The 53,986-nt window shown below is 68.0% G+C and carries 56 protein-coding genes and 1 pseudogene (1 of these 57 only partly in view); 32 read left to right on the top strand and 25 right to left on the bottom strand.

Annotation, left to right across the window (positions count from 1 at the left end):
* Window positions 1-70 precede the first annotated feature (70 nt).
* From JTE92_RS04290 to JTE92_RS04275, 4 genes are read right to left on the bottom strand one after another with little or no spacing between them, the layout of a single operon-like run.
* A complete protein-coding gene (locus tag JTE92_RS04290) occupies window positions 71-1,033 on the bottom strand; it encodes a tripartite tricarboxylate transporter substrate binding protein (RefSeq protein ID WP_063240794.1) in 963 nt (320 codons plus the stop codon).
* Window positions 1,034-1,057: 24 nt separating this feature from the next.
* The gene (locus JTE92_RS04285) at window positions 1,058-1,837 is read right to left on the bottom strand and encodes an enoyl-CoA hydratase/isomerase family protein (RefSeq protein ID WP_063240793.1); all 780 of its coding nucleotides are present in this window, start codon (window positions 1,835-1,837) and stop codon (window positions 1,058-1,060) included.
* Window positions 1,830-2,975: an acyl-CoA dehydrogenase family protein gene (locus JTE92_RS04280; protein WP_232353462.1), complete on the bottom strand. Its 1,146-nt coding sequence runs from the start codon at window positions 2,973-2,975 to the stop codon at window positions 1,830-1,832. The genes JTE92_RS04285 and JTE92_RS04280 overlap by 8 nt, the downstream gene beginning before the upstream one ends.
* A gap of 8 nt (window positions 2,976-2,983) precedes the next feature.
* Complete coding sequence (locus JTE92_RS04275; RefSeq protein ID WP_063240791.1) at window positions 2,984-4,123, bottom strand: acyl-CoA dehydrogenase family protein; 1,140 nt, start codon at window positions 4,121-4,123, stop codon at window positions 2,984-2,986.
* A 91-nt stretch (window positions 4,124-4,214) separates the two neighbouring features.
* On the opposite strand from JTE92_RS04275, the gene JTE92_RS04270 reads away from it, so the two are divergent.
* From JTE92_RS04270 to JTE92_RS04255, 4 genes are all read left to right on the top strand, one after another.
* Window positions 4,215-5,411, top strand: a complete 1,197-nt coding sequence (locus JTE92_RS04270) for a CaiB/BaiF CoA transferase family protein (RefSeq protein ID WP_063240790.1) — start codon at window positions 4,215-4,217, stop codon at window positions 5,409-5,411.
* A 122-nt stretch (window positions 5,412-5,533) separates the two neighbouring features.
* A complete protein-coding gene (locus JTE92_RS04265) occupies window positions 5,534-5,836 on the top strand; it encodes a CppA family protein (protein WP_063240789.1) in 303 nt (100 codons plus the stop codon).
* A gap of 62 nt (window positions 5,837-5,898) precedes the next feature.
* On the top strand, window positions 5,899-6,807 hold the full coding sequence (locus tag JTE92_RS04260) for a 2-hydroxy-3-oxopropionate reductase (protein WP_063240788.1): 909 nt from the start codon (window positions 5,899-5,901) through the stop codon (window positions 6,805-6,807).
* 46 nt (window positions 6,808-6,853) lie between these two features.
* On the top strand, window positions 6,854-7,738 hold the full coding sequence (locus tag JTE92_RS04255; RefSeq protein ID WP_063240787.1) for a DMT family transporter: 885 nt from the start codon (window positions 6,854-6,856) through the stop codon (window positions 7,736-7,738).
* Here the strand turns inward: JTE92_RS04255 and JTE92_RS04250 are convergent.
* Window positions 7,735-8,328, bottom strand: coding sequence for a flavin reductase family protein (locus tag JTE92_RS04250; RefSeq protein WP_063240786.1), 594 nt, complete (start codon window positions 8,326-8,328; stop codon window positions 7,735-7,737). The two genes, JTE92_RS04255 and JTE92_RS04250, sit on opposite strands and share 4 nt — an antisense overlap.
* Complete coding sequence (locus tag JTE92_RS04245; protein WP_063240785.1) at window positions 8,325-9,503, bottom strand: acyl-CoA dehydrogenase family protein; 1,179 nt, start codon at window positions 9,501-9,503, stop codon at window positions 8,325-8,327. The genes JTE92_RS04250 and JTE92_RS04245 overlap by 4 nt, the downstream gene beginning before the upstream one ends.
* 147 nt (window positions 9,504-9,650) lie before the next feature.
* Here JTE92_RS04245 and JTE92_RS04240 point away from each other — a divergent pair, with 147 nt between their 5' ends.
* Window positions 9,651-10,655, top strand: coding sequence for an AraC family transcriptional regulator (locus JTE92_RS04240; protein WP_063240784.1), 1,005 nt, complete (start codon window positions 9,651-9,653; stop codon window positions 10,653-10,655).
* Window positions 10,656-10,748: 93 nt separating this feature from the next.
* Here JTE92_RS04240 and JTE92_RS04235 read toward each other — a convergent pair whose 3' ends face one another.
* Window positions 10,749-10,892, bottom strand: a complete 144-nt coding sequence (locus JTE92_RS04235) for an entericidin A/B family lipoprotein (RefSeq protein WP_029044501.1) — start codon at window positions 10,890-10,892, stop codon at window positions 10,749-10,751.
* 263 nt (window positions 10,893-11,155) lie between these two features.
* On the opposite strand from JTE92_RS04235, the gene JTE92_RS04230 reads away from it, so the two are divergent.
* The 4 genes from JTE92_RS04230 to JTE92_RS04215 all read left to right on the top strand — a co-directional run bounded on the left by JTE92_RS04230 (window position 11,156) and on the right by JTE92_RS04215 (window position 14,964).
* Entirely contained in the window at window positions 11,156-11,437 is a 282-nt protein-coding gene (locus tag JTE92_RS04230) for a DUF2188 domain-containing protein (protein ID WP_063240783.1), read from the top strand.
* 181 nt (window positions 11,438-11,618) lie between these two features.
* A complete protein-coding gene (locus JTE92_RS04225) occupies window positions 11,619-11,816 on the top strand; it encodes a hypothetical protein (protein WP_084254751.1) in 198 nt (65 codons plus the stop codon).
* 301 nt (window positions 11,817-12,117) lie between these two features.
* Window positions 12,118-12,444, top strand: a complete 327-nt coding sequence (locus tag JTE92_RS04220) for a hypothetical protein (RefSeq protein WP_232353463.1) — start codon at window positions 12,118-12,120, stop codon at window positions 12,442-12,444.
* A gap of 243 nt (window positions 12,445-12,687) precedes the next feature.
* Window positions 12,688-14,964 (top strand): VTT domain-containing protein, encoded by a 2,277-nt coding sequence (locus JTE92_RS04215; RefSeq protein ID WP_063240782.1) that lies wholly within the window; start codon window positions 12,688-12,690, stop codon window positions 14,962-14,964.
* A gap of 97 nt (window positions 14,965-15,061) precedes the next feature.
* Here JTE92_RS04215 and JTE92_RS04210 read toward each other — a convergent pair whose 3' ends face one another.
* Both JTE92_RS04210 and JTE92_RS04205 read right to left on the bottom strand, forming a co-directional pair.
* A complete protein-coding gene (locus tag JTE92_RS04210) occupies window positions 15,062-15,544 on the bottom strand; it encodes a DUF1579 domain-containing protein (RefSeq protein WP_063240781.1) in 483 nt (160 codons plus the stop codon).
* 160 nt (window positions 15,545-15,704) lie between these two features.
* On the bottom strand, window positions 15,705-16,070 hold the full coding sequence (locus tag JTE92_RS04205) for a DUF2880 domain-containing protein (protein WP_063240780.1): 366 nt from the start codon (window positions 16,068-16,070) through the stop codon (window positions 15,705-15,707).
* 221 nt (window positions 16,071-16,291) lie between these two features.
* Here JTE92_RS04205 and JTE92_RS04200 point away from each other — a divergent pair, with 221 nt between their 5' ends.
* The 3 genes from JTE92_RS04200 (at window position 16,292) to JTE92_RS04190 (ending at window position 18,103) form a co-directional block, all read left to right on the top strand.
* Complete coding sequence (locus tag JTE92_RS04200) at window positions 16,292-16,783, top strand: flavodoxin family protein (RefSeq protein WP_063240840.1); 492 nt, start codon at window positions 16,292-16,294, stop codon at window positions 16,781-16,783.
* A gap of 84 nt (window positions 16,784-16,867) precedes the next feature.
* Window positions 16,868-17,140 (top strand): hypothetical protein, encoded by a 273-nt coding sequence (locus JTE92_RS04195; RefSeq protein ID WP_063240779.1) that lies wholly within the window; start codon window positions 16,868-16,870, stop codon window positions 17,138-17,140.
* A gap of 96 nt (window positions 17,141-17,236) precedes the next feature.
* Window positions 17,237-18,103 carry an SDR family NAD(P)-dependent oxidoreductase gene (locus JTE92_RS04190; RefSeq protein WP_232353500.1) on the top strand — a complete coding sequence of 289 codons (867 nt, stop codon included), beginning with the start codon at window positions 17,237-17,239 and terminating at the stop codon, window positions 18,101-18,103.
* Between the two features lie 58 nt (window positions 18,104-18,161).
* Here JTE92_RS04190 and JTE92_RS04185 read toward each other — a convergent pair whose 3' ends face one another.
* Together JTE92_RS04185 and JTE92_RS04180 are read right to left on the bottom strand one after the other, a co-directional pair.
* Window positions 18,162-19,226: a BON domain-containing protein gene (locus tag JTE92_RS04185; protein ID WP_063240778.1), complete on the bottom strand. Its 1,065-nt coding sequence runs from the start codon at window positions 19,224-19,226 to the stop codon at window positions 18,162-18,164.
* A 274-nt stretch (window positions 19,227-19,500) separates the two neighbouring features.
* The gene (locus JTE92_RS04180; RefSeq protein WP_063240777.1) at window positions 19,501-19,713 is read right to left on the bottom strand and encodes a hypothetical protein; all 213 of its coding nucleotides are present in this window, start codon (window positions 19,711-19,713) and stop codon (window positions 19,501-19,503) included.
* Between the two features lie 197 nt (window positions 19,714-19,910).
* Between JTE92_RS04180 and flhC the strand changes: the two genes are divergently transcribed.
* The 3 genes from flhC to JTE92_RS04165 all read left to right on the top strand — a co-directional run bounded on the left by flhC (window position 19,911) and on the right by JTE92_RS04165 (window position 22,300).
* Window positions 19,911-20,510, top strand: coding sequence for a flagellar transcriptional regulator FlhC (gene flhC / locus JTE92_RS04175; RefSeq protein WP_063240776.1), 600 nt, complete (start codon window positions 19,911-19,913; stop codon window positions 20,508-20,510).
* A gap of 137 nt (window positions 20,511-20,647) precedes the next feature.
* A complete protein-coding gene (locus JTE92_RS04170) occupies window positions 20,648-21,043 on the top strand; it encodes a hypothetical protein (protein WP_063240775.1) in 396 nt (131 codons plus the stop codon).
* 378 nt (window positions 21,044-21,421) lie between these two features.
* Window positions 21,422-22,300 carry a lipid A biosynthesis lauroyl acyltransferase gene (locus JTE92_RS04165; protein WP_063240774.1) on the top strand — a complete coding sequence of 293 codons (879 nt, stop codon included), beginning with the start codon at window positions 21,422-21,424 and terminating at the stop codon, window positions 22,298-22,300.
* Between the two features lie 8 nt (window positions 22,301-22,308).
* On the opposite strand, the gene JTE92_RS04160 is transcribed toward JTE92_RS04165, so the two are convergent.
* Window positions 22,309-23,157 (bottom strand): IclR family transcriptional regulator, encoded by an 849-nt coding sequence (locus JTE92_RS04160; RefSeq protein WP_063240773.1) that lies wholly within the window; start codon window positions 23,155-23,157, stop codon window positions 22,309-22,311.
* A gap of 114 nt (window positions 23,158-23,271) precedes the next feature.
* Here JTE92_RS04160 and JTE92_RS04155 point away from each other — a divergent pair, with 114 nt between their 5' ends.
* The 4 genes from JTE92_RS04155 (at window position 23,272) to JTE92_RS04140 (ending at window position 27,498) form a co-directional block, all read left to right on the top strand.
* The gene (locus JTE92_RS04155; RefSeq protein WP_063240772.1) at window positions 23,272-24,042 is read left to right on the top strand and encodes an enoyl-CoA hydratase/isomerase family protein; all 771 of its coding nucleotides are present in this window, start codon (window positions 23,272-23,274) and stop codon (window positions 24,040-24,042) included.
* A 10-nt stretch (window positions 24,043-24,052) separates the two neighbouring features.
* Window positions 24,053-25,267 (top strand): CaiB/BaiF CoA transferase family protein, encoded by a 1,215-nt coding sequence (locus tag JTE92_RS04150; protein WP_063240771.1) that lies wholly within the window; start codon window positions 24,053-24,055, stop codon window positions 25,265-25,267.
* A gap of 13 nt (window positions 25,268-25,280) precedes the next feature.
* Window positions 25,281-26,447, top strand: coding sequence for an acyl-CoA dehydrogenase family protein (locus tag JTE92_RS04145; protein WP_063240770.1), 1,167 nt, complete (start codon window positions 25,281-25,283; stop codon window positions 26,445-26,447).
* A gap of 61 nt (window positions 26,448-26,508) precedes the next feature.
* A complete protein-coding gene (locus JTE92_RS04140) occupies window positions 26,509-27,498 on the top strand; it encodes a Bug family tripartite tricarboxylate transporter substrate binding protein (RefSeq protein WP_063240769.1) in 990 nt (329 codons plus the stop codon).
* 14 nt (window positions 27,499-27,512) lie between these two features.
* Here the strand turns inward: JTE92_RS04140 and JTE92_RS04135 are convergent, their stop codons facing one another.
* Window positions 27,513-28,397 carry a LysR family transcriptional regulator gene (locus JTE92_RS04135; protein ID WP_063240768.1) on the bottom strand — a complete coding sequence of 295 codons (885 nt, stop codon included), beginning with the start codon at window positions 28,395-28,397 and terminating at the stop codon, window positions 27,513-27,515.
* Between the two features lie 119 nt (window positions 28,398-28,516).
* Between JTE92_RS04135 and JTE92_RS04130 the strand changes: the two genes are divergently transcribed.
* The 7 genes from JTE92_RS04130 to JTE92_RS04100 all read left to right on the top strand — a co-directional run bounded on the left by JTE92_RS04130 (window position 28,517) and on the right by JTE92_RS04100 (window position 36,219).
* Window positions 28,517-30,070: an AMP-binding protein gene (locus JTE92_RS04130; RefSeq protein ID WP_063240767.1), complete on the top strand. Its 1,554-nt coding sequence runs from the start codon at window positions 28,517-28,519 to the stop codon at window positions 30,068-30,070.
* A 14-nt stretch (window positions 30,071-30,084) separates the two neighbouring features.
* Window positions 30,085-31,290, top strand: coding sequence for an acyl-CoA dehydrogenase family protein (locus tag JTE92_RS04125; protein WP_063240766.1), 1,206 nt, complete (start codon window positions 30,085-30,087; stop codon window positions 31,288-31,290).
* Window positions 31,291-31,354: 64 nt separating this feature from the next.
* Window positions 31,355-32,344 (top strand): tripartite tricarboxylate transporter substrate binding protein, encoded by a 990-nt coding sequence (locus tag JTE92_RS04120; RefSeq protein WP_063240765.1) that lies wholly within the window; start codon window positions 31,355-31,357, stop codon window positions 32,342-32,344.
* A gap of 28 nt (window positions 32,345-32,372) precedes the next feature.
* Window positions 32,373-33,473, top strand: a complete 1,101-nt coding sequence (locus JTE92_RS04115; RefSeq protein ID WP_063240764.1) for a CaiB/BaiF CoA transferase family protein — start codon at window positions 32,373-32,375, stop codon at window positions 33,471-33,473.
* Between the two features lie 123 nt (window positions 33,474-33,596).
* Window positions 33,597-34,760, top strand: coding sequence for an AAA family ATPase (locus tag JTE92_RS04110; protein WP_063240763.1), 1,164 nt, complete (start codon window positions 33,597-33,599; stop codon window positions 34,758-34,760).
* 161 nt (window positions 34,761-34,921) lie between these two features.
* The gene (locus tag JTE92_RS04105; protein WP_063240762.1) at window positions 34,922-35,614 is read left to right on the top strand and encodes an aspartate/glutamate racemase family protein; all 693 of its coding nucleotides are present in this window, start codon (window positions 34,922-34,924) and stop codon (window positions 35,612-35,614) included.
* Between the two features lie 362 nt (window positions 35,615-35,976).
* Entirely contained in the window at window positions 35,977-36,219 is a 243-nt protein-coding gene (locus JTE92_RS04100; RefSeq protein WP_147318615.1) for a hypothetical protein, read from the top strand.
* Between the two features lie 96 nt (window positions 36,220-36,315).
* On the opposite strand, the gene JTE92_RS04095 is transcribed toward JTE92_RS04100, so the two are convergent.
* The 7 genes and pseudogenes from JTE92_RS04095 to gtdA form a co-directional block, all read right to left on the bottom strand.
* Complete coding sequence (locus JTE92_RS04095; protein ID WP_063240761.1) at window positions 36,316-36,744, bottom strand: UPF0158 family protein; 429 nt, start codon at window positions 36,742-36,744, stop codon at window positions 36,316-36,318.
* Between the two features lie 230 nt (window positions 36,745-36,974).
* Window positions 36,975-37,464 (bottom strand): annotated as a pseudogene (locus JTE92_RS04090) (aldehyde dehydrogenase family protein); the annotation flags it as partial.
* A gap of 125 nt (window positions 37,465-37,589) precedes the next feature.
* Window positions 37,590-38,930 carry an MFS transporter gene (locus tag JTE92_RS04085; RefSeq protein ID WP_063240759.1) on the bottom strand — a complete coding sequence of 447 codons (1,341 nt, stop codon included), beginning with the start codon at window positions 38,928-38,930 and terminating at the stop codon, window positions 37,590-37,592.
* A 111-nt stretch (window positions 38,931-39,041) separates the two neighbouring features.
* Entirely contained in the window at window positions 39,042-40,268 is a 1,227-nt protein-coding gene (locus tag JTE92_RS04080; protein WP_063240758.1) for a 3-hydroxybenzoate 6-monooxygenase, read from the bottom strand.
* A 50-nt stretch (window positions 40,269-40,318) separates the two neighbouring features.
* A complete protein-coding gene (gene maiA / locus JTE92_RS04075; protein WP_063240757.1) occupies window positions 40,319-40,960 on the bottom strand; it encodes a maleylacetoacetate isomerase in 642 nt (213 codons plus the stop codon).
* 35 nt (window positions 40,961-40,995) lie between these two features.
* On the bottom strand, window positions 40,996-41,694 hold the full coding sequence (locus tag JTE92_RS04070; protein ID WP_063240756.1) for a fumarylacetoacetate hydrolase family protein: 699 nt from the start codon (window positions 41,692-41,694) through the stop codon (window positions 40,996-40,998).
* A 66-nt stretch (window positions 41,695-41,760) separates the two neighbouring features.
* A complete protein-coding gene (gtdA, locus tag JTE92_RS04065) occupies window positions 41,761-42,807 on the bottom strand; it encodes a gentisate 1,2-dioxygenase (RefSeq protein ID WP_063240755.1) in 1,047 nt (348 codons plus the stop codon).
* 158 nt (window positions 42,808-42,965) lie between these two features.
* Between gtdA and JTE92_RS04060 the strand changes: the two genes are divergently transcribed.
* Window positions 42,966-43,907, top strand: a complete 942-nt coding sequence (locus tag JTE92_RS04060) for a LysR family transcriptional regulator (RefSeq protein ID WP_063240754.1) — start codon at window positions 42,966-42,968, stop codon at window positions 43,905-43,907.
* 24 nt (window positions 43,908-43,931) lie between these two features.
* Here the strand turns inward: JTE92_RS04060 and JTE92_RS04055 are convergent, their stop codons facing one another.
* Window positions 43,932-45,284, bottom strand: a complete 1,353-nt coding sequence (locus tag JTE92_RS04055) for a serine hydrolase domain-containing protein (protein WP_063240753.1) — start codon at window positions 45,282-45,284, stop codon at window positions 43,932-43,934.
* A gap of 285 nt (window positions 45,285-45,569) precedes the next feature.
* On the opposite strand from JTE92_RS04055, the gene JTE92_RS04050 reads away from it, so the two are divergent.
* Both JTE92_RS04050 and JTE92_RS04045 read left to right on the top strand, forming a co-directional pair.
* The gene (locus JTE92_RS04050) at window positions 45,570-45,758 is read left to right on the top strand and encodes a YjfB family protein (RefSeq protein ID WP_063240752.1); all 189 of its coding nucleotides are present in this window, start codon (window positions 45,570-45,572) and stop codon (window positions 45,756-45,758) included.
* Window positions 45,759-45,866: 108 nt separating this feature from the next.
* Window positions 45,867-46,772, top strand: coding sequence for a YihY/virulence factor BrkB family protein (locus JTE92_RS04045; RefSeq protein ID WP_063240751.1), 906 nt, complete (start codon window positions 45,867-45,869; stop codon window positions 46,770-46,772).
* Between the two features lie 31 nt (window positions 46,773-46,803).
* Here the strand turns inward: JTE92_RS04045 and JTE92_RS04040 are convergent, their stop codons facing one another.
* Entirely contained in the window at window positions 46,804-47,553 is a 750-nt protein-coding gene (locus tag JTE92_RS04040) for an SDR family oxidoreductase (protein WP_371136899.1), read from the bottom strand.
* Between the two features lie 125 nt (window positions 47,554-47,678).
* Here JTE92_RS04040 and JTE92_RS04035 point away from each other — a divergent pair, with 125 nt between their 5' ends.
* Both JTE92_RS04035 and JTE92_RS04030 read left to right on the top strand, forming a co-directional pair.
* On the top strand, window positions 47,679-48,578 hold the full coding sequence (locus tag JTE92_RS04035) for a LysR family transcriptional regulator (RefSeq protein WP_063240837.1): 900 nt from the start codon (window positions 47,679-47,681) through the stop codon (window positions 48,576-48,578).
* 71 nt (window positions 48,579-48,649) lie between these two features.
* On the top strand, window positions 48,650-49,687 hold the full coding sequence (locus JTE92_RS04030) for a LacI family DNA-binding transcriptional regulator (protein ID WP_063240750.1): 1,038 nt from the start codon (window positions 48,650-48,652) through the stop codon (window positions 49,685-49,687).
* Window positions 49,688-49,691: 4 nt separating this feature from the next.
* On the opposite strand, the gene JTE92_RS04025 is transcribed toward JTE92_RS04030, so the two are convergent.
* The 3 genes from JTE92_RS04025 to JTE92_RS04015 are packed head-to-tail and all read right to left on the bottom strand — an operon-like array spanning window position 49,692 to window position 53,231.
* A complete protein-coding gene (locus JTE92_RS04025; protein ID WP_063240749.1) occupies window positions 49,692-50,399 on the bottom strand; it encodes a sulfite exporter TauE/SafE family protein in 708 nt (235 codons plus the stop codon).
* A gap of 2 nt (window positions 50,400-50,401) precedes the next feature.
* Window positions 50,402-51,862, bottom strand: coding sequence for an amidohydrolase family protein (locus JTE92_RS04020; protein WP_063240748.1), 1,461 nt, complete (start codon window positions 51,860-51,862; stop codon window positions 50,402-50,404).
* Between the two features lie 19 nt (window positions 51,863-51,881).
* On the bottom strand, window positions 51,882-53,231 hold the full coding sequence (locus JTE92_RS04015; protein WP_063240747.1) for a uracil-xanthine permease family protein: 1,350 nt from the start codon (window positions 53,229-53,231) through the stop codon (window positions 51,882-51,884).
* 300 nt (window positions 53,232-53,531) lie between these two features.
* Between JTE92_RS04015 and sorA the strand changes: the two genes are divergently transcribed.
* Window positions 53,532-53,986 carry the 5' portion of a SorA family sulfite dehydrogenase catalytic subunit gene (gene sorA, locus JTE92_RS04010; protein WP_063240746.1) on the top strand. 808 nt of this gene lie beyond the right edge of the window, so 455 of the gene's 1,263 nt are visible here — the first part of the coding sequence; the start codon lies at window positions 53,532-53,534; the stop codon falls past the right edge of the window.

The following is a 53,986-nucleotide window of genomic DNA, read 5'->3' as shown; positions in this document are numbered from 1 at the left end:
CCCTTTCCACACTGCTTCGACGCAAGCCCCTGCAGCCGCACCGCCGGTGCGGCCGGGGGAGCCCGGCGGCTCAGCTGGGCCGGATATTGGCCTTTTCCGCCACACGCTTGAAGCGCAGGTATTCCGCGCGCTGGAATTCGCCCAGGTCTGCAAGCGCCTTGGTCAGGAACGTACCGGCCCGCTTGGCCTGGTATGCCTTTGCCGCCTCCGTGCGCTGTGCGGCGGTAATGGCCGCAGCAAGTTCCTTCAGCTTGTCCGCCGGCGTGCCCGCCTTCATGGAGAAGGACGACCACACGTAGGATTCAAAGTCGGCATAGCCCTGCTCCTTCATCGTCGGGACGTTCGGCAAGAGCTTGTCGCGCGTCCCGCCCGTGATGGCGAGCACGCGAAGCTTCCCGGCCTTTTCCATGGGGGCGATGCCGGTGATGTCGTTGAGCGCGATATCCAGCCGGTTGCCGACCAGGTCGGTCACCATGGGAGCTCCGCCCTTGTAGGGCACGGGCGTGGTCTGGATATCCGTTTCCTGTGCCAGCCACTCGCCCACCAGGCGGTAGCCTTCGGAGTAATTGCCGACCGAGATCGGCTTGCCCGTGGCCTTGTAGCGCGCCACCACATCGGCAATGCTGCGGTAGGGAGAATCGTTGCTGGCGACAAAGGCAGCGGCGGAGATGGCCAGGCCGTGCAGCGGCACCAGGTCCTTGAACGGGTCGTAGCCCAGGTTCTTCACCATCACCGGGTTCACCGCGATCAGCGAGTTGCTGCCCAACAGGATGGTGTTGCCATCCGCCGGCTCCGCCAGCACGGTGCGCACGGCGATCAGGCCGCTGGCCCCCGGCTTGTTCTCCACCACGATCGAGCGTCCCAGCGCCTTGCCGATCTGCTCCGCGTAAAAGCGCGCGCCCTCGTCCGATCCGCTGCCCGCCGTGAACGGCACGATGACGCGAATCACCTTGCCCTGCGCCCGCGCGATGTACGGGAAGCCCAGGGTTGCCGCGCCCGCCAGCAGCGTGGCGCCAAATTGTCTCCGTTGCATGTGCTTGTCTCCTATCTATCGAAATCAGTCTTCAAAGACCGGCAGCCGCCTTTCGGCCATGGCCTTCACGCCCTCGGCCATGTCCGGCCCCGCAAACTGGGCAGCCTGCTCCGCGCTCTCGCGCGAGATGGCGTTGCGGATGTGGCTGAGCGAATCCGCCTTCAAGGTCTGGCGAGTAGACTGCAACGCACGCGGCGATGAAGCGGCCATCTCCCGCGCCAGTGCCATCGCAGCGGTGCGCACCTCCGCCTGGGGAACGATGAAGTCGACCAGTCCCATCTCTTTGGCGCGCGCGCCATCCACGCGGGCGCCGGTGTACAGCAGCCACGCCGCCATCTGCTTGCCGATCAGCGCCGGCAGCGTGTACGAGAGCGCAAACCCGGGGTGAATGCCGAGCCGGTTGAAGTTGGCCGAGAACCGGGCCTCTGCGCACGACACGCGGAAATCCGCCGCGAGCGCCAGGCCGAGTCCGCCGCCGACGGCCGGGCCCTCGATGGCGGCCACGATCGGCTTGCTGAAACTGAAGATGCGCAGCGCCTCCAGGTAGATGGGGTTGATGCGCGAGGCGCTGCGCGCCTCACCGCCATTGCGCCGCGAAAAATCCGCTCCCGCGCAGAACGCGCTGCCGCCCGCCTGCAGCAGCACCGCGCGGCAGGTCTTGTCCGCCTGCAGCCGGTCCAGCTCGTCGGCAATGCGGGCAATCATCTCCACATCGAAGAAATTGTGCGGGGGGCGGTTCAGCTCGATGAGCGCGACATGGCCGTCGCGGCTGGTCAAGATGGCCGGGTTCGGCGTCTCAGACATGGGTGGTGGTCCTTTCTGCTTGCATGGGTCGGCCGTGATGACCGGCCGGCGTTTCCGGGAGGTCCCCGGACGGCAGCGTGCGCGCGGTCAGGTGCGGCCAGAACCGGTCCGAGCCTGCCTCGATAAAGGCCTGGCCGAGGCGCTCTGCCCATTCGGTGCTGGTACCCGCCTCGGCACGCCAGGCCCACAGGCGCCGGGTGGCAAAGTTCAGTGCGTATTCGTAGGTGAAGCCAATGGCGCCATGCACCTGGTGCGCAATCGAGGCACCCGTGCGCACCGCGTCGCTGGCCGTGACCTTGGCGACGGCGGCACTGAATTCCGCCTGGGGCGCGCTGTCCTGCTGCATGGCGGGCAGATCGCGCAGCGCCGTGGTCGCAGCCGCATAGCTGCAGGCCACCTCGCCCGCCAGCACGGCAAGCTGCTGCTGGATGGCCTGGTACTTTCCAATGGGCTTGCCGAACTGCACGCGGTCCTTCGCATACTGCACGGCCAGGTCCAGCGCGTACTCCAGTGCGCCGGTCAGCTGCGCGGCAGTGGTGGCGGCGTAGAAGACTTCCAGCGGCCGGTTCAGCCCCGCAATGCCAGGTGGCAGCACGTGGGCCACGGGGGCATGGTCGAGCACCACGGTGTCGGCGGGCAGCGATGCGGCATCGGCCTTCGGCTCTATGCGCACGCCCGCCCCCTTCGCCGCCACCAGGCAGAGCTGGCCTGCCGCCTCGATCACCAGCCAATGAGCATGGCGCGCCCACTTCACGGCCTTCATCGTGCCGTCGATGGTGGCGGGCGTGCCCGCCTCGTTACTGGTCACTGCAAGTGCCCGCGCCTGTGCGCCCGCCGCCAGGGCAAATACGCTGTCGGCCGCCAGGTCCAGCCCGCTGCGCGATGCCAGGTACTGCCCCACCACCGCCTGCGACAGCGGCACCGGCGCCTGGGTATAGCCCACCTGGTAGAACAGGGACAACGCTTCCAGCCAGGAGGCCTCGATGCCGCCGTGCGCCTCGCGGCAGAGGATCTTGGTCATGCCGCTGTCGGCGATGGTTTGCCACAGCACGCCGGCGAATTCGCCAGCCTCGACAGCGGTCAGCAGCTCGCGGCTCACCTCGTTGGCCAGCAGCCGCTTGACGGTTTCTTCAATCATGTTGTCGCTCATCTCAGCCCCAGTCCTTTCGCAATAATCCCGCGCAAGATCTCTCGCGTGCCCCCGCGCAGCGAGAACGATGGCGCCGCCAGCGTCACCAGGTTCAGCACCTGGTCGAACTCGCTGCCGTCGCCCAGCCGGTCGGGGAATACCTCGTAGGCAATGTCGGGCAGCGACTGCTCCAGCAGCGCGCCCTGGTCCTTGACGATGGAGGCGGCCAGCGACGGGTCCTGCCCTTCGGCCATCATCAGCGCGATGCCCTGCGACATCTGGCGCAAGGTGGCATAGCGCGCGATCACCTTGCCGATGGCCACCGCCTGCTGACGGTTGTCTGCCTGCGCCGCATCCAGCATCTCCAGCAGCAGCTGCGTGCTGCTCAGAAAGCGTTCCGCGCCCGACCGCTCGTACTTCAGTTCATTGATCACCTGGCTCCAGCCCTTGCCCTCCTCGCCCACCAGGTGGTCGTCGGGCACGAACACGTCGTCGAGGATCACCTCGTTGAAGATGCGCGTGCCCAGCTGCGAGACGATGGGCCGCACCGTCACGCCGGGGCGGTCCATCTCGATGAAGATCTGGCTCATGCCGGCGTGGCGGTCCTCGCCGCGCTCGCTGGTGCGCACCAGGGCCACCATGTAGTGCGCGTGGTGCGCGCCCGATGTCCACACCTTGCGGCCGTTGATCTTCCAGCCGCCTTCCACCCTGGTGCCGCGGGTACGGATGGAGGCGAGGTCCGAGCCCGAGTCCGGCTCGCTCATGCCGATGCAGATGAAGGCCTCGCCCCGGCGGATCTGCGGGATGATTTTGGGAGCAAGCTTGTCGCGGCTGTAGCGGATGAGCAGTGGCCCCATCTGCCGGTCGGCGGCCCAGTGCGTGCCCATCGGGGCACCGACGGCCAGCAGTTCTTCCAGCATCACATAGCGCTCCAGCATGCTCTTTCCGCCGCCCCCGGCGTCGGTCGGCCAGGTCATGCCGAGCCACCCTTTCTCGCCCATCTTCCTGGAGAAATCCGGGTCGCGGCCGGCCCAGTTGTGGGCCCGCTCGACGCGTGAATACTTCGTGATGTGTTCCTTGGCAAAGGCTCTTGCTTCTTCCCGGAGCGCCTCGCATTCGGGTGGAAGGTCCCCGACCGTGATGTGCAACGTATCCATGTTTATCCTTACTTGCTTGCTATCAAGCAACACTATAGAGTGGATACATCGAATCTGCTACTAGGTAATTACGATGAGAAGCGAGGCAACCATGACTGCAAGCGACACGACGACCGGCCAGCCAAAGGTGGACGCCACCGCTCCCCGGGGTCCTCTTGCCGGCATCCGCGTGCTGGATCTGACCGCCGTGGTACTGGGCCCTGTCGCCACCCAGGTGCTGGCGGACTATGGCGCCGAGGTGATCAAGGTGGAGCCGCCCGAGGGCGACCTGATGCGCGCGAACGGCGTGAGCCGCACGCCCGGCATGAGCTCCACCTTCATGAACATCAACCGCAACAAGAGTTCGGTGTGCATCGATCTCAAGACGGAAGAAGGCAAGGCGCGGTTGCGAGAGCTGATCGGCCGCTGCGACGTGCTGGTGCACAACATCCGCGTCAAGGCGATCGAGCGGCTGGGCTTCGGCTACGAGGCGGTGGCGCAGATCAATCCGGGCATCGTCTACTGCGCCGCCACCGGCTTTGGCGAGGGCGGCGCGTTTGCCGGCCAGCCCGCTTTCGACGACATCATCCAGGGCGCCTGCGGCCTGGCCCATCTGATAGGGCACGAAAGCGGCGTCCCTGACTACCCGCCCACCCTGTTGGCCGACAAGATCGCGGGCCTGGCCACGGCCAACGCCATCCTTGGCGCGATCGTCCACAAGGTCCGCACCGGCGAAGGCCAGTACGTCGAAGTGCCGATGTTCGAGACGATGGTCGCCTTCACGATGACGGAGCACCTCGGCGGCCACGGCTTTAACCCGCCCATTGGCGACGCCGGCTATGCGCGCCTGCTCAAGGGCGGCCGCAAGCCCTCGCCCACCAAGGATGGGTACATCGCCCTGCTGCCCTACACGGAGCAGCACTGGAAGGCCTTCTTCCACCGCTTCGGCCGCGGCGAGTTCATCGACCAGTTCAACATCAGCAGCCGGATCGAGCGCAACAAGAACATCCAGGCCATCTATGCGGAACTGCGCAAGATCACGGCGCAGTACACCACCAGGGAGATGATGGATGTGTGCCGGGAGATGGATATCCCGGTCGCGGAAATGTATTCCATCCACACCATCCAGACCCATCCCCAGGTGCAAAGCACCAGCCTGTTCCAGACCATGACGCACCCTACCGAAGGGGACGTGGTTACAACCCGCCCGACAGCCCTTTTTTCCAGGACGCCTGCATCGATCTATAAGCCTGCTCCCCGTCTGGGCGAGGATACCGAGCGGATCCTGGGTCCGAGGTCGGGGACATGATGGGTTGACTGTAGGTCGGCAGATGTGAGCCCGTAGTCATTACCGTGCAGACTTTTCTTGCCTCCACCAGGATACTGTATATATTTACAGTACCTGTATGGATAAACAGTAGGAGTCTGGCCATGGAACACCTGATCCGCGTGCAAAACGACTACGACCGCCAGGTGCTGGCCTGGCTGCGCGGGCGCATCGGCGATGCCGCGCTGCAGACCGTGGCGCTGCGCCTGGGCCGCGAGCGCAAGCCTTACCTGTCGACGATCTGCCGCAGCCTCGGCATCCGCCCGCCTGGCCGGCGCCAGTTCGCCGCAGAGGCAGCGCGCGTGCACCGGACCGTGGGCGACCAGTACCTGGCCCGCATCCGCGAGATCCTGGGCCAGCGTCCGGGCGATCCGGCCAAGGATGCAGCCTTGCCGGCGCGTAACTGACTATGATCAGAGTTATGCGTCCGCCCATGCGCGGCGCTTCCACGCAACCACCGGACACTATCATGAGCAAGATCGGTTTTATCGGGCTTGGCGTGATGGGCAAGCCCATGGCGCAGCATATCGTCGACGGCGGGCATACCGTGCTCGCCCACACCCGCAGCGGCGTGCCACAGGACCTGCTGGACGCGGGCGTTCAGGCCTGCAGCAGCGCCGAGGATCTGGCGCGGCAGTCGGAAACCATCATCCTGATGCTGCCTGACACGCCCGACGTGGAGCAGGTCCTGTTCGGCAAGGAAGGCGTCGCCGACGGCCTTGCCGAGACCCCGGGCGGGGTCACGGTGATCGACATGAGCTCGATCTCGCCGATCGCCACGCGCGAGTTTGCGCGCTGCATCGAGGCGCTGGGCGTCGACTATGTCGATGCGCCGGTGTCCGGCGGCGAGGTTGGCGCCAGGGCCGGCACGCTGTCGATCATGGCCGGCGGCAAGCAGGAAGTGTTCGACCGCGTGCTGCCGCTGCTGCAGCTGATGGGCAAGAACATCGTGCGCGTGGGCGAAGTCGGCGCGGGCCAGGTGGCCAAGGTGGCCAACCAGGTGATCGTGGCCCTGACCATCGAGGCAGTCGGCGAGGCCCTGGTGCTGGCCGCGCGCGCCGGCGCCGATCCCGCGCGCGTGCGCGAGGCGCTGATGGGCGGCTTTGCCAGCTCGCGCATCCTTGAGGTCCATGGCGAACGCATGATCAAGCGGACCTTCGATCCGGGCTTCCGCATCGCCTTGCACCAGAAGGACCTGGAACTGGCGCTGTCCACCGCGCGCCAGCTGGGCGTGGGCCTGCCGAACACGGCGTCGTGCCAGCAGCTGTTCAATGTCTGCCACGGCCTTGGCGGAAGCGGCTGGGACCATTCGGCGCTGGTGCGGGCGATCGAGCACCTGTCGTCGTTCGCCATCGGCGACACACCACCGGCGGCCTGAGCCCCCGGCCGCCGCTTTGCCGAGCGTGCATAGCCCTCTGGCCCGCATGCCGAGTGCGAACACCGTCCTGCTGACCACGCTGGCCATGCTGGCTTTCGCCGGCAATTCCCTGCTATGCCGGCTGGCGCTGGAAGGCACCACCATCGATGCGGCCAGCTTTACGCTGGCGCGCGTCGCCGCGGCGGCCGCGGTGCTGTGGATCATCGTGGTGGTGCAGCACCGTCTGCTGCGCACTGACACCATGGCGTGGTTTCCGCCGCTGGCCGGCAACTGGGTCTCCGCGCTGGCGCTGTTCTGTTATGCCGCGGCGTTTTCGTTTGCCTACCTGCGCCTGGGCGCCGGCACCGGCGCGCTGCTGCTGTTCGCTGCCGTGCAGGCCACCATGACAGGCTACGGGCTGGCGGCCGGCGAGCCGCTGCGCATGCAGCAATGGATCGGCCTGGCGCTCGCGCTTGCCGGGCTGGTGTGGCTGTTGCTGCCGGGACTGGCGACGCCGCCGCTGTTGTCGTCGCTGCTGATGATCGGCGCGGGCATCGCATGGGGTATCTATTCGCTGCACGGCCGGCGCAATGCCAATCCGGTAACGACCACGGCCGGCAATTTCCTGCGCGCGGTGCCGCTGACGCTGGCGCTGGCCGCGGTGATGCAGGCACAGCGTTCGCTGGATCGCGCAGGCCTGGTGTACGCACTGCTGTCCGGCGCGGTCACCTCCGGGCTTGGCTACGTGGTCTGGTATGCGGTGGTGCCGCGCCTGCGCGCGGCCACCGCCGCGACGGTGCAGCTGAGCGTGCCAGTCATCGCCGCGGCGGGCGGCATCGTGCTGCTGAATGAAACGCTGACGCTGCGGCTCGCCGTCAGCGCGGCGGCCGTGCTCGGCGGCATTGCACTGGTGATTGCCGGCAAGGCCCGCGGCGCACGGGTGCTGCGCTAGGCCGCGCCGGCGTCGATGCTCGCCACCCCGTCGCCAAAGCCGCCGCCATGGAACACCAGCGGCGCGCCCGGGACTGTGTCATAGGCCACTACCTCGGCCACAAACACCACGTGGTCGCCGAGCGCGCGCACCGAGCGGTGCCGGCAGATGAACGTCGCCAGCGCGCCGGCGAGCAGCACGGTGCCGCACGGTCCGGGGCGGCAGTCGATGCCGGCAAAGCGGTCGATATCACGGCCCGCAAAGCGCCGGCACAGGGCCAGCTGCCCGCCGCCGAGCACGTTGATCGCATGGCAGGGCGCGGCGCGCAGTGCCGGCAGGCTGCCGGATTCGCGCGCCAGGCACCACAGCAGCAGCGGCGGCGCCAGCGATACGGAAGTGAAGGCGTTGATCGTCACGCCCACCGGCCGGCCCTGCGCATCCGCGGCGGTCACCACCGTCACGCCGGTGGCGAACTGCCCGAGCGCGTCGCGCAGCGCGCGCCGTGCCCGGGTGTCGTCGCCCATGCCGCCAGAGGCCCCGCCCAGGTCATCGCAGCCGCTGTCGTTGCAGGCCTCGGTGGCATACGGCAGCGGGGCCAGGGCGGGGATCATTGCGCGGCCTGCCGCACCTCGCCGGGAGGCGCATCGATATCCAGGCCCAGCGCCATGCGCCCGGCGTACTCCTGCTGGGCACCGGCCTGCAACGGATGGAAGCGCGCGCCCTGCGCATCGCGGAAGCGCCGCTCCAGCCCGGCGTCGCGATAGAAGCCCGCCCCGCCGGCCAGGTCCATCGCCGCTTCCACTGTCGCCAGCACCGCGCGCGCCGCCAGCGCGCGCCCGCCCATGATGCGGTTGGTGGTCACCGCACCCGGCGCCTGCCCCGCCGCTGCGTCGAACATCGTATCCAGCGCCATGCGCGCGGCTTCCGCTTCGTTGCAAAGGCGGCCGGCCGCTTCCACCGCATGCGCGTTCAGGCGGCGCTGCCGCGCCAGCTGCAGCGCAATGTCGCGCGCCGCTTCGGCAATGCCGACGTAGACCGCATAGATCAGCGGCAGCGCAATCATCGAGACGGTATGCATCATCGGATGCCAGACGCCTTGCGGGCGGCGCGCGGCGACGGCAGTGTCGGGCACCAGCACGCCTTCGAGCAGCACATCATGCGAGCCCGTGCCGCGCATGCCCAGCGTGTGCCAGTTCGACATCACGCTCACACCGGGGCTCTTCATCGGCAGCGCGAAATGCAGCACCGTGGGCCCCGCTTCGGGATCGTCGTACACCGCGCAGGTCATGAACAGGTCCGCCGCCGGCGCGCCGCTGGCGAAAATCTTGCGTCCGTCCACGCGGAAGCCGCCATCGACGCGCGTGGCCTTGCCGCTGCCCTGCAGCCAGTCCGAGCCGCCGCTGCCCAGCAGCACCATCTGCTCGCCCGCCACGCGCTTGAGCAGCCCTTCCACCGGCGCCTTCTGGTTGCGCCAGCGCCATGCCGCGGTGGCCACCGGGTGCGTGTGCATGGCAAAGGCCAGCGCGGTCGATCCGCAGTACTTGCCCAGCTCGCGCAGCACGGCGCCCAGCTCCTGGTGCGACAGGCCGGCACCGCCCAGCTCCTGCGGCACGGCGGCGGCAAAGAATCGGTGCGCACGCAGGTCGTCGTAGTTCGCGCTGACGAACTGCTCGCTCGCGTCGATCTCGGGGGCGCGGGTGTCGAAGGTGCGGCCCAGCGCCGCGGCAAGTGCGAGCCAGTCGGCCTGCGCACCGGCGCTGGCATCGGGGGCGATAACTGTTTCCATGGTGTTGTCTCCGGCTTGTCTGATCCGTGCCCCGCTACCGTTGTCCGGCCCGGGGCACGGTGCTAGTATCGGAGCCCGGTCCCCTCGCCCGTATGATCGGGCGTCCGGCTTTCTTGCGCGAAACACCGGATCTGGAGGAATGTGGCCATGGATGCCTTGTCCGACCTGCTGCGCGCCGTGCAACTGAGCGGCGCCGTCTTCCTCAACGGCGAATTCAAGTCGCCGTGGTGCCTGGTGTCTGAAGCGGATGCTGAATTGCGCGCCGCCTTCCTGCCCGGCACCGATCGCGTCGTCTCCTACCATCTGATTACCGAAGGCGTGTGCTGGGCCCGTCTTCTCGGCAGCACGGGGCCGGGCGTGCGCGTCGAGAGCGGCGAGCTGCTGGTGGTGCCGCAGGGCGAGCCGCACGTGCTGGGCAGCGACCTGCACCTGCAGCCGGTGCAGTCCGCCCCGCTGGTCGCGGACATGCTGCGCAACAGCCCGGGCGAAGTCATGCGCGTGTCGTACGGCGGCGGTGGCGAGACCACGCGCATGGTGTGCGGCTTCCTCGGGTTCGACGACACCATGGGCAACCCGCTGCTGACCTCGCTGCCGCGCCTGTTCAAGGTGGGACTCGACAACGGCATCGAATCGGCGTGGCTCGCCACCGCGCTGGCCTTTGCCACCTCGGAAGCCGCCGAACCGCGGGCAGGCACCGCCACGGTGCTGGCCAAGCTGTCGGAACTGCTTTTCGTGCAGGCGGTGCGGCGCTGCATCGACACGCTGCCGGAAAACGAAAGCGGCTGGCTCGCCGCGCTGCGCGACCGCTACGTGGGGCGTGCGCTGTCGCGCATGCATGCGCGCCCGGCCTACCCGTGGACGGTGGACGAGCTGGCCGGCAATGTAGGACTGTCGCGCTCGGCGCTGGCGCAGCGCTTTACCGACCTGCTCGGCCAGCCGCCGATGCAGTACCTGGCGCACTGGCGCCTGCGCACCGCGGCGGCGGAACTGCGCAGCGGCAACCGCTCGGTCGGCGAGATCGCCGGGGCGGTCGGGTATGACTCCGAGGCGGCGTTCAGCCGCGCCTTCAAGCGCGAGTTCGGCCTGCCGCCGGCAAGCTGGCGCCGCAGCCGCGCCGACGAGGAGCGCGTGGCGGTGACCGCCGCGCACTAAACCCGATTTCAGGGATTTCCTGTGAAGGAAAAACGGCCCGTGCCTTGGGGGCACGGGCCGTTGGCCTCTGCAGCGCCTGCGATCCGCAGGCGCTTACATTTTCTGCTTGGTGTTTTCCGCCGCGCCTTGCACCTTCTCGCCGCCGCGTTCGATATCCTTGCCTGCACCGGCCATGGTGTTGCAACCCGTGACCAGCATCACGCCGGCGAGGGCAAACAGTGCGAATAGCTTTCTCATGACGATCTCCTTGCTTCGTGTGGAAGCGGCATGCGCCGCCAGGATGGAATAGCTAGGAATGGCTTGACCGGGCAGCTTCATGCCCAACCGGCAATTGGATCGTAGCAACCGGCAACCGCAGGAAAAGTCGGCTTTCGTCCTACCCCAATGTCAGCCGACGGCGCGACATGCCCGCACGGGTGTAGGACAACGACCGATACCTGCGCGCCGCGGCTTCGCTTAGAAAGGTAGGGCCCCACCTGTCCACTTCCCGGGAGACCGCCATGACTTCACGCAGCATCCACGTGCTTCCTGCCGCCACCGACAACGACAATGCCGCCCGCGACGGCGAATGGGCCCTGACCATCGAAGGCATGGATGGCATGGGCGATGGCGAGGAAGCCACGGCGCTGCACTTTCCCACCCAGGAAGCCGCCATCGCCGAGGGCTGGACGCGGGCGCGCCAGGCCGGCGTGTCGCTGTGCATCCATGGGCGCGATGGCCTGGTGCGCGAGCGCAAAATCTATTGCCGCGCTGCCGGGACCATGTCCCGCCCGGGGCATTGAATCCGGTCCGGCGGGCCGGAAACGGCGGCCCGAGCCCGGCATTCGCCGCCCGTCTCGCTATCACCGGCAATAGTTCATTGCGCAGACAACGTTGAGTCAGGTCAACGGCGCGAAAAACGCAGCATGCATTCCGCGGGTCCAGTGCCGATACTAAGATCAGGCACTTACCGAGACCCACGTCATGTCCCGCATCCTCAGGTACCGTCCGCTCGACATCTATCCCGACCCGCTTGAGGCGAGGATCGCCGAACTGCACGAAATGGCCACTGATGTGCACGCCAGGCAAGCCCGCCGATGGCGCCGCCAGAACGACGCCGACGGGGCCGCCGGTGGCCCGGAACACCGGTTTCCGTGCGGCAATCCGCAAACCCGGCACTGAAGTAATGCCGTTCAGTTAACCACTGTCGTTCCCGCGCAGGCGGGAACCCAGTGACTTTTTGTCCCCCATCGGGGGGCTTTAAGACGCTGGATTCCCGCCTGCACGGGAATGACAGTAGTGATTGATACCTTAACTGAACGGCATTACGGCACTGAAGGCCTTTTCCCCACGACTTGCCGCAGAATGTGAACAAGTGTCATATCCGGTTGGCAAAGACATGACCCCTGCGAAAGAATGGATTCCCGCATCCGCTATGGCCCGAAAGGGTCAGCCGGATGCTCCAATCCTCTGACGCAGCGACATGGATCGAACCACCCGGGAATGCGTGCTGGCGCTGATGAACTGCCTGCGTGCCAAGGGGCCCATGCCCCGGCACCAGCTTGCCGCCGCCAGTCGCCTGAGCGCCGCGGAACTGACCCGCGCCCTGAAATCGGCCCGCCAGATGGGGGTCGTCGCCTATGCCGGCGAGCCAGACGTGGCCGCGCAGGCCGGCACCTTGCTGGTACTGACCGGCAGGCCGCTGCCGCCGCCGCGCAAGGTCACGCCGGTCGCACGCGAGAATACGCCGCACTTCCAGCCACTGCTTGACGCCTGGGGGATCTCACGCCCCGCGCGCCGTCAGGCATAGCAAGAACTGCCGGCGCCACTTGCGCTGGCAGTTATTACAAAAGGCAGGTAAAGAGAACAAGCGGAGAACAAGCGGTGTACAAGCGGCCCACGCACATCGCACACGCAGCGTACCCACCTCACCGCCATTCTCGTCGCGACGTACGACCCTTCCCCTGTTGCGGCAACGCTCCCCGGCCTGCCGGCAGGCCCTCCGGTATGGAACTTGCGCCGCGCTTAAGGCTTATCCCCCTGAGCGTGCGACATGAGGCCCCCGAATCCGCCCGGCACCCCGAATCCGCCCGGCACCCCGACGCCGCCAGCGCCGGACACTCCGCCTGAATCGCAGGAACTGCGCCCCTTTACGCTGGAGCCGGGGCGCAACTGCTGGCGTGTCGAACCTTGCCACCGCTTTGCCATGCTCGTCGACGGCGACGCCTATTTCCGCGCGCTGCGCGAAGCATTGCCGCGCGCCGAGCACACCATTTTTATCCTCGGCTGGGACATCGACAGCCGCATGGAACTCGTGCCCGAAGGCGCGCACGACGGCCTGCCCGAGGGGCTGCGCGACTTCCTTTGCGCGCTGGCCGACCGCCGTCCCGAACTGCGCATCTACATCCTGAGCTGGGACTACGCCATGGTGATGGCGATGGAGCGCGAATGGCTGCCGTCGGCCAGCGCGCACTGGCAGGCGCACCGGCACCTGTCGTTCCGCCTCGACGGCAACCATCCCCCAGGCGCCTCGCACCACCAGAAGGTGGTGGTGATCGACAGCAAGGTTGCTTTCGTCGGCGGGCTGGACCTGACGCTGCGCCGCTGGGACGACAACCGCCACGCGCCAGGCGCGCCACTGCGCGTTGCCGAGGGCAAGTCCTACCCGCCCTTCCATGACGTCCAGTGCGCACTCGATGGTCCGGCCGCCGCCGCGCTCGCCATCCTGTGCGCGGCGCGCTGGCTGCGCGCGACCGGGCGCAAGCCGCGTCCGCCAGCGGCGACATCCTCGGATCCCTGGCCGCCCAGCCTGGCGCCGGAACTGACCGACGTGCGCGTCGGCATCGCCCGCACCATGCCGGTGTGCGAGGACGAGCCAGGCGTGGGCGAGATCCGCATGCTGATGCGCGACGCCATTGCGTCGGCCCGGCACAGCATCTACATGGAAAACCAGTACTTCAGCTCGGGCGAGATCGCCAAGGCGCTGGCCGGACGGCTGGGGCGGGACAACGGGCCAGACATCGTGCTGGTGTCGCGGCGCAACGAAAGCGGCTGGCTGGAAGCGCACAGCATGGGCGTGCTGCGCGCGCGCCTGTACCGCCGCCTGCGCGCCGCGGACAGCGGCGACCGCTTCCACCTGTACTGCCCGACGATCCCCGGGCTGCTGCCGGAATGCGTCAACATCCACAGCAAGGTCACCGTGATCGACGACGATTTCCTGACCATCGGCTCATCCAACCTCAGCAACCGTTCGTTGGGGCTGGACACCGAATGCAACGTGGTGGTGACCTCGGGCGGCGACCCGCGCGTGCGTGAAGCCATCGCGGCCATGCGGGCCCGGCTGCTGGGCGAGCACCTGGACGTCGCGCCCGAGGCATTCCAGGCCAAGGTGGCCGAAACGCGCAGCCTGCTGGCGGCCATCCGCGCGCTGCAGCGAACCGATGGCCGCACGCTGGAAGACTACGAGCCGCCGCTGCCGGACGATCTCGATGCCGCCTCGCCGGCCGACCACCTGCTCGACCCCATCGAGCCCATCGACACCGACCAGGTGCTGGCCGAGTTCGTCAGCCACGAAGCACGCCCGCGCGTGATGGGCCGTGTCGGCATGATGGTGGCGCTGGCCCTGGTGCTGGCGGGGCTGGCCTTCGCCTGGCGCTACACGCCGCTGCGCGAATGGGCGGATTTCCGCGCGCTGCTGGCCGTGGTCGAGCGCCTGGACGACATGCCCATGGCGCCGCTGGCGATGATGGGGATATACCTGGCCGGCGCGGTGACCATGCTGCCGGTGACGCTGCTGATCCTCGTGACCGTGGTGGTGTTCGGGCCGTTCTACGGCGCCGCGCTGGCGCTGGGCGGCACCATGCTGAGCACCGGCGCGGGCTACCTGGCGGGCCGCCTGCTCGGGCGCAATACCGTGCGGCGCTTCGGCGGCCGGCGGCTGAACCGGGTCAGCCACCAGCTGGGCAGGCACGGCGTGCTGGCGATGGTGGTGTTGCGGCTGGTGCCGATCGCACCGTTCTCGCTGGTCAACCTGGTGGTTGGCGCCTCGCGCATCAGCCTGCGCGACTGCCTGGCGGGCACGGCGCTGGGGATGCTGCCGGGCATCGCGATCTCCGCCTTCCTGGTCGACCGCGTTGCCGCCGCGGCGCGCCACCCGGGGCTGGCGACTTTTGCCCTGCTGGCGCTGGTGCTGTTGCTGCCGGCATCGCTGCTGCTGTTGCTGCGGCGCCGGCGCCGGCGCAATGCCGAACGCCGCAAGGCGGAACGGCACCGGCCAGTCAAGCAACAGGACAGCCACCCGGACAGCCGGCAGGACGGCCAGCCAGCATGACGGCCAGCATCGCGGGCCAGGCGGTCCCGGGCGCCGGATGGCGTGCGTCGCCCATGCTGCGGGCGAGCGCACCTGAGCGTCAGGAACGGGCGCCGCGCTAGCGCTTGCGGCGGTAAGTGGCCTTCATGATCTCGGTCCACTCGCCGTTCTCGCCTTGCATGAACGACGTCAGCGTCCGTTCGTTGTCATCCTTGAAGGCAATCACATCGCGGTACCGGACCGTGCGGCCATTGCCCGAACAGTCCGGCCCCTCGGCGCGCAGCGTCAGCTGCTGGCCGCCGGCATCGAGGTCGCCCTCGTAGACCCACAGGTGGGTCATCATCGAGCCGATGAAGGTACCGACGAAATGCTTGCGGGCCGGGTCGTAGCCCAGCGTCATCACGGTGGTGGCGGGGCCGCAGCCCGGCATGTCGCCCTGCGCCGTGCCCTGTACCCAGAGCTCGCCAATACCGGTCACGCGCTCGGGGATCTGCCACTTCTGCGCAGGCTGGTCCGGTCCCATCACGGCCTCTCCTTCGGCCATCCATTCGCCCACCAGCCGTTGCAGCCAGCGGTGTTCCTTCTGTGCTTCGGTCTTCATGCAGGTCTCCTTGCGGTTGCGGCGACTGCGGCAGCCACTGCGCCCGGCACGGGCGCTTGTGGATGCCGTACACATAGACTAGCAAAGGAAATGGACAGCGTCCACTTCTCTTTGGCGCACATCGCGAAGGGCACGCAGTGCCTGGGCGGTCCGGCCGGATCTACTGCGGCAGCCGCACCTTGGGCACCACGAACTGGTTGCCGGGCGCGCGCATGACGTCGCACTGGACCTTGGCCTTGCGCACCGCGCCGTCCTGCGCGAGGTACTCGACATCGCCCACCACGCTGTAAGCGTCTTCCGCGACCTTGCGGGTCTTGCCGCTGACCCACTTGAAGCTGCCGGGATTGGGCAGCGCGGCCTTGACCGCCTTCATGCAGGCGATCGGGGCTTCGGGGGCCTCGTCGCGTCCGCGCGGCTTTGGCGCTTCATCCGCGGCCTGCACAATCGCCGCGCTGCCAAGCAACAACACCAGCACCAGCGGGGCGGACAGGGAACGCGGAGACAGCGGCGGGCGCGGCGAAAGCATCTTGGAAACTCCTGGGAGCGGGGGCGTAAACTTGCACAGGCGCCACATTCTAACGCCGGCGCCCATGCCGGTCAGTCCGCCGGCGCGTTGCAAAAGTTCCCAGGTCGCCACTGGTGCCCGGCGGGCTGCACCGGCGTGCTACAGTGACCCGGCGCATCCTGACCTGCACCACCGCCGCGCCACCGCACCACCGCACCACCGCACCACCGCACCACGCAAGCATGAAAACGCTGTTGATCGTCTACCACACCATGACCGGCGGCACCCGCCAGATGGCCGAGGCCGCGGCGGCGGCCGCGCGCACGCAGGAAGGCGTCGCCGTCGTGCTCAAGCGTGCGGCCGAAGCCGGCCCGGACGATGTGCTGGCTGCCGACGGTTACCTGTTCGCCACGCCGGAAAACCTCGCCGCCATCGCGGGGATGATGAAGGACTTCTTCGACCGCTGTTATTACCCCGCGCTGGACCGGATCAACGGCCGCCCCTACGCCACCATGATCTGCGCCGGCAGCGACGGCCAGAACGCATTGCGCCAGGTCGAGCGCATCGCCACCGGCTGGCGCCTCAATCCCGTTGCGCCCGGGCTGATCGTCTGCACGCACGCGCAGACACCGGAGCGCATCCTCGCACCCAAGCAGATCGAGGCGGACGACCTGGCGCGCTGCGCGGCGCTGGGCGAAGGCCTGGCGGCCGGGCTGGCGCTGGGCGTCTTCTGACCGGCCTGAAACCTGTGCCAGCGTAGTTCCCGCCCGGGAACGGGATTTGCACGGCCATGGCATCCGCCCCCTGAGCGCAGCGCCATGGAAGATCCCGAAGTCACTGCCGCGGAAGCCCGCCGCGATCCGCTGGACAGCACCGCCCGCGGCCCCATGCGCGTGGTCGAGGCGCTGACGCAGACCGCCCTGGTACTGATGGCGGCCACGCTCGCCTGGGTCCTGTGGCGGCGCACCGACGCCTTTGCCTGGTTCGGCTCGCTCGCGCCGGCGGCATGCGCGGCGCTGGCCCTGCTGGCGACGATCGTGGCACTGCTGGGCGTCTGGTTCGGCATACATGCCTGGCGGCGCGTGGGCTGAGGCAAGTGCTGCCCGGCGGCGGGTGTCGCTAAACCTTACAACGCGGCGGTAAGAATGCCCTGCGCTGCCCCGTCACCGGAGACCATCGTGGCTGACATTCCCTCCCCGACTCCAATCCCGACTCCATCCCCGGCCCCCACAGGCCTGCTTGCGGTGGTCACCGGCGCCTCGTCAGGCATCGGCTACGAACTGGCGCGCTGCTGCGTGCAGCGCGGCTATGACCTCGTCATCGCCGCCGATGAGCCGCAGATCGAGGTTGCCGCCGCGCAACTGCGCGACGAAGGTGCGCGGGTAGAGGCGCTGGTGGCGGACCTCTCCACACCGGCCGGCGTGGAGCAGTTGTGCGCGGCCTTGGACAACCGCCGGGTCGACGTGCTCTGCGCCAATGCCGGCCGCGGCCTCGGCCACGCGTTCCTGGACCAGGACTTTGCCGACATCCAGCGCGTGCTGGAAACCAACGTGACGGGCACCGTCCACCTGTTGCACCGGGTGGGCCAAGGCATGCGCGAGCAGCGCAGCGGACGCATCCTGATCACGGGCTCGATCGCCGGCTTCATGCCCGGCACCTACCAGGCGGTGTACAACGCCACCAAGGCGTTCCTGGATTCGTTTTCATATGCACTGCGGCACGAGTTGCTGGGCAGCGGCGTCACCGTGACCTGCCTGATGCCCGGCGCGACGGAGACGGAGTTCTTCGAGCGGGCCGACCTGCTCGACACTAGGATCGGCCAGCAGAAGAAGGCCGACCCGGCCGAGGTCGCACGGACCGGTTTCGATACGATGATGCGCGGCGAAGGCGAGGTCATCACCGGGTGGCAGAACAAGCTGCGTGCGGCGATTGCCATGGTCACGCCAGCCGACGTGCTGGCCGAGCAGCATCGCCGCATGGCGCAGCCGCGCAGCGAGGCCGACGACCGGCTGCCGCCGGAGGACCCGCCTGGCGCACCGCGCCGCGACGTTTGAACGGGGCGGCGAGCGCGGCGCGCGCCAGCGGCGCCGCCCCCTGCCATGGTGCGGGAAATCAGATGCGCGTGGTGCCGCCGGTGCTGTCCCGGCCGGCACCCGGGCCGCCACTGCCCATTTCCATGCCGCCGCCATAGCTGCTGGCCGTCGACCCGGTCGCGCTGCCGGCACTGCTGACGCCGCTGACATGGCCTTGCCCGCCCGCGGCGGAACCGGTGCGCCGTGTATCCCCGGCCCCCTCGGAAATGCCCGAGACGCCAAACGGTCCGGCGGCGCCCAGCCGGATACCGTTATGGATCTCGCGCACGCCGAACACATCGTCGGCGATGTCTTCGATGCAGTATTTCTGGCGGCGATCGCGCACGTTGCCGCTCAGCCGCACCACCCCGCCCTCCACGTCGACCTCAACGTCCTGCACGTCGACATAGGGCGCATGGGCCAGGCGCTCGCAGATTTCTTCACGGATACGCTCGTCGCTGCGCTGGTAGCCCTTCGGGCCGACGCGGTCGCGCCCACGCAACTGCTGGGCAAACCGCCCTTCGCCCGGGCCCTGGCTGCCAAAATCGCCGGCGCTGCGCCCCGCCGAACCGGGCCGCTCCGACATGCCGGTGCGGCCGTCGTCGTCCTCATCCCAGCCGCTCTCCCATCCATAGGAAGAGGTGGACGACCCGCTGCGCGGGGGGCGCGTCTGCGCGCCGGGCGAGGCGTAATCGGAAATGCCGTAGCCCTGGTCATACTCGCTTCGGCGCGAACGCATGCCGCCCTGGCGGCCGGTCATGGCCTGGCCGCCGCGGCGGCTTTCGCCCCACTCGTCGCGCACGTTGCCACCCTGGTCCCCGCCGCTGCCGCGCCACGATTCATCGTCGTCCCACGGCGCGCGCTGGCCGGACCGCTGCCAGTCTTCGCCGCCGCCCTGACGGCTGCCGTAATAGCCCTGCCCCTGGGCATCGTCGCCGTGGCGCTGGCGGCCTTCGTACCGCCCTTCGCCATAGTCGCGGGCCGGCCCGCCCGACTGCCCGTAGCGTCCTTCGCCGTAGCCGCGCGGGTCGTCCGCGCGGTCGCGGCGCGGCGCCTCTTCGTCGCGCCACCACGAGCTGCTGCCTGGATTCCGGAATGGATGCATGGTTGGTCTCCTGCCGATCGGAACTGCGGGATGAGAACTGCGGCGCCGGCATGCAGCCGCGCCGCACCGGTTGCCAGAGGGCGCAAGTTCCGTACCACTGCGGCAGGCATCCCCCGCCGCCGCACACTGCTTGCAGTTCACGCCAAGGCAAGCCAACGCAACGGCGGGCGCCCTGTAAAAAGCGCCCGCCGTTGTAAGGCATCCTTGCGATGCCTGGGAGACCCCGGATATTCGTCAAAGGGATCCTGGCGTGGATCCCCGGTGATGCGTCGCCTCAGGCGGCCAGTGATTCCGTAAAGCCCAGCGCGGGTTCGCTGCCGTCCTGGTCTTCCTGCATGATCAGGCCGACGCCACGCCGCTTTGCCGCGGCTTTGCCGATATTGACGGCGACGTCCCGGTCCTCGCAATGAACCAGGCCCTTGCGTGCACTTTCCACCGTCAGTTCCCAGCCTTGGGGCGTCTGCCTGATGAGGAAGTTCGCAGCCATGGGTAGCTCCCAAGTCGTTTACGTGTTCTTGAAGCGTAGCGCATGGGTGCCAGGGCAAAATCGGCGTCCGTCCTATACCGTGTGGGCACTCCTCCTACACGCCTGGCTAAAAAGCGACTTTTGATACATATCAGAGTTATATCAAAACGGTGATTCATAAAATCCATCGCAATTTAGCGAAAACACCTCAGGAAACGATGGATCTGCGCACCGCCACAGCCCCGCCAGCCCAGCCAGCCCCGCCACCCGCTATCCCGCCGTCCGCCGGCAAGAGCGTGCTGCATGACGTCGAGCAGACCCAGCTGGCAATCGAACTGATCGGGCTGGGTGCACGCCTGCAGGTGCTGGAATCGGCGCTGTCGTTGCCGCGCGTGCGGCTGGTCCGGCTGTACAAGGAACTGCGCGGGGCATCGCCGCCCAAGGGCATGCTGCCCTTTTCGACCGACTGGTTCGTCACATGGCGGCCCAATGCGCATGCCTCGATGCTGCTCAATGCCTATCGCTTCATGCGCGATGCCGGCGGGCTGGCGGGTATCCGCGCGGTGCTGTCGGGCTACCGCGTCTACCGGGAACAGCTGTCCGTGACCGGGGAAACCGCGGAACTCAGCTTTACCCGCGCCTGGACGCTGGTGCGCTTCCACGAGAACGGCATGCTGCAGCTGGCGCGCTGCCGGCACTGCGCAGGCGACTACGTGGTCCACGCCCATGGCCCGCGCCGCCACTACGTTTGCGGCCTGTGCATGCCGCCCGCGCGCGCCGGCAAGGGCCGCAAGTCGCCCGCGCGCACGGTGCCCTGAGCGCGCCGGTGGCAGGCATTGTCTCCTGCCGCACTGTCAGCGCCGCCGCGGCCTTCCAACATTAGGCAAGTCCAGCCAGACCGGCCGGCCGCGCGCATGCACGCGGTCTTCACGATTGTCCTCGGGGAGCCCTGCCGATGTTCAGGATCAACCTGCTGTCCCGCATACTGGGCGCCGCGGCGCCCCCCCAGGCCGCCAACGATGCAGGCAACCTGGCGCCAGCGCATGCCGTGCCCCCGGCGCCCGCCGTCACCGCGCCCGCGGCGCCGGCCAGCCCGGACCCGCTGGCCGCCAACCTCAAGACCCAGGGCGACGCCATGGTCCAGTACGGCGCGCGCCTGCTGGTGATACGGGAGCTGCTCGGCGCCCTGGCCGCCGGGCTGCCGCCGGCGGCCCAGGCGGGGGTGGAGCGGCGCTTCCGCGTGCGCGTCGACCAGTTGCTCACGCTGACCGACGACCGTGGCCTGCCGGCGGAATTCCACGACACGCTGCTGGCGGAAATCAACTACTACCTGGGCGAACTGAAGCACTGAGGGCGCAGGGCCTGTGCGCCGCCCGTTCGCGCGATGCGCCGCGCAAGGGGCACTTGTCGTCGTTGTAACACCTCGCTACAAGCCTGCCTGCCGCAACGTGCTACAGTGCGCGCTTCGCACAGGCCAGCGCAAATGCGCGCCATGGCCCGCTTTCCGGCATTTTTTTGCCGCATTTTTTGCCGCATTTTTCTGCCATTTCCGACGCGCACACCGTGCGCGCCAGGCGTTGCCCATCGACGTGCCGGGCCGCCAGCCATCGCTCTTGCCGACCGCGCGCGCCCCGCCCGCCCCCGCCCGCCACCTGCCGTGGCGCCGAATCATCGCTGTGCAGCCGCGCGCCGGGACGCCGCGCTGCCGCCACCGCCCCACAGGATTCCCATGACCCATCGGCTCCGGGCCGCGCTCACCGTCGCTGTCTTCAAGCTCTTTGCCGCGCTGCCCTATGGCGTGACGGCACGCCTGGGAGACGCGATCGGCAAGCTGCTGTACCAGATCCCCAGCCGCCGGCGCCGCATTGTGCTGACCAACCTGGCGCTATGCTTCCCCGACATGGACGAAGCCCGCCGGCAGCAGCTGGCACGGCGCCATTTCGGCCATGTCATGCGCAGCTACCTCGAGCGCGGCGTGCAATGGTTCGGCGATGCCAGGCGGCTGGACCAGCTGATCGAGCTGGACAGCCGCATCGACCTGTCCACCTGCACCGAGCAACCCACCATCTTCCTGGGCTTCCATTTCGTCGGGATCGAAGCCGGGTGCATGTTCTATTCGATCCGCCACCCGGTCGCATCGCTGTACACCAAGATGTCGAGCCCGCTGCTGGAAGAGATCGCGCGGACGCAGCGAGGGCGCTTTGGCGCCGAGATGATTCCGCGCAGCGGCAGCGGCAAGCAGGTGGTGCGCACGCTGCGTGCCGGCTGCCCGGTGATGCTGGCGGCTGACATGGACTTCGGCCTGACCGATTCGGTGTTCGTGCCGTTTTTCGGCGTGCCGGCGTGCACGCTGACGTCGGCCTCGCGGCTGGCCAGCATGACGGGCGCGCGCGTGGTGCCGTTTACCACCGAAGTGCTGCCCGACTACCGGGGCTATCGCCTGCGCGTGTTCGACCCGCTGGAGGGCTTTCCGTCCGGCTCCGTAGAGGAGGATTCGCGCCGCATGAATGCCTTCCTGGAAAAGCAGATCGCGACCATGCCGGAGCAGTACTACTGGGTCCACCGCCGCTTCAAGAACCGGCCCGCCGGCATGGCGCCGGTGTACTGAGCCCGGCCCTAGCCGCCGCCGGCGCGCTGCCACGCCGACTGGATATCGTCCATCAGCCGCGCCAGCTTCGCCGCATAGCGGGCGTTGTCGCGCCTGCGCTCGCTGGCTGAATACGGGAAGCTGATGTTCAGGCCATAGAGCTGCCGGTCGGGGCCACGGAATGCCGCGCCCACCGCCAGCAAATGCCCCTGCTGGTAGGCGGCGGTGCAGAAGCCGCGCTGCTGCGACTGCCCGATCGCCCGCAGCACGCGTGCGCGCATCGCCGGCCAGGCTTCTGCCTGCCGCACCGCAATGCCTGCCAGCAGGTCTTCCCGCACGCTGTCCGGCTGTGCCCCCAGCCATGCCAGCCCGATCGATGTCAGCTCCATCGGCACGCGCGTGCCCGGCACCACGCGCCGCGTGCGCGAGACGCTGTCGCGGCTGTGGCGGATCGAAGCCAGATACACCATGTCCAGCTTGTCGCCCACCGCCAGTCCCACGTTGACCTTGTCGGCCTCGGCCACCTTGCGCATCAGCGGCAGCGCGATATCCGCGGCGCGGTTGGCGTGGCGGAAGGCGTCGGCCAGGCTCAGCACCACCGGCGCGAGCCGGTAGGCGCGTTCGTTGACGTCGTAGCGCAGGAAGCCGGCATCCACCAGCGAGCGCGTCAGCCGGCTGACGGTCGGCCGCGGCAGGCCGGTGCGCGCGGCCAGCTCGGCATTGGTCAGGCTGGTGGTGCCCACGCGGAAAGCGCGCAGCAGCACCAGACCCCGCTCCAGCGACTGGCTGCCGGCGGTGTCGCGGGTAAAGCGGCCGGTCTGGTGGGTCACGCGGCGCGTCGATACCGGTTCGGGTGCTTCGGGTGCCGTATGGGCCATCTCCGCATAATTTCAGTAAGCGAAATCCGAGTATAGCGGCGAGGCGCCGCAGCGCGAATACTGTGTGCTCCGCCGGTCCTTGCGGCCGGCCCACATCACAGAGGAGCGCCCCGCATGTCATCCGACGCCGATATCCAGCTCAGCCGCGACGGCCACGTCGCCCGCATCGTGCTGTCCCATCCGCCGCACAACTTTGTCGATGCCGACGTGATGCGCCGGCTCGCGGACACCCTGCTGGCACTGGACGACGACCCCGGCTGCCGCGCCATAGTGCTGGCCTCCGGGGTCGGCGCCTTCTGTGCGGGCGCCGACTTCAGCGGCGCCGGCCAGGGCGAAGTCGCCAACGATCCCGCCGGCTTCTACGTGCATGCGATGAAGCTGTACCGCAACCGCAAACCCATCGTCGCCGCGGTGGCAGGCGCCGCCGTCGGCGCGGGGCTGGGCCTGGCGCTGGTCGCCGACTTCCGCGTGACCTGCGCCGAGGCGCGCTTCAGTGCCAATTTCAACCGGCTGGGCTTCCATCCCGGCTTCGGCCTCAGCGTGACGCTGCCGCGGCTGGTGGGCGAGCAGCAGGCCGCGCTGCTGTTCTACACCGGCCGCCGCATCTCCGGCACCGACGCCGTCGCCATCGGCCTGGCCGATGAACTGGTGGCCAAGGCTGACGTCAACGACCGCGCCATGGCGCTGGCGCAGGAGATCGCCAGCTCCGCGCCGCTGGCCGTGGAAACCACGCGCGCCACGCTGCGCAAGGGACTGGCCGACCGCATCGCCGAGGTCAACCAGCACGAGCTGGCAATCCAGCGCGGGCAGTTCCTCAGCGAAGACTTCCGCGAAGGCGTGGCCGCGATGGCCGAGCGCCGCACGCCGGTGTTCCACCGTCGCTAAGGAGCCGCCCGTGCCTGCACAACACACCCATGCCACGCCCGCCGGCCCGCTCGACGGCATCCGCGTGCTCGACCTGACCGCGGTCGTGCTCGGCCCGCTGGCCACGCAGGTGCTGGCCGATTTTGGCGCCGACGTGATCAAGATCGAGGGGCCGGAAGGCGACCTGATGCGCGCCAACGGCGTGTCGCAGCACGCCGGCATGAGCTCGATCTACCTGGCGCTGAACCGCAACAAGCGCTCGGTCGTGCTCGACCTGAAAATCCCCGAGGGCGCCGAAGCGCTGCGCGCGCTGATCGCCGGCGCCGACGTGCTGGTGCACAACATGCGCGTGGCGGCGATCGAGCGGCTTGGTTTTGGCTACGAGGCCGTCGCACGCATCAACCCGCGCATCGTCTACTGCGTCGCCACCGGCTTCGGCCAGGACGGCCCGCACCGCGACAAGCCCGCCTTCGACGACATCATCCAGGCCGGCTGCGGACTGGTGGCGCTGGGCGCCGGCAACGGCGAGCGGCCGGAATACGTGCCCAGCCTGATCGCCGACAAGACCACCGGGCTGGCGCTGGCCAATGCCGTGCTGGCCGCGCTGCTGCACCGCGAACGCCATGGCGTGGGCCAGTCGGTCGAAGTGCCGATGCTGGAGACCATGGCCGCCTTCGTGATGACCGAGCACCTGGGCGGGCTGACCTTCGAGCCCGCCCCCGCCGGCGCGGGCTATGCGCGGCTACTGCAGGGCGGCCGCCGCCCGGCGCCGACGCGCGACGGCTGGATCTGCGCGCTGCCCTATACCGAGCGCCACTGGCATGCCTTCTTCCGCGCGGTGGGTCGCGATGACCTTGCCGACCGTTACGAAGTCGGCGACCGCGCACAGCGCAATGCCAATATCCGCGCGCTGTACGGCCATCTTGCCGAACTGACCCCGGAGCGCAGCACCGCAGAATGGATGGCGCTGTTCGAAGCGCTCGACATCCCCGCCACGCCGATCTACGACCTCGATGCGCTGGTCGACCATCCGCACCTGCGCGCGGTGGGACTGTTCCAGGCCACGCAGCACCCCACCGAAGGCCCGCTGCGCGAAGTGCGCCCGGCCGCGCGCTTCTCGGCCACGCCGCTGTCGTTGCGCCGGCATGCGCCGGCACTGGGCGAACACACCGCCGAAGTCTTGCAGGAAGCCGGCATCGCCCTGCCCGCCGCGCATGCCGGCACACCCGCCGGCGCTCAGGAATAACAAGGAGACACGCATGAATTTCCAGCTCGATGAAGAACACCGCATGCTCAAGGATTTGGTCGCGCGCTTCGTGCGCGAGCAGCTGATCCCGCTGGAGCCGGCGGTGCTGGCGCGCGAGGCCGGAGGCGGGCAGCACGCGCTGCTGCCGGAAGAACAGGCGCGGCTCGATGGCCTGTCGCGCGAGCTGGGCCTGTGGGGCCTGGATGCGCCCGCGGAAATGGGCGGCACCGACCTGCCCGTGGTGGCGATGGTCGGCGTCAACGAAGAACTCGGCAAGACCATCACGCCCTACGACCTGCCGCCGGATTCGCCCAACCTGCGCATGCTGATGCTGACCGCGAACGACGCCCAGCGCGAGCGCTACCTGGACCCGTATGCGCGCGGCGAAACGGTATCGGCCATCGCCATTTCCGAGCCCGGCGCCGGCGGCGACCCGGCCATGATGACCACGCGCGCCGAACGCGACGGCGACCACTGGGTGCTGAATGGCCGCAAGATCTGGATCAGCCGCGCGGCGCGCGCCGACTGGACCATCGTGATGGCCGTGACCGACAAGGCCAAAGGCGCGCGCGGCGGCATCTCCGCGTTTATCGTCGAGCGCGGCACGCCCGGCCTGCGCGTGGAGCGCCGCATCCCGATGATCGGCGGCCATTCCACCTACGAAGTCGTGCTGGAGGATTGCCGCATCCCCGCCTCGCAGTTGCTGGGCAACGAAGGCCAGGGCTTCGCGCCGATGCAGGCGCGCCTGTCCACGCGCCGCGTGCAGATGGCCGCGTGGTGCATCGGCCGGGCCCAGCGCGCGCTCGACATGATCTGCGAGTACGCGCCGCAACGGCAGACCTTTGGCGCCCCGCTGGCGCAGCGCCAGGCGATCCAGTGGTGGGTGGCGGACGCCGCCACGCGCATCCACGCCTGCCGCCTGATGACCTACGAAGCCGCCAGCCGCATCGACGCCGGCGAAGAGGCGCGCACGCAGGTCTCGATGATCAAGGTCTTCGCCACCGAAATGGCGTGGGAAGTGATCGACCAGGCGATGCAGACCTTCGGCGCGATGGGCATGACCAAGGAACTGCCGCTGCAGCAGATGGCCAACGAGACCCGGCTGATGCGCATCTACGAAGGGCCCAGCGAAGTGCACCGCTGGGTGATCGCGCGCGACCTGCTCGGCCTGCGCCGCTGATCTGCCGACCTCTTTGCACCGGCGGGAACACGCCGGGATTTTCCGACCGAAAGGAGACACCATGCAACAGCCTTACCGTTCGCGCCGCCGCTTCCTGGGCCTCGCCGCCGCGGCACTGGCCGGCATCGCGCCGCTGCCGGCGCTTGCTGCCGAAGATGCCTTTCCCTCGCGCCCGATGCGCTTCATCGTGCCGTTCCCGGCCGGCAGCGGCACCGACACCACCGCGCGCATGTTCGCCAAGAAGATCGGCGAGTTGACGGGCCAGGGCGTGGTGGTGGAGAACAAGCCCGGCGGCAACGGCTTTATCGGCGTGCAGACCGCGCTGAACGCGCCGGCGGACGGCTACACGGTGTTTATCGGCAGCAATTCCACGCTGTCGACCAATGCCGCCACGTTCCGCAAGCTGCCATACGACCCGCTGACGGATTTCGCGCCGATCACGCTGCTGTCGCGCGGGCCGTGCGTGGTCATCGTGCCGGCCGGCTCGCCTTACCGCACGCTGGCGGAACTGCTGGAGGACGCGCGCAAGCGGCCCGGCGCGCTCAACTACGGCACGGGTTCGATCTCGTACACGCTGTACAGCGAATGGCTCAACGAGCTGGCCAAGGTCAAGACCACGCCAGTGCCGTACAAGGGCGCGGGCGATGCGATCAATGGCGTGATGGCGGCCAACGTCGACTTTGCCGTGGTCGATGCCAGCGGCGCGATCGAACTGGTGCGCGGCGGCAGGATCCGGGCACTGGCCTATACCGCGCCGCAGCGCTCGCCGCTGTTGCCGGACGTGCCGTCCGTCGTCGAGGCCGGCCTGCCCGACTTCCTGGCCTACAACTGGGTGGCCGCGGCGATTTCCGCCAAGACCCCGCCGGCGGTGGTGAAGCGGCTGCAGGAGCTCTTCATGCAGGCCGGCAACGCACCCGATGTGCGCGACTACTACACGCGCCAGTCGACCACGCTGATCCTGTCGTCGCCGGCGGAGATGCGCCAGTACCAGAAGGACGAGATCGTGCGCTGGAAGCGGCTGGCGGCGGTGGCCAAGATCCCGCTGCAGTAATCCGCCAAAGCCGCTCAGCCGCTGTGCTCGCGCAGCAGCGCCGTGAGGCGCTGCGCCAGCGGCGACAGGTACGCGCCGGCGCGGGTCAGCACGCCGATCCGCCGGCGCAGGTCCAGCTCTTCCACGTCCAGCGGCAACGCGCGCAGCCCGTGCTGCATGGCGTCGCCGCCGGCATTGGCGATGCTCAGCATCTGCGTGCCCTGCATCAGCGCAAACAGCGAGGTGCTGCCGAAATCGATCTCGACGCGCGGCTGCGGCGCCGGCAGGCCGCGCTGGCGGAAGGCGGCATCGACCTGCTGGCGCAGCGTGATATGCGCCTCCGGCAGCAGCCAATCCTGGTCGGCCAGGTCCGCCAGGCGCAGCTTGCGCCGGCGCAGTAGCGCATGACCCTGGTCGGCCACCACCACCAGCCGGTCGTCGAACAGCAGCTCCACCGCAAAATCCGTTGACGCCTGCACCGGCGCCACCGCGAGATCGAGTTCGCCCGCGGCCAGCAGGTCCAGCACGTCCCGCGCCAGCCGCCGCCGCAAGCGCAGCCGCGCGACCGGGCGCTCGCGCATCAGTTGCTGGCACGCGCCCAGGATCACGCCGCCCGGAATCGATGGCGAATATCCCACCCGTAGCACGCCCTGCTCGCCGGTGCGGATGCCGAGCATTTCCTTGATGCCGTCCTCGTATTCCAGCCGGATGCGCCGCGCCCGCTCCAGGAAGCGCGCGCCGGCGTAAGTGGCGGTCATGCCGTTGGCGGTCCGCTCGAACAGCGGCAGCCCGGCCTGCGCCTCGACCCGCTGCACCGCCTTGGTCAGGGCCGGCTGGCTGATCCCGAGGGCCTCCGCCGCCCTGCCGATGCCGCCGTGCGTGGCCACGGCGAGGATGTATTCCAGGTCCCGCGTCTCCATTGCCTCACATTCCCGATGGTTATGACCTTATAGCCAATGCCGCATTGTGGTGATGCCTGTCATCTTACAGACTTAGCCGCAGAGCCGCAGCACAACACCATTCGCATCACGGAGACAGCATGAGTTTCGCGTACTTCCTGCGCCGCGCCGCGCGTTATTGGGGCGACCAGCCCGCCATCCTCTACCAGGACCAGGTGGTGACCTACCGCCAGCTGGAAGAGCGCTCCACCCGCCTCGCCAACGCGCTGCTCGCCCTCGGGCTGCAGCGCGGCGACCGCGTGGCGGTGCAGGCGCGCAACCGGCCCGAGCTGGTCGAGCTGGAGTGCGCGCTGTACAAGGCCGGCCTGGTCAAGGCGGCGCTGAATCCGCGCTTTACCGCCACGGAAGCCACTGATGTGGTCGAGAACTGCACGCCGCGCGTGCTGATCGCCGGCCCCGGCTACACCGGCTACTCGCGCGCCACGCCGGGCTTTGGCAGCGTGGAGACGTTCATCGCGATCGGTGAAGCGCCCGCAGGCTATGTCGGCTACGAATCGCTGCTGGCCAACGCCGGCACCACGCCGCCCGACATCACCCCCGCTGCCGGCGATCTCGCCGTGCTGCACTTCTCGTCCGGCTCCACCGGCAAGATCAAGGCGGCGATGCAGACCTACGGCAACCGCATGGCGGCGCTGCGCAAGATGGTGGCCGGCATGGACCGCCCCGCTCGCCCCGGCGACCGGCTCGCGCTGATCGGCCCCGTCACGCACGCCTCCGGCATGCTGATGCAGCCTTACCTGTACCTGGGCGCGACGCTGGTGCTGTTCGACAGGTTCGAGCCCGCGCACTTCCTGGCCGAGGTGGCGCGGCTGCGCATCACGCACGTGTTCATGGTGCCGGCGATGATCAACATGCTGATGGCCGAGCCCACGCTGGCGCAGGCCGACCTGTCCAGCCTGAAGACGCTGGCCTACGGCGCCGCACCGATGGCGCCCGCGCGCATCCGCGAGGCGTGGGAGCGCATCGGCCCGATCCTGTCGCAAGGCTATGGCGCCAGCGAATCGACCTCCGGCGTCACGCGCCTGTCGACCGCCGACCACGCCGACGCGATCGCCAACCACCCCGAACGCCTGGCCTCCTGCGGCCGCGCGCTGGGCGAGACCGAAGTGCGCGTGGTCGACGAGCAAGGCCGCGAGGTCGCAGTCGGCGAGATCGGCGAACTGGTGATCCGCGGCGAAGACGTGTTCCAGGGCTACTGGGGCGAGCCCGCGCTGACCGCCGAGACGATCGTCGACGGCTGGCTGCATACCGGCGACATGGCGCGCGTGGACGATGCCGGCTACCTGTACCTGGTCGACCGCAAGAAGGACATGATCATTTCCGGCGGCTTCAACGTCTACCCGACCGAGGTCGAAGCGACGCTGTACCAACACCCCGACGTGCTCGAAGCCTGCGTCATCAGCGTGCCCGACGACACCTGGGGCGAGAGCGTCAAGGCCGTGGTCACGCTGCGCCCGGGCCGCGCAGCCAGCGCGCAGCAGCTGATCGCGCACTGCCGCGAGCGCATCGCCGACTACAAATCGCCCCGTTCGGTCGACTTTGTCGCCGAGCTGCCCAAGAACGCCAGCGGCAAGCTGGCCCGCAAGATCGTGCGCGAACGCTACTGGCAAGGCGTGGCGCGTCGCGTCAACTAAGGAGCCCGCCTGTCATGTTCGATCACCTGACCAACCCCGTGCTGGTGGAAACCCGCGCCGGCATCCGCCGCTTTATCGACGAAGAGCTGCGCCCGCTGGAGCAGGAACTGGGCCTCGGCTCCGAAGACCCGTGGCCGCGCGAAGTGCTGCGCAAGGTCTGGCGCCGCTCGTATGAACTGGGCTTCTATGCCGCCTGCCTGCCGGAATCGCTCGGCGGCAAGGGGCTCAATATCCAGGAGCAATGCGCGCTCAAGGCCGACCTGGCCGCCAGCGGCTCGACGCTGGCCGCGCACGTGCTGGGCGACCTGGGCGGTCCGCCGCGCGTGGGCAACATGCTCAAGTACGCCACGCCGGCGCAACTGAAGCAGTATTTCGAGCCGGTCATCCGCGGCGAGAAATCGACCTGCTTCGCGCTGACCGAAACGCATTCCGGCTCCGACGCGCAGAGCATCAAGACCACCGCGGTCGCCGACGGCGACGATCTCGTCATCAACGGCGGCAAGCACTACATCAGCGGCGCGCCGTTCGCGGACTTTGCGATCGTCATGTGCGTGACGGATGCCACCGCCACGCCGCCGGCGATCAGCGCGGTGCTGGTCGACCTGAACCTGCCGGGCGTGACCGTGACCAACGAGTACGTGCCGATGTCGGGCCAGCATATCGACGGCGATATCCGCTTCGACAACGTGCGCGTGCCGCGTGCCAATATCTTTGGCGGCGAGGGCAACGGCTTCAAGCTCGGCATGTCGCGCATCAACGTGAACCGCTTGCTGCACTGCCCGTCGATGCTGGGGCTGGCCATGCGTGCCTACGAGTCGTCGGTGGAATACGCCGGCAAGCGGCGCCAGTTCGGCGGCCCGATCGCGCGCTTCCAGGCGATCCAGCACATGCTGGCCGACATGGCCGCGGCGCTGTGGGCCTGTGAAAGCATGATCGCGCACACCGCGGCACTGGCCGACGCCGGTGCGGACCTGCGCATGAAGGCCGCGGCATGCAAGCTCTTTGTCTCGGAACGCTGCTTCGAAGTGGCCGACAAGGCGGTGCAGATCCACGGCAACGTCGGCGTCACGCGCGGGCATCCGGTCGAGCAGACCTTCCGCAAGCTGCGCATGTTCCGCATCTTCACCGGCACCAGCGAGATCCAGCGCAACACCATCGCGCGCGCGATACTGGAGCCATTGCAGCAGCAGGCGCAGCCGCCGAAACAGCAACAGGCATGACCGTGCCGGCGGCACGGTCGCCGCCGGCATCAGGACACCACAAAAAAGATCACGGAGACCAAGCATGAACCGCCGAGAATGGCTCGCTACCGCTGGCGCCGCCGCACTGGGAAGCGTCTTGCTGCCCGCCCGCGCCGCGGCCCCTGCCAACTATCCCAACCGGCCGATCCGGCTGATCGTTCCGTTCATCGCCGGCAGCACGCCGGACAGTACTGCGCGCACGCTGTCGGCGGAGCTGGGCCAGAAGCTCGGCCAGCCGCTGGTGGTCGAGAACATGCCCGGCGCCGGCGGCATCATCGGCGCCAATGCGCTGCGGCGTGCCGCGCCCGACGGCTACACGCTGGGCATCCTCGCCAATACGCACGTGATCAACGTGCACATGTACCGCAAGATGCCGTATGACCCGGCGCGCGATTTCACGCCGATCACCGCGCTTTCCGGCGGGCCGACCGCGCTGGTCGTGCCGGCCTCTTCACCGTACAAGACCGCGGCCGACCTGGTCGCCGCCATGAAGAAGGCGCCGGGCAAGTTCAACTACGGCTCCGGCGGCAAGGGCAGCATCGCCCACCTGGCGGTGGAAACCATGCTGCACCAGACCGGCTGCGATGCCGTCCATATTCCGTACAAGGGCGCGCCGGAAATCATCACCGCCATGCTGACCGGGCAAACCCAGTTCGGCATGCCGGTGCTCGGCACGGCCACCCAGTACGTGCGCAACCAGCAGGTGCGCGTGCTGGCCGTCACCGCCGCCGCGCGCTCACCGTTCTTCCCGGACGTGCCGACCATGGCCGAAGCGCTGCCGCCCGGCTTTGTCATCGATAACTGGAGCGGGCTGTTTGCGCCGGCCAACTTCCCGTCCGAATTGACGCAGAAGCTGCATGCCGCGGTTGCCGCGCTGCAGAATGCCGGCGTGTTCGACGCGCAGTTGAAGGCCAACGCGGGCGAACTGCGCCGCAGCGCCACCCCGGCCCAGTTCGGCACGGTCGTGGCCGCGGACAACTCGCGCTATGGCGAGCTGATGAAGTCGATCGGCATGGTCGGCGACCTGGGCTGAGCGCCCTGCTTTTGCACCGGGATTGCACATGAAACCAGAATGGTCCTGCCTGAAGGACGTCACCATCATCGACGCCAGCCAGCTGCTGCCCGGCCCGCACGCCTGCAGCCTGCTGCGGCAACTCGGCGCCGATGTGATCAAGGTGGAGCAGCCCGGCAGCGGCGACTCCATCCGCCAGCTCGGTCCGGCGGCGTATGCGCAGTTCAATCGCGGCAAGCAGTCCATCGCGCTGGACCTGAAGACCGACGCCGGCCGCGAGGCCTTCCTCGAACTGGCGCGCAATGCCGATGCTGTGGTGGAAGGTTTCCGCCCCGGCGTCATGAAGCGGCTGGGGCTCGACTATGCGGCATTGGCCGCCGTCAATCCGGCCATCGTGCTGTGCTCGGTGTCGGGATTCGGCCAGACCGGACCGTACGCCAGCCATGCGGGGCATGACCTCAACTACCTGGCGCTGGCCGGCTACTGGGCTACGCCAGTGCAGGTGCATGACAAGGTTTCACGTCCGCGCGTACGGGTATCGGACTATGCGGCCTCCGGCTATGCGGCGCTATCGCTGGCCGTCGCCATCATGAGCGCGCGGCAGCACGGACGCGGGCAGCATCTGGACGTGTCGATCCACGACGCCATCCTGTCATGGACCGCCCACGGCGCCTGGGCCGCACGCGGGCACGAGGCCGCGCCGCAGGAATCGCCGACGGTGATGCCGGAGAACGACCTGTTCGAGACGCGCGACGGGCGGCATCTGGCGATGGGGATTCTGGAAAACAAGTTCTGGGTCAACCTGGGCGAGGCGCTTGGCGAGAAATTTCCTGCGCTGCGCGATCCCCGATATGCCACGCGGGCCGGGCGCTATGGGCACAAGCTGGCGGTCAATGACCTGCTTGCGGCGATGTTCCGGACGCGTGACCTGGCCGAGTGGGAGGCATTCTTCGGGCCGCTGGATATTCCGTTCTCGCCGGTGCTTGGGGCGGGTGAATTGTTTGAGGATGCGCACGTGCGGGCGCGGGGGGTGGTGCGACGCCCAGCAGGAGAAGACGGGATTGCGGTGAACTTCCCAGTCGGGTTCTCCTTAGGGTTGCCAGAGGGGGACGACTTTGTGGCCGGTCTTGGAAAAGGAACGGCACGCTAAACTGCAAAAAAGAATTCTTTTCGTCACTTAGCGAGGGTACGAAGCCCTGAACCCTCACGGGATTAGTGAGAATTATTGCTCGGCTATAATTATTGGAATTCCATAATTCCCACTAAGTGCGCCATGGCTAACATCTATCGTCGCCCGGCCCTTGCGAGCCAGATGTCGCAGCAATTGCTGCACCCCGGCGTACTGGACGAAGGGCTACGGTCCGGTTTGTTCCTGTCAGGTTTACGACGCACCGGAAAAACGACGTTCCTTATCAACGACCTCGTCCCTGCCCTGGAGGCCGAGGGTGCGATCGTCATTTACGTCGACCTCTGGAGCGACACACAACGCAGCCCTGCGTCCCTCATCCTTGCCGCGGTAAAGAAGACCCTTGCCGAGCTGGAGCAGCCAGGCTCCGCCGCCCTCAGGCAGCTCAAGCGCGTGTCGGGTGCCGACTTTGGCGCCTTTGGCCTCAAGTTCGGGTTCAAGCTTGAAAGCGTTGGCGAGCCCGGCGGTGCCACGCTGGCCCACGCCCTTGCCGAAGTCGTCGACAAGGCAAAAACCAACGTAGTCCTGATCGTGGACGAGGTCCAGCATGCCATCACCTCCGACGAGGGCAATCGGATGCTACTGGCACTCAAGGCGGCCCGCGATGCCGTCAATCCACGCCCCAATACGCCTGGCTACGTCATCTTTGTAGGCACTGGCTCGCACCGGGCGCTGGTTGGCGAACTGACTGCGCGCCGCAACCAGGCCTTTGCGGGCGCTACCTCGGTCTCCTACCCCGTGCTTGGAGAAGACTACATCGCCCATCTGCTGGAGCGCTTGTCGGCAGAGGGATTCAGCGCGCGTCCATCGCTGGACGTTGCCGTCCAGGCGTTCCGCGCACTGGGCAACCGGCCGGAAGAGATGATCAAGGCCTTGCGGCAACTGCATTTCCACCTGCCCTCGGGCAGCAATCCGGACGAACACTTGCCGGTCATTGCCAACACGCTCCGCTCGACTGCTGCCGACCTTGAACTGATGAAGCTCGAACAGCTGGGTGGATTGGCTACCGCAATATTCGATCGCATCGCCTGCGCTGATGGTGACGCTCGCGGCTTGTTCTCGGCCGAGTCCGCCGCGGCATACTCCGCTGCCCTGGGACGTGATGTCCGCATCGAGGAAGCACAGCCTGTGGTGAATGAGATGATGGCGACGAACCTGATCATGCGCAAAGGGCACGGGGTCTATGGCGTGACGGACCCATTCGTGCAGGAGATCTGGCTGGAGCGCAAGTCGCTTGAAGGCAAGCTGTAGCGGGAAGCGAGATCGCCGCCGCCTTTCATATCTCGCCTTCATCGCATTTCGTGCCGGCACTGGCCGGGTGGAAATCAGCAGAACTGTTCCTGTCGGCTACCGCCCTTCCTTGCTATTTTTCTCAATGTCAAAGGGGCCAGCTGCGCAAGGGGAGTCAGAGCATGAAGACCATCGGACTGATCGGCGGCATGAGCTGGGAGTCGTCCGCGGAGTACTACCGGCTTATCAACCAGGACATGAAAGCACGGCTGGGCGGGCACCACAATGCCCGCAGCCTCATGGCCACCGTCTGCTTTGAAGAAATCAAGGCACTGCAGCACGCCGAGCAATGGGATGAACTTGGCCGGCTCATGCAGCAGGCCGCGCGGCGGGTCGAGGCCGGTGGCGCGGACTTTGTGCTGCTGTGTACCAACACCATGCATCGCGTGGCGCCGGCGATCGAGTCAGTGCTAAACGTGCCCTTCATCCATATCGTCGACCCGACGGCGCACGCGTTGCGTCTGGCCGGCATCCGGCGCGTCGGCTTGCTCGGAACCCGCTTCACGATGGAGCAGGATTTCTACCGCGGTCGGATGCGCGAACTGCATGGCATCGACGTGGTGATGCCTGGGCAGGCCGACCGCGAGCGGGTTCACGATGTCATCTATGAAGAGTTATGCCACGGCATCGTGCGCGATGAGGCAAGGGCCGAATACCAGCACATCGTCGCCGCGCTCGCGGCGCAGGGCGCCCAAGGCGTGATCCTCGGCTGCACGGAAATCACGCTGCTGCTCGGTCAGGGTGACGTGGCGTTGCCGGTGTTCGATACCACGGCACTGCATGCGCAGGCTGCGGTGACGCTGGCGCTCGGCTAAGCGGCTGTACTTCCCTCCTCCATCGCTCGCACCGTTTTAAGGACTCCGCGATTTCCTTGGGAGATGCTTTCCTGCAAGCTTCGCTTTCCCAACGGGAATGCGACAACTCTTATCGCCTTGATGGCTCATCCGGGAAATACTGGATGCGTCATCGGATTGCCGGTGACCGGGCTTGGAAACCCCGAGAAACCAAGGTGAACAGACGTTGTCCGTCCAACGGGCGACGTCTGTGTACTCGCGCGAACCTGTTGGTTCCATGGCGGGTCGAGCGCGGCAGCCGCAAGGCTGGGCCGGTTTCTCACCTCTGACCGGCGTTTCCAACCTCGCTGTCTGACCCGCCGCCCTCACCTTGCGAGAGTCAGGTGACTATCTCCGGAGACGCTAGTTGCGGGATTGAAGATGCTGCAGGCTTTCACGCTGCCGGCGGCTTTTGCCGCTCAGTGATTGTTCTAGGTAAAACCTACGGCATAACGGTTGACATGATCGTCAATCGTATCGGCAAGCCTGTGGCAACCAGGAAAAATGAGGTACTTCAAAAAATCGTCGATTCAATCCATCTGTCAAATCCCGGCTCTCGGAAAGCCATAAAGGAGAGCCTACATTAGGGGCGTGGAGTCACTCAATCTCTCCAATCCTTCGCTGGCTTTCCGACCTGCCTTGGTCCGCCTATGCACGCCTGATTGCCGTCAAGAATTCCGGCACTACGACAGCAGAATTTCCAGCCCGTTGTCGGCACACCATTGCTTAAGCGCAATTTCGACAGACTCGGCTTCAAACGCAAACCAGCGCTGGAGAATGCCTTTGTGTTCCAGCAGATCCTTAAAGCGCGCGTAAGCCCCTTTCCGGCGGAAGAACCCATCGACCTCGTCGTAGGACTCAGGCAGCTCTTGTGCGACAAACTGGAGGACAAGACGTTTCCCAAGCCCGAGTTCATTCTTGTGCGGGATCACAAGGTACCGGTCCGAGGTTTCAAGGTCCTCTGGGATCTCCTCTTCGGAGCCATCGTTGAAATCAGAAATCCAATAGATTTTCCCCGTATCGAGTGAGACATACGCCTCGTTCTCCATCGGCGCTCCGGAATTAACAAAGTCGAAAGCAATGGAAAGATCTTCGAGTTTGACTGCGGCCATGCCTGTGCTCCCATGAGCTGCGAGTTGAACGGCTTCAGCGGTTATCGGCGAGGGCTGATAATGGCAGGAATCAAGAACCAATGCATGATTGGTACCGCAGCCCGACTCACCTCATTGTCGTCCAACTTCCGCTGAGAGCAAGTCCACTTTAGCAACTGGAGATTGCCGTGCGCATGGTCATTTCAGGCGGCAAGCCGCCGGCATCGGCGGCCCAATGCTGGCGCCTGCACTTACTCCAGGCCGATCCACGTCGTTTTCAGGTCGCTGTACTTGTCCAGCGCGTGCAGCAACTTGTCCCGCCCCGACCCGGATTGCTTGACCCCGCCAAACGGCACCGTGATATCCCCATCCATATAGCAGTTGACCCGTGCCGACGCGTTCGCCACCCAGGCGCAGCCGCACGCCTTCGCGTTGGCCACCGTCCACGTAGGACATCACGCGGTCGAGTTGGCGCGCGTCGACGATGGCACCCATGGCGGAGGCAGGATCAAGTGGATCGCCGGGCTGCATCGCTTGGGCATGGGCTTCCAGCTTCTCCATAAACGTATCGTAGATGGCGCGCTGGACATAGAGCCGCGAGCCGGCGATGCAGATCTCACCCTGGTTGTTGAAGATGCCGATGGCTGCCGCCTGCGCAGCGCGGTCGAGGTCGGGGCAGTCGTCGAAGACGATATGCGGCGACTTGCCGCCGCATTCGAGCCACACACGCTTCGCGCGGGAGAGGGTTGGGCTGAGGGCCAGAGCCTCCACAAAGTGACGCGTCGCGATGCTTGCCACGCGCCTGCCCTCACCCCCGGCCCCTCTCCCGCAAGCGGGAGAGGGGAGCAAACCAGCAGCTTGGCAGGCTAGACCGCAAGCCTCTCCGCCACCCTCTGCCGCCTGACCACCCCCAGCGAGAACATCGACATCCCTGCCACCAGCGCCGGCACCCCGATCAGCACGAACAGCGCCGGCATCCCCAGCCCCATCGACAGCATCGTCGCTCCGCCCACGGACCCGACCACGGAGCCCATGCGCCCCACCCCGTTGGCCCAGCTCACGCCGGTCGCGCGGCAATCCGTCGGATAGAAGCTGGCCGACAGCGCATTGGCCCCCACCTGCGACCCGGAGATGCAGAACCCCGCCAGGAACACCGCAATGCCCGCGGCAACCGGCTCTGACGCAAAGCTGCCCACCGCCGCGATGCACAGCGCTGCCAGCGAATAGCTGGAGGCCAGCACATAGTGCGGATTGATCCGGTCCATCAGCCAGCCCAGCGCGATGGCACCAATCGTGCCGCCCACCTGGAACATGGTGGTGACCAGTGCGGCCGTCCGAAGCGAGTGGCCGGTCGTGCGCAGCAGCGTCGGCAGCCAGCTCGACAGCAGGTAGATCACCAGCAGGCTCATGAAGAACGTCAGCCAGAACAGCAGCGTGCCGCGCAGCAGCTCGGGGCGGAACAGGTGCCGCACCGGCGAGGTGGTGGCGCGCTGCTCGCCGATTGCGAAGGTGGCGCTGCGCAGGTCTTCATGCGGTGCGATCTTCTGCAGCGTAGCGACGATGCGCTCGCGCGACTTGCCGGTCATCACCAGGTAGCGCACCGATTCCGGCAGCATCCAGACCAGCGCCACCGCCAGCAGCAGCGGCAGCACGCCGCCGACCACCAGTACCGAGCGCCAGCCGAAGGCGTCGATCAGCCCGGCCGAGGCCAGGCCGCCGAAGGCGGAGCCTAGCGTAAAGCCGCAGAACATGGTGGTGACCAGGAAGGAGCGGCGCTTGTCCGGACAGAACTCGGAGGTCAGCGTGATCGCGTTGGGCATGGCGCCACCGAGGCCAAGCCCGGTCAGGAAGCGCAGCAGCACCAGCGTCCACAGGTCTTGCGACCACGCCGAAGCCAGGCTGGCCGCACCGAAGAACAGCACCGACAGCACCAGCACGCCCTTGCGGCCGAAGCGGTCCGCGAGCGGGCCGAACAGGAAGGCGCCGGCCATCAGGCCGCCCAGACCGGCGCCGAACAGCGGCGCGAGCTGTGCCGGCGTCAGCTGCCATTCCGCGCGGATGGCGGGCGCGATAAAGCCGATCGCGGCGGTATCGAAGCCGTCGACGGCGACGATCAAAAAGCACAGTACGACGATGGTCACCTGGAACGCCGACAGCGGCTGGCGGTCGATGAACGCGGTGACGTTGAGCGGTTGGCTGGCAGGCATGGTGTCTCCTCCTTGTTGCCAGGATCAGGGGCGAGAGAGGGGCGGCAGCTTCGTCGGCCGCCAGCTCGCTATCAGGGTTTTCAGCGCGGAAAGAACGCCGCGCTCAGCGGCCTACAGCCAGGGCGTGGGGCTCAGGCATTTATCGGCGCGCCAGCCGTGCAGCCATTGCAGCGCGTCGTAGAACTGCGCCTGCGTGCGTCCGGTCCACAGGCTGTTGCGCACCAGGCGGTCGACGCCCCTGGCGTGGTAGACGCGGCCCATGTCGCGCGCGGCATAGAGCACGCGCGCGGTGCGCGGGATGCGCGCCTGCTCGTAGAGCCTGAAGGCCGCGGCGTAGTCGCCATCCGCGGCCTTCACCGCCGCGCCCAGTGTGACGGCATCTTCCAGCGCCTGGCAGGCGCCCTGCGCCACGTACTGGGTCATCGGGTGCGCGGCATCGCCAAGGATGGTGGCGCGGCCGAAGCTCCAGCGCTCGACCGGGTCGCGGTCGGCGGTGGCCCAGCGCTTCCATGAGGTCGGGCGGTCCAGCATCTGGTGCGGCAGCGGGTGGATGCCCTCGAAGTACGACAGCACTTCTTCCTTGCTGCCGTCGCGCACGCCCCAGGTTTCCTGCTCGCGGCTGTGGAAGGTCACCACCAGGTTGTACTGCTGGCCGCCACGCAGCGGGTAGTGCACCAGATGGCAGTGCGGGCCGGCCCATACCACCGGGGCGTTGACCTGCAGGTCCTGCGGCATGTTGGCCACGTCGACCACCGCGCGGTAGACCACGTGCCCGGTCACGCGCGCCTCGTCGCCGATCAGCGCCTGGCGGATCGCGGACTTGACGCCGTCGCAGCCGATCACCGCGTCGCCGCGGTGGTGCTCGCCATGCTGGTCGATCACGGTCACGCCGTGGTCGTCCTGCAGCAGTTGCTCCACGCGGGTGCTGGTGCGGAAGGTGATCAGCGGGTGGTCCTGCACCGCCTCCAGGATCGACAGGTGGATGTCGGCGCGATGGATCACCGCGTACGGGTTGCCGAAGCGCTCGCGGTACGCCTGCCCGACATCGACCTGCGCGATGACGCTGGTGTCGATGGCGTCGCGCAGGCTGAGGTAGTCGGTAAAGACCGCGCGGCCGCGCGCGGCCTCGCCCACGCCCAGCGCGTCCAGCGCGGCAAAGGCGTTGGCGGCCAGCTGGATGCCGGCGCCGATCTCGCCGATCTGCTCGGCCTGTTCCAGCAGTTCGATGCGGATGCCCTGGCGTGCCAGCGCCAGCGCCGCGGCCAGGCCGCCGATGCCGCCGCCGATGATGAGGACCTTGCCGGTCGCGTTGTTGGTCGCGTTGTGGGTGCTGCTCATGTCTGTCTCCTGGCCTGCGCCGCTGGCGTCAGGCGGTGCTTGGGCGGTGCTTAGGCGGTGTAGTCCGGCTGGCGCGCGGGCGCGGCCTGGGCAAAGGCGGGATGGGCGCTGGCATGGGCGTAGACGGCCATCGCGCGCTCGTAGCGGCCGAGGTCGCAGCCCATCCGCAGCGCGTTGGCCACCTGCGGCACCAGCGCAACATCGGCCAGCGTGGGCGCATTGCCGAAGCACCAAGTGCCATGGCCGTGGCGCGCCAGCAGCCGCTCGACGCCGGCCATGCCTTCGTCGATCCAGTGGCGGTACCAGGCGTCCTTCTGCTCGGGCATGGCCTTCAGCACATCTTGCAGGTAGCGCAGCACGCGCAGGTTGTTGACCGGATGGATATCGCAGCCGACCAGCATCGACAGCTCCAGCACGCGCGCGCGTTGCTCAGGATCCTGAGGCAGCAGGCGCGGCTCGGGATGGCGCGCGTCCAGGTAGTCGATGATCGCGAACGACTGGCCCAGCGTGAAGTCGCCATCGACCAGCGCGGGCACGGAAGCGGACGGGTTGATGCCATCGACATACTCCGCCTCGCGGTGCTGGCCGGTGCGGATATTGACGCCCAGGTAGTCATACGGCAGGCCCTTGAGGGCCAGCGCGATACGCACGCGGTAGGACGTCGAGCTGTTGAAGAAACTGTAGAGCTGCATGGTCGGATTGCCTGTGTGCTGTGCGTGGCGTGAAGTCAGACCACGCGCACGGTCAGTTCGCCCAGCCCGTCGACGCCGGTGACCATGGTGTCGCCGGCCTTGACCGCGCCCACGCCTTCGGGCGTGCCGGTGAAGATGACGTCGCCCGGTTCCAGGCGGAAGAACTGCGACAGGTAGGCCACGGTCTCGGCCACCGACCAGATCAGGTGCGACACATCGCTGCGCTGCTTCGTTTCGCCATTGACCGTCAGCCAGAGGCCGGCCTGCTGCGGGTGGCCGATGTCGCTGGCGCGGTGGATCGGGCCGACCGGCGCAGAGGCGTCGAAGGCCTTGCCGATTTCCCAGGGGCGGCCCATTTCGCGCATCTTCATCTGCAGGTCGCGGCGAGTCATGTCGAGGCCGACGGCGTAGCCCCACACGTGCTCGAGCGCCTGCTCGACCGGGATATCCGAGCCGCCCTTGCCGATCACGGCCACCAGCTCGGCCTCGTAGTGGTAGTTCTGCGTCTGCGCGGGATACGGCAGGTCAAGCGTGGTGCCGGTCTGCACCGGGACGATGGCGTCAGCGGGCTTGCAGAAGAAGAACGGCGGCTCGCGGTCGGGATCGAAGCCCATTTCGCGGGCGTGGGCGGCGTAGTTGCGGCCGACGCAATAGACGCGGCGCACGGCAAACTGATCATCGCTGCCGGCAACGGGGATGGCAACGGTGGCGGGGGGCGTGAAGACGTAGGACATGGTCAAGGCTTCCAGGGATTTGTCAGGTGAGCGCCGGCCCGGCGGCTGTGGTCAGGATTGGCGGGCTCAGGTGCGCGATTCGCGCAGCAGGTTCAGCGCGGACAGCACCGGCCGGTCGGAGTAGCTGAACAGCACGGCGTCTTCCAGCGCGCCGAGCTGCACCGGCGCCCACGACGGCGCCACGAACACGTCGCGCGGCTCGAACTGGAACTGCGCATCGCCGATGCGCACCGTGCCGCGCCCTTCCACCACGCTGTACACGGTGGCGTCGGTGCTGCGATAGGTCTTGCCCTGGAACCCCGCCGGCAGGTACTGCATGAAGGTGGCGATGGTCGGCATCGGCCAGCCGCCGGTGGCCGGGTTGACATAGCGCAGCTTGACCCCGTCCCAGGGATCGAGTTCGCCGTTGCGGTAGAGCTGGTCCAGCGCCTCGCGCGAGCGGGCATACGGGTAGCTGAAGACCGGTGAGGTGGGATCGGTCACGCGGTGCCGCACCGGCACCATGTTTTGGCCGAAGCGGGCAAAGCTGTCGCCTTCGGCGCGGGTCACGGGCTGCTGCGACTCGGGGTAGTTCTCGGCAAAGCCGGCGTCGAACTGCTGCACCAGCGGGATGTCGAGGCCATCGAGCCATACCACGGGCTCGCCGCCGTCTTCCACGCCGGGGTTGCCATGGTCATGCCACGTCCACGACGGCGTGATGATGAAATCGCCGGGATGCATGGTGGTGCGTTCGCCGTTCACGGCGGTCCAGGCGCCCTTGCCTTCAACGATAAAGCGCAGCGCCGACTGTGTATGGCGGTGGCTGGGGGCGATCTCGCCCGGCAGGATCAGCTGCAGGCCCGCGTACAGCGTGGAGGTGATGCTGGACTTGCCGGGGATGCCGGGGTTCTCCAGCACCAGCACGCGGCGCACCGCTTCCTCGGCGCTGATGACGCCGCCGGCCTGCATCACCAGCGGGCGGATCTGCGCGTACTTCCAGATGGCGGGAACGATCTGCGGCCGCGGCTGCGGCGGCACCAGGGCGTGCAGCGACTCCCACAGCGGGGTCATGTGGCTGCGGCCGATCTCTTCGTAGTAGGCCACGCGGGCCGGGTCTGGGGTGTGCTCGGACATGCTGTCTCCGTAACTTTGTACAGGGCGTTTGAGAGCGCTTTGGGTGGGTGCCTGCATCACTGCGCACCGTCTGTGTTGTCGTTATACGCCGCGCCCTATAAGATTTGAAATGAAGTTTTCATCTTATCGATACGATTTACCGTATAGGTCACACCACCATGGATTGGACCCAGAGACTGCGCCTGCGCAACCTGCAGATGCTGCTGAGCCTGGCCGAGACCGGCAATATGAGCCAGTCCGCCGCCGTGCTGAACACCACCCAGCCCGGGCTTTCCAAGTGGCTGAAGGATCTCGAGGACGATATCGGCCTGCCGCTGTTCGAGCGCCAGGCGCGCGGCCTGCGGCCCACGCCCTACGGCGAGTCGCTGATCGAGCACGCGCGCCGGATCGAGGCCCAGCTCGATACCGCCCGCGACGACCTGCAGGCCATGCGCGACGGCGGCAGCGGGCTGGTGGTGGTGGGGACGTCCGGGGCCTCGGCGGCGGACACGGTGCCGCTGGCCGCGCTGCATCTGCTGCAGCAGATGCCGCGCGCCAGCGTGCGGCTGCTGGAAACCACCATGGACCGGCTGATGGGGCAGCTCGCGCGCAGCGAGCTGGATATCGTGGTGGGCCGTTCGGCACCGGAGTTGCAGGATGCGCAGATGCGGACCGAATCGCTCTATATGGAGCCGATCCACTTCGTCGCCCGCCCGCGGCACCCGTTGCTGCAGGGCGGCAAGGTGGGCTGGGACGACCTGTACCGCCACCGCTGGGTGGTCTGGCCACGCGGCACGCCGATCCGCAACGCGCTGGAAGGCGCGCTGGCCAGCGCCGGACGCGCGCTGCCGGCGGACTGCGTGGAGAGCAACTCGACCGTGCTGAACCTGACCCTGTTCAACAACAGCGACATGGTCGGGCTGGCTTCACACCGCACCGCGCGCCGGCTCGAAGAGCTGGGCGCGCTGCGCATCGTGCCGCTACGGCTGGCGGGGTTCGGCTCGGTGTCGATGTACTGGCGCGCGGACGGCGAGTCGCGCGCGGCAGTGGCGGCGATGCTGGATTGCCTGCGGCGGGCGGCGGGCGCGCCGCAGGTGCCGGCGGAAGCGCCGCTGGCGTAGCGGCGCAATCCCGGCCTTGGCCGCTCAGCGGCCCGAAGCGCGATAGACCGCCAGCGCGGCGGCCACCAGGGCCTCGGACGACTCCAGCACGCGGGCGGATTCGCCGCGCTGGCGCACGCCGGCGGCGCTGGTCGGGCGTGCGGCGTTGTCCGGGCTGGCCGACAGCTTCACCACGGTCAGGCCGATGCGCGGATTGATATAGATCTTCTGCCCGAAGCGCCCGCTGGCCTCGATGCCGCCATCGCCGTCGTTGCGCTGGAACCAGTAGTTGCGGTAGCTGTAGCCAGCGCGGCCCGCCGCGAGGTTGCCGCGGGCAAAGCGCGCCTGGTTGCCGGCGGGCTGCAGCGCGATGCGCGCGGCGCCGGGCGAGATCCCGGCCGACGCATCCCCGGCCGCGGCCCGGCGCACCGCCTCGGCAAAGCGCGCCGCGTCGCGCAGCGTCGAGTTCAGCCCGCCGCTGGCCATCTCGGTGCCTTGCCGGTCGACATGGGTGTATGCATCGTCCTCGGCAAAGCGGGACCAGAGCCGTTCGGTGACGAGCTGCGACCAGCTCTTGCCGGTGATGCGCCGGATCGCCCAGGCGACGGCTTCCGGCGATCCGTTCTGGTAATACCAGGTGCCGCCCTCGCCCCCATCGCGGGTGGCATGGACCGTCTTCAGGAAGTCATAGATGTTGTCCGGCGCGTCGGCCTTGCGCGGCACCACGCCCACCGCGCCAAACAAACCGAGGTCAGGGGGCAGCGATTCCGCGTAGCCGACCTGCACTTCCATGTCGAGGTTCTGCTGCACCGTGGCCTCGCCGAACGGGTTCCCCGCCAGTTCGGGCACATACTGCGCCAGCCGGGCCTGCGGGTCGAGCTTGCCCTCCTCCACCAGCATCGCCGCCAGCAAGCCCGTCACTGACTTGGTCATCGACGCCCAGATATGCGGCTGGTACGGCCCGAAGCCGCCGAAGTAGCGCTCGTACACGATGCGGCCCTGGTGCAGCACGATAAAGCCGTCGGTGTGGGTATCGCGCAGGTAGTCGGCCAGCCGCACGGTATTGCCCGCCACGCTGAAGGTGGCGCCATCCAGCCCGTCGCCCGCGTCCCCGGCCAGCGCCATGGGGTGCGCGGCATGCCGGATGCCGGCCGTCGGCGACATCTCACGCGCGTGGCTTAGCGCCCAGCGCATGAACGGCGGGCGCAGGCCGTTGCCGCGGCTGACCTGCTTGTCGGGCGGCGGCGGGAAGCCTTGCATGATGCCGTCCCCGACGACGCCACCCTGCGCCACATCTTGCGCCAGCAAGCCACCCGAAGGCAGCGCCAGCACCATCGCCGCCACCCATGCCCGACCCAGTCCGAATCCCGTGTTGCGCCATGCCGAATGCGCTCGCATGCTGTCTCCTCTCTTGTTGGGGCGTCCGCACGCACAGTCCGGCGCCGCTGTTTGCGTCGATACGGGCCCGCGTGAGGCAATCCGCGGGCGCCATATTGCGCGCGGCCAGTCATGACCACAATGGCGTATCCGGCATAGCGCCATAACCCAAGGGAATGTCGTCGGCGCCCGCGGCGCTCAAGGTTGGGCGGCCGGGGCCGTCAATGGTTGTTGGCGGCAGTTCCGTTCCGGCCACCGGCGCGGCGGCTCGCCGCCGTCTCTCCCAACTTCATCAAGGACCTCTTCATGGAAATTTCCAACGTCACCGCCGGCCTGGCGGGCGATCCGGGCGCCGATCCGGTCAGCCTGCTGATGCTGCGCAAGTCGCTGGACATGCAGGCACAAGGCGTGGCTGCACTGCTGCAGGCCATGCCCCAGCCGGTAGCGGCCAGCAACCCGCCGCACCTGGGCCAGAGCATCGACATCAAGGTCTGATTCCGCGCGGCGCAAGCCGTTGCGGCGCGGGCGCTGCAGGCACCGCAGGCGGGGCACCTTGGCGCCCGCCGACGCATAATGTCGGCACCTGCTCTCTCGGTGCCCGCCATGCCGCTTCTCGACGCCCGCGTCCGCGACCTGCTCCGACATCCGGGGCGCTTCCTGTGGCGCACGCTGGTCCAGTTCCGCGCCAACCAGGGCCTGCTGCTGGCCGGGGCGGTGGCCTACTACGCGCTGCTGTCGATCGTGCCGCTGCTGATCCTGATGGTGATCGCGCTGTCGCATGTGATTGACCCGCAACTGTTGCTGTCGACACTGGCGCGCTACCTGGAGTGGGTCGTGCCCGGACAGTCCCGCACGCTGGTGCCCGAGCTGGCGTCGTTCCTGCGCAACCGCGCCACGGTCGGCTGGGTCTTGCTCGGCACGATGCTGTTCTTCAGTTCGCTGGCGTTCACGGTGCTGGAAAACGCCATGTCAGTGATCTTCGTCCATCGCGTGGCGATCCGGCGCCGGCATTTCCTGATCTCGGCGGTGCTGCCTTACTGCTATATCGCGGTGCTGAGCCTGGGGCTGCTGCTGGTGACCGTGGTCTCGGGCGGGCTGATCGCCATTGGCGAACGGCACGTGGCGGTACTGGGCCATGACTGGTCGCTCGACCGGCTTTCCACCACGCTCCTTTACCTGATCGGCTTCGTGGGCGAGATCCTGCTGCTGACGTCGATCTACATGGTGATGCCGGTCGGCCGGCTGTCCTGGCGGCATGCGCTGTGCGGCGCGGTGCTTGCCGCGGTGCTGTGGGAGATCTCGCGCCACGCGCTGGTGTGGTACTTCACCACGCTGTCGCAGGTGGGACGGGTCTATGGCTCGCTGACCACGGCGATCGTGGTATTGCTGAGCCTGGAGATCGCGGCGACGCTGCTGTTGCTGGGCGCGCAGGTGATCGCGGAATTCGAGCGCAGCGGCTGGGAGCGGCCACCTGCTTCGGACGCTCCCACCGGCGAGTTCCATACCTGACGTGCGCGATGAACGCGTGCGGCGCAGAGGCTTATGCGAAGCCTCCGTTGGCACGCAGCACCTGCCCGTTGACCCAGCCACCATCCTCGCCGGCAAGGAACGACACGACGCGACCGATATCCTCGGGCGTCCCGAGCCGTTCGAGCGGAGCGAGCCGCGCGATCTGGTCGATCTGCTGCGCACTCTTGCCATCGAGAAACAGCTCCGTGGCCACCGGCCCCGGCGCAACGGCATTGACGGTGATGCCGCGTCCGCGCAGCTCGTTGGCCAGTACGCGGACCAGCCCCTCCACGCCGGCCTTGGACGCAATGTACGGCCCATAGGACGGGAATGACTTGGCGATGACGCTGGTCGACACCGCAATGATCCGTCCACCCGCGCGAACGTTTTCGGCCGCTTGGGCCAGCACCAGGAACGAGCCGCGCAGGTTGGTCGCAATGACCTTGTCAAAGTCGGCCAGGCTGCCGGGCGCGATCGGTGCCAGCGGCATCACGCCGGCGCAGTTGGCGACCACGTCGATGCCGCCGAATGCCGCCCTGGTCTCCACAAAAAGGCGCGCCACGTCGCCAGGGCTGCCGACATCGCCCTGGATCGCGATGGCCCGGCCACCGGCCGCTTCGATCGCCCCGACGGTGTCCCGGGCGTGCGCCACATTGCCGGCATAGCCGACCGCAACGGCAAAGCCGTCGGCCGCGAGCCGCAAGGCCACGGCCCGGCCTATGCCGCGCGATCCGCCGGTGACAATGGCCGCTTTGGTGGGGTTCGTAGTCAGGGTTTTCATGGGAAGGCTCCAAAAAGGACAAGGCGACATGCCGTTGGAGCCAATTGTGGTTGTTCGCTCCGGCTAGATAAATGGTGCAGAATCGCCATATCAATTCAACCAGCCTCAACAATAGCTGCCTTCCCGTGGACCGCTTCGATTCCCTGCAACTGTTCACCCGCATCGTCGAATTGGGCAGTTTCAGCCACGCCGCGGCGGCGCTCGACATCCCGCGCGCCACCGCCACCCATGCCATCAAGGCGCTGGAAACGCGGCTCGGGGTGCGGCTGCTCGAACGCACCACGCGGCAGGTGAGGCCGACGCTCGATGGCCAGGCGTTCTACCAGCGCTGCGTCCACCTGCTGGCTGAACTCGACGACGCCGAGTCGTCCCTGCAGCACGTGGCGGCGAATCCGCGTGGGGTCTTGCGTGTCGACATGCACGGTACCCACGCCACGAAGATCGTGCTGCCGCGCATCGACGAATTCCGCGCGCGCTATCCGCGCATCGACCTGGTGGTGTCCGGCGGCGACCGCCTGGTGGACCTGGTACGGGAGGGCGTGGATTGCGTCATCCGCGCGGGCACGCCGCGTGACTCTTCACTGGTTGTGCGGCGCCTGGCGCTGATGCCGCAGGTCGTGTGCGCCAGTCCGGCCTACCTGGAAGCGTTTGGCGTCCCGCAGCATCCCGACCAGCTGTCCCGGCACGAAGTCGTGAAATTCTTCTCGCGCAGCGGCGCGGCCAGCTATCCGCTGGAGCTGCACGTCAATGGGCAACTCCAGTCGTTTTCACTGGCCGGGTGGATGTCCGTCAACGATGCCGAGAACTATGTCATGGCCGCCTTGCGCGGCTGCGGGCTGATCCAGGTGCCGCGTTTTCACGTCGACGACGCCTTGCGCGAGGGGCGGCTGGTCGAGGTCCTGAGCGACTGGCTCAGCCCGGACCTGCCGGTGTCGGCACTATATCCGCATCACAGGCAGCTGTCTCCGCGGGTGCGCGTGTTCGTCGACTGGCTGGTTGCGCTTTATGCGGAGAGGTTTGGATAGTGCCGGCTGGCCGCTGACCTGCCCATCACCGCTGATGTATGCTCCGCCCTGACCCTTCGCTCAAACCCGGCATGACCGATTCCACGCCAGACCGCCCCCGCCGCCTCACCATCCACGACGTCGCCCGCGCCGCCGGCGTGTCGCTGACCACGGTCTCGCACGCGCTGAACGACCGCGGCGTGCTGGACCCGGCCACGCGCGCGCGCGTCAAGCGCATCGCGGCGGAGCTGGGCTACCGGCCCAGCGTGCGCGCGCAGCGGCTGCAGTCGGGCCGCGCCAACTGCATCGCGCTGCTGTCGTCGATGCCGTTCGCGGTGGCGGGCGGGACCTCGCGGCTGGGTTTCATGATGGAGGTGGCGGCGATCGCGGCGGAAGCGGCGATGGGGCGCGGGCTCGGCGTGGTGCTGGTGCCGCCGCTGGAAGGCGCGGGCGGATTGCTCGATACGCTCGATATCGATGGCGCCATCGTGATCGAGCCGATTGCCGGCGACCCGCATATCGCGCGGCTGCGCGAGCGCGGCGTCAGCATCGTGTCGATCGGGCGCGAGCCGCTGACCGAGACGCCGGTGCCTTGCGTGGACCTGCAATCGGCCGAGACCGCCCGCCTGCTGCTGGAACACCTGCACGGCCACGGCCGCCGCCATATCGGCCTGATGATCGGCGCCGCGCCGCGGCAGTCGTACGTGGAAACCGAGCGCGCCTATCGCGAGTTCACGCAGGCGGCCGGCCTGCCCTGCCATATCGCCAAGGCGCCCGAGGAGCGCGGCGAGGCCGGCGGGGCCGATGCCTGCGCGCAGCTGCTGGCGCAGATGCCGCAGCTCGATGCGCTGTGCGCGCCGGTGGATGCGTTCGCGGTGGGCGCGATGGCCCACCTGCAGTCGATGGGCAAACGCGTGCCCGACGACGTGCTGGTGGTCACGCGCTACGACGGCATCCGCGCCCGCGGCGCGCAGCCGCCGATCACCGCGGTCAACCTACACCTGGAGGGGGTGGCATCGCTGGCGGTGGAGCTGTTGTTTGCCCACCTGTCCGGCGACCGCAGCCGCACGGTGATTGCCGGGCCCGCTCCGGAACTGGTGGTGCGGGCCTCGTCGACGCCAGCCGCCTAGCCGCTTAGCCGCGCAGGAGCACCACCGCGCCGGACACCAGCGCGAACACCAGCACGCCGATGCGCAGCATCCGTTGGTTGATGCGCCGGTGCACCAGGTGGCTGGCGACCATGCCGACGCCCAGCACCGGCAGCAGGCCAGCGGCATAGAACACCTGCTCCATGCCGAGCTTGCCGTTCAGCGCCAGCACCACCAGCGAAATCACTTCGCCGACCAGGAAGCACAGCGCCACGGTCGCGCGCAGCGTTGCCACGGGAGCGTGCTGGTAAGCCAATGCCAGCGGCGGGCCGCCGACGCCGGTGGCGGTCTCGGTGACGCCGGTGATCAGTCCGGTCGAGGCAAACGTCAGGCGCCCCGGCGTAAAGGCCGGTGCCAGCAGCGACGCCAGCGCGGCGGCGATGGTGCTGCCGCCGACCAGCGCGTTGAGCCACGCCATCGGCATCGCCACCAGCACCCACAGCCCGCCGAAGGTGCCGGCCAGCCGCCCGGCGCTGATCCAGCCCGCGCCGCGCAGGTCGATGGCATGGCGCTCGCGCCAGGCCACGTAGGCGTTGAGCGGCAGCATCGCCAGCAGCAATGCCCCGGGCAGCATCGCCGGCGCGGCCAGCGCCAGCACCGGCACCACGATCAGCGCGAAGCCCATGCCGGTCGCGCCCTGGATCAGCGCGCCGGTAAAGACCGCCACGCCGACACTGAACCACGTCATGTCCATCGTCACGCTGCCTCGCTGGTTGCGCTGCCGCAGGCATGGCGCGCGCGGTGCACGTCGGCCGCTTCGTGCAGCTTGCGGATCGGGGCGTTGGCGACCGTGTCCGCGGCCATCGCATGGATGGCCTGCATCAGCGCGCGTGCATCCCAGTCGGTCGGCCAGCCTTGCCACAGGCGCAGGCTGCCATCGACAAAGACCGCGCGGATCTGGTCGCGGTTGGCCAGCCGCACCAGTTCCCAGGTCAGGTCCCACGACGGCGCCAGCTCGGGCACGTCCAGGTCGACCAGCAGGAAGTCGGCGCGCTTGCCGGTCGCAATCTCGCCGGTCAGCGCGCCCAGTCCCGCGACCTCGGCGGCATCATGCGTGGCCATGTCGACCCAGCGCCAGCCGGCGCCGCACGACGAATCGCCCACGCCGATGCCGAAGGCAAAGCGTTGCGCCGCCTCGGCGTAGTCGAGCAGGCGGAAAGCGTCGCTGCGGGTGCCGTCGGTGCCGAGGCCCAGGCGCACGCCGAAGGTCGCCATGGTTTCGGCGGGCGCTACCGCGTTGCCCTTCCAGGCGCTGGCCACGGGGTTGTAGGCCACTGCCGCGCCGGTATCGGCGAGCAGGCGGATCTCGTGCGGCGTCACCAGCGTGGCATGCGCCAGCAGCGCCGCCGGGCCCAGCGCGCCGACCGCCGCCAGGTGTTCGATGGGCCGGCGCCCGCACGCGTTGAGCGAGCGCTCGACTGCCACCAGGTGCTCGTTGGCGTGGGTCTGGAAGATGCGGCCGGATTCGGCGCAGAGCTGGTAGACGTGGTGCAGCATCGCGTCGGAGGCGACCTCGGGGATCGAGATGGCCAGCGATGGCGCCACCAACGGGTCGCCGGCGTACTTGTCCAGGTGCGCGGCGGCGCGGCGCAGGATCGGCGCGGCGTCGAGCGTTTCGGCACCCGGCCTGTCGTTGCAGATCAGGCCCAGCACGCAGCGCACGCCGGCATCGGTGACCGCGCGCGCGATCGCATCCAGCCCGGCATCGCTGCGCGTGCCGGCATCGACCACGGTGGTGAAACCGCCGCGCAGCGCTTCCAGCGCGGCCAGCTTGGACGACAGGTACAGGTGCTCCGCCGTCAGGCTGCCTTCCAGCGGCACCCAGACGCGGCGGAAGATCTCGGACGGCTCGCCGAAGACCAGCGACTTGCCGAACGACTGGGTCAGGTGGTGGTGCGTGTCGATCATGCCCGGCATCAGCAGCATGCGCGGCAGCGGCAGGGTTTCCAGTTCGGGGAAGCGCGCCTTCACCTCATCGGCGCTGCCCACGACCGTGAAACAGCCATCTTCCACTACCACGGCATGCCCGCGCACCGCGCCCTGGCGCAGCAGCGTCCATTCCGGCAGCAGGATGCGCGGTTGCCTGAACAGGTCCGGCTGCAGGGCCGGAGTATTTTCGCCGGGCCAGGCCGGCAGGGTTGCATCGTGTCGAGTCATTGCAATTCAGGAATCGGGATCAGTGCGTGGCGGCGGCATCGTCGCCGACCGCCGGGGCCGGCGCCGCGGCACGCGAGCCCGTGTGGAAAAACAGGAAGTTGAGCAGCGCGGCGGTGATGGCGCCCATGGCCACGCCGTTGCCGACCAGGATGCGCAGGTTGGCCGGCAGCCCGCCGTAGATGCCGGGCACCAGGATCGGCAGCAGGCCCACGGCCAGCGCCACCGCGACGACATACATGTTGGCGTGATGGCGCAGGTCGACCTTGCGCAGCATGTCGATGCCCATGGTGCCGACGATGCAGAACACCACCAGCCCGGTGCCGCCCACCACCGCCTCGGGGATCGCGCTGATCAGCGACGACACCGGCACCAGCAGGCCGAACACCACCAGGATCGCGCCCGACACCGCGGTGACGAAGCGGGAGCGCACGCCGGTGGCGCGTACGATGCCGATGTTCTCGCCGCTGGTGATGATCAGCGAGGTGCCGAACATCCCGCCCACCAGCGAGGTCAGCGCATCCGCACGGATGGTGCGCGGCACGTCGCGCTGCTGGTCCACCGGCTTGCCGACCGCGTCGCTGATCGCCAGCGTCTGGCCGGTGGCCTCCACCATCGAGATCACCGCGAACACCATCAGCGGGATCGCGGCGACCACGTCGAAGGTCGGCATGCCGAACGGGAACGGCGTGGGCAGCGCGATGACCGGCGTCATCGACACATGGCCGACCTGGAAGGCACCGGTCAGCACCGCGACCAGCGCGCCACCCAGCAATCCCAGCAGGATCGCCAGCTGCGCGAGCATGCCCGTCAGCAGCCGCGAAGCGGCGACCGTGCAGGCGATGGTGACGAACGCGAGCAGCAGGTTCAGCGGATCGACCGCGGTGCCCGCGGCGGGGTGGCCCGCGACCAGCCGGCCCGAGACCTGCGCCAGGTTGATCGCCACCAGCAGCAGCATCGTCCCCACCACCACCGGCGGGAAATAGCGCAGGCAGCGCCGGAACACCGGCAGCACGCAGAAGTAGAAGACGCCGGTCAGGATCACCGCGCCGGCGGCGGTCTGCACGTCGGTCTGCTGCGCGATCAGGATGAACAGCACGATCGGCGCGCCGCCGGGCAGCATCACGAACGGCAGCCTGGCGCCGATGCCGCGCTTGCCGAGCGACTGCAGCAGCGTGCCCAGTCCGCAGATCACGAAGGTGGCGCTGAGCAGCTGCACCGCCAGCGCCGGCGGGAAGTTGAGCGCCTTGCTCATCAGGAACACGGACGCGATCGGCGACGCGGCCATGACCAGGACATGCTGGAGGCCGAAGACGAACAGGCGCCGCCATGGCAGCAGTTCGTCCACCGGCGCGGGGGCGGCGTGGGACATGAATAGGCTCCTCGTTTGGTGTGCCGGGCGTTGTGCGGTGGCCGGCGGCCAGCCGCTGCGTCTGTGCGCAGTTAGCCTCGGATGGAATGGATTCCGCTAACAAAAACGTTTTGGTAAGTGTAGGGAAAGCGAATCCGCGAGGCAAGCGGTTTCTGGAGGCAGCCACGGCGGTGTTTCCCCTATATCGATTCAATCGATAGTTGCTAGCGGGAAAACCCGTTTCACAAGCTAAGGCTGCCGGGCGCAAAGTGAGCGCCACAACGCATCGCGCACGCCCCACGAGCGCCAAGGAGACAGCCCATGCGAGACAAGAACAAGCCCGCCGAACTTGCCGGCGCACACCAGCCCGCTCCCGCCCGCCGCCGCTTCGTGCGCCATGCTGGCGGGCTGGCGCTGGCCGCCTCCCCGCTCGGCGCCCTCGCGGCGAAGGCAACCGACGGCGTCACGCTCGCCGATGGCCCGCGCCCGCTGGTCCGCTATCCGGGCAAGCGCCCGCTGGTGCGCGTCAGCACCCGCCCGCCGCACCTGGAAACCCCCTTCTCCACGTTCAACGAAGGACCGATCACGGCCAACGACGCCTTCTTCGTGCGCTACCACCTGGCCAATATCCCGCTGTCGGTGGACCTGAACACGTACCGGCTGAGCGTGAGCGGCCATGTCAACAAGCCGTTGCGGCTGTCGCTGGACGAACTCAAGAAGCTGGCCGGCCCGGTCGAGGTGGTCGCGGTGAACCAGTGCTCGGGCAACAGCCGCGG

The organism is Cupriavidus oxalaticus (genome assembly GCF_016894385.1).
GTDB classification, from domain to species: Bacteria; Pseudomonadota; Gammaproteobacteria; order Burkholderiales; family Burkholderiaceae; genus Cupriavidus; species Cupriavidus oxalaticus.
The sequence above is the reverse complement of the archived record's forward strand: the minus strand, read 5'-3'. Positions and strand labels throughout refer to the sequence as shown.

What these genes read in the sequence shown, in the direction of transcription:
- JTE92_RS04290 (WP_063240794.1), bottom strand. Translation starts at nt 1,033, where the DNA reads ATGCAACGGAGACAATTTGGCGCCACGCTGCTGGCGGGCGCGGCAACC.
- JTE92_RS04285 (WP_063240793.1), bottom strand. Translation starts at nt 1,837, where the DNA reads ATGTCTGAGACGCCGAACCCGGCCATCTTGACCAGCCGCGACGGCCAT.
- JTE92_RS04280 (WP_232353462.1), bottom strand. Translation starts at nt 2,975, where the DNA reads ATGATTGAAGAAACCGTCAAGCGGCTGCTGGCCAACGAGGTGAGCCGC.
- JTE92_RS04275 (WP_063240791.1), bottom strand. Translation starts at nt 4,123, where the DNA reads ATGGATACGTTGCACATCACGGTCGGGGACCTTCCACCCGAATGCGAG.
- JTE92_RS04270 (WP_063240790.1), top strand. Translation starts at nt 4,215, where the DNA reads ATGACTGCAAGCGACACGACGACCGGCCAGCCAAAGGTGGACGCCACC.
- JTE92_RS04265 (WP_063240789.1), top strand. Translation starts at nt 5,534, where the DNA reads ATGGAACACCTGATCCGCGTGCAAAACGACTACGACCGCCAGGTGCTG.
- JTE92_RS04260 (WP_063240788.1), top strand. Translation starts at nt 5,899, where the DNA reads ATGAGCAAGATCGGTTTTATCGGGCTTGGCGTGATGGGCAAGCCCATG.
- JTE92_RS04255 (WP_063240787.1), top strand. Translation starts at nt 6,854, where the DNA reads ATGCCGAGTGCGAACACCGTCCTGCTGACCACGCTGGCCATGCTGGCT.
- JTE92_RS04250 (WP_063240786.1), bottom strand. Translation starts at nt 8,328, where the DNA reads ATGATCCCCGCCCTGGCCCCGCTGCCGTATGCCACCGAGGCCTGCAAC.
- JTE92_RS04245 (WP_063240785.1), bottom strand. Translation starts at nt 9,503, where the DNA reads ATGGAAACAGTTATCGCCCCCGATGCCAGCGCCGGTGCGCAGGCCGAC.
- JTE92_RS04240 (WP_063240784.1), top strand. Translation starts at nt 9,651, where the DNA reads ATGGATGCCTTGTCCGACCTGCTGCGCGCCGTGCAACTGAGCGGCGCC.
- JTE92_RS04235 (WP_029044501.1), bottom strand. Translation starts at nt 10,892, where the DNA reads ATGAGAAAGCTATTCGCACTGTTTGCCCTCGCCGGCGTGATGCTGGTC.
- JTE92_RS04230 (WP_063240783.1), top strand. Translation starts at nt 11,156, where the DNA reads ATGACTTCACGCAGCATCCACGTGCTTCCTGCCGCCACCGACAACGAC.
- JTE92_RS04225 (WP_084254751.1), top strand. Translation starts at nt 11,619, where the DNA reads ATGTCCCGCATCCTCAGGTACCGTCCGCTCGACATCTATCCCGACCCG.
- JTE92_RS04220 (WP_232353463.1), top strand. Translation starts at nt 12,118, where the DNA reads ATGGATCGAACCACCCGGGAATGCGTGCTGGCGCTGATGAACTGCCTG.
- JTE92_RS04215 (WP_063240782.1), top strand. Translation starts at nt 12,688, where the DNA reads ATGAGGCCCCCGAATCCGCCCGGCACCCCGAATCCGCCCGGCACCCCG.
- JTE92_RS04210 (WP_063240781.1), bottom strand. Translation starts at nt 15,544, where the DNA reads ATGAAGACCGAAGCACAGAAGGAACACCGCTGGCTGCAACGGCTGGTG.
- JTE92_RS04205 (WP_063240780.1), bottom strand. Translation starts at nt 16,070, where the DNA reads ATGCTTTCGCCGCGCCCGCCGCTGTCTCCGCGTTCCCTGTCCGCCCCG.
- JTE92_RS04200 (WP_063240840.1), top strand. Translation starts at nt 16,292, where the DNA reads ATGAAAACGCTGTTGATCGTCTACCACACCATGACCGGCGGCACCCGC.
- JTE92_RS04195 (WP_063240779.1), top strand. Translation starts at nt 16,868, where the DNA reads ATGGAAGATCCCGAAGTCACTGCCGCGGAAGCCCGCCGCGATCCGCTG.
- JTE92_RS04185 (WP_063240778.1), bottom strand. Translation starts at nt 19,226, where the DNA reads ATGCATCCATTCCGGAATCCAGGCAGCAGCTCGTGGTGGCGCGACGAA.
- JTE92_RS04180 (WP_063240777.1), bottom strand. Translation starts at nt 19,713, where the DNA reads ATGGCTGCGAACTTCCTCATCAGGCAGACGCCCCAAGGCTGGGAACTG.
- flhC (WP_063240776.1), top strand. Translation starts at nt 19,911, where the DNA reads ATGGATCTGCGCACCGCCACAGCCCCGCCAGCCCAGCCAGCCCCGCCA.
- JTE92_RS04170 (WP_063240775.1), top strand. Translation starts at nt 20,648, where the DNA reads ATGTTCAGGATCAACCTGCTGTCCCGCATACTGGGCGCCGCGGCGCCC.
- JTE92_RS04165 (WP_063240774.1), top strand. Translation starts at nt 21,422, where the DNA reads ATGACCCATCGGCTCCGGGCCGCGCTCACCGTCGCTGTCTTCAAGCTC.
- JTE92_RS04160 (WP_063240773.1), bottom strand. Translation starts at nt 23,157, where the DNA reads ATGGCCCATACGGCACCCGAAGCACCCGAACCGGTATCGACGCGCCGC.
- JTE92_RS04155 (WP_063240772.1), top strand. Translation starts at nt 23,272, where the DNA reads ATGTCATCCGACGCCGATATCCAGCTCAGCCGCGACGGCCACGTCGCC.
- JTE92_RS04145 (WP_063240770.1), top strand. Translation starts at nt 25,281, where the DNA reads ATGAATTTCCAGCTCGATGAAGAACACCGCATGCTCAAGGATTTGGTC.
- JTE92_RS04140 (WP_063240769.1), top strand. Translation starts at nt 26,509, where the DNA reads ATGCAACAGCCTTACCGTTCGCGCCGCCGCTTCCTGGGCCTCGCCGCC.
- JTE92_RS04135 (WP_063240768.1), bottom strand. Translation starts at nt 28,397, where the DNA reads ATGGAGACGCGGGACCTGGAATACATCCTCGCCGTGGCCACGCACGGC.
- JTE92_RS04130 (WP_063240767.1), top strand. Translation starts at nt 28,517, where the DNA reads ATGAGTTTCGCGTACTTCCTGCGCCGCGCCGCGCGTTATTGGGGCGAC.
- JTE92_RS04125 (WP_063240766.1), top strand. Translation starts at nt 30,085, where the DNA reads ATGTTCGATCACCTGACCAACCCCGTGCTGGTGGAAACCCGCGCCGGC.
- JTE92_RS04120 (WP_063240765.1), top strand. Translation starts at nt 31,355, where the DNA reads ATGAACCGCCGAGAATGGCTCGCTACCGCTGGCGCCGCCGCACTGGGA.
- JTE92_RS04115 (WP_063240764.1), top strand. Translation starts at nt 32,373, where the DNA reads ATGAAACCAGAATGGTCCTGCCTGAAGGACGTCACCATCATCGACGCC.
- JTE92_RS04110 (WP_063240763.1), top strand. Translation starts at nt 33,597, where the DNA reads ATGGCTAACATCTATCGTCGCCCGGCCCTTGCGAGCCAGATGTCGCAG.
- JTE92_RS04105 (WP_063240762.1), top strand. Translation starts at nt 34,922, where the DNA reads ATGAAGACCATCGGACTGATCGGCGGCATGAGCTGGGAGTCGTCCGCG.
- JTE92_RS04095 (WP_063240761.1), bottom strand. Translation starts at nt 36,744, where the DNA reads ATGGCCGCAGTCAAACTCGAAGATCTTTCCATTGCTTTCGACTTTGTT.
- JTE92_RS04085 (WP_063240759.1), bottom strand. Translation starts at nt 38,930, where the DNA reads ATGCCTGCCAGCCAACCGCTCAACGTCACCGCGTTCATCGACCGCCAG.
- JTE92_RS04080 (WP_063240758.1), bottom strand. Translation starts at nt 40,268, where the DNA reads ATGAGCAGCACCCACAACGCGACCAACAACGCGACCGGCAAGGTCCTC.
- maiA (WP_063240757.1), bottom strand. Translation starts at nt 40,960, where the DNA reads ATGCAGCTCTACAGTTTCTTCAACAGCTCGACGTCCTACCGCGTGCGT.
- JTE92_RS04070 (WP_063240756.1), bottom strand. Translation starts at nt 41,694, where the DNA reads ATGTCCTACGTCTTCACGCCCCCCGCCACCGTTGCCATCCCCGTTGCC.
- gtdA (WP_063240755.1), bottom strand. Translation starts at nt 42,807, where the DNA reads ATGTCCGAGCACACCCCAGACCCGGCCCGCGTGGCCTACTACGAAGAG.
- JTE92_RS04060 (WP_063240754.1), top strand. Translation starts at nt 42,966, where the DNA reads ATGGATTGGACCCAGAGACTGCGCCTGCGCAACCTGCAGATGCTGCTG.
- JTE92_RS04055 (WP_063240753.1), bottom strand. Translation starts at nt 45,284, where the DNA reads ATGCGAGCGCATTCGGCATGGCGCAACACGGGATTCGGACTGGGTCGG.
- JTE92_RS04050 (WP_063240752.1), top strand. Translation starts at nt 45,570, where the DNA reads ATGGAAATTTCCAACGTCACCGCCGGCCTGGCGGGCGATCCGGGCGCC.
- JTE92_RS04045 (WP_063240751.1), top strand. Translation starts at nt 45,867, where the DNA reads ATGCCGCTTCTCGACGCCCGCGTCCGCGACCTGCTCCGACATCCGGGG.
- JTE92_RS04040 (WP_371136899.1), bottom strand. Translation starts at nt 47,553, where the DNA reads ATGAAAACCCTGACTACGAACCCCACCAAAGCGGCCATTGTCACCGGC.
- JTE92_RS04030 (WP_063240750.1), top strand. Translation starts at nt 48,650, where the DNA reads ATGACCGATTCCACGCCAGACCGCCCCCGCCGCCTCACCATCCACGAC.
- JTE92_RS04025 (WP_063240749.1), bottom strand. Translation starts at nt 50,399, where the DNA reads ATGGACATGACGTGGTTCAGTGTCGGCGTGGCGGTCTTTACCGGCGCG.
- JTE92_RS04020 (WP_063240748.1), bottom strand. Translation starts at nt 51,862, where the DNA reads ATGACTCGACACGATGCAACCCTGCCGGCCTGGCCCGGCGAAAATACT.
- JTE92_RS04015 (WP_063240747.1), bottom strand. Translation starts at nt 53,231, where the DNA reads ATGTCCCACGCCGCCCCCGCGCCGGTGGACGAACTGCTGCCATGGCGG.